We start from the raw sequence: 50,097 nt of genomic DNA, 5'->3' as shown, positions 1-50,097 counted from the left end.
CGCGCATCACACCAGACGACAAGGTGCTGATCCACCGCGCAACCGGCGGCGTCGGCCGGGCCGCCATCGCAATCGCACGAGCGGCAGGGTGCCAGGTCTTCGCCACCGCAGACAGCCCGCAGCAGCGACAACTGTTGCGCGACATGGGCATCGAATACGTTTATGACTCCAGCAATCTCGAGTTCGCCGATCGGATACGCCACGACACAGGTGGCTACGGTGTCGACGTGGTCCTCAACTCGCTGTCTGGGGTCGCGCAACGCATCGGAATCGAACTGCTGAGTTTCGGCGGCCGGTTCATCGAGCTGGGCAAGCAGGACGTCTACGGTGACAGCCGGCTGGGGCTTTCCCCCTTCCGCCGCAACCTGTCGCTGCACGTCGTCGACTTGGCTCTGCTGGCACACAGCCATCCAGAAACGGTCCAGCGATTGCTGTGCACCGTCTACCGAAATGCGGCGGCCGGCAGGCTGCCGCAGCCGCAGACCACACACCACCCCTTGCTGGATGCGGCCTCGGCCCTGCGCCTGGCTGACGGCGATGACTGCGCGGCAACGGTTTTGCTGGACGTGCCGCAGTCCGACAGCACCGTGGCGGTGGTGCCACCGGCGCAAGTCCCGCTTTACCGGGCCGATGGCTCCTACATCGTCACGGGTGGCACCGGCGGAGCCGGGTTGGGTTTTGCTTGTGAGATGGCCGCAGCGGGTTGTGGCCGCATCGTGCTCAACGGTGATGCGGAACCGGACAGCCAGGCGCAACGCGCTATCGAGCGATTGCGTGCGCAGGGTGCCGATATCCAGGTGGAGTGCGGTGATATCGCGGAGCCGCAGACGGCGGACCGGCTGGTGGCGGCGGCGACGGCGTCTGGCCTGCCGGTGCGCGGCGTACTGCATGCGGTTGCCGCGGTGGGCGACGCACCGTTGACCGAGATCCCCGACCATCTCGCTGACCGCCACTGGGTGCCGAAGGTCCACGGCGCGTGGAACCTGTACCAGGCGTTGCAAGCAGCCCCGCAACAACTGGACTGGTTCTGCGTGTTCTCCTCGACCGCGGCGCTGGTCGGGTCGCCGGGTCAGGGCGCCGCCGCAGGAGCCGACAGTTGGTTGGATGCGTTCGGGCGCTGGCTCCAATCCCAGGGCTTGCCGGCCACCGTGATCGGCTGGGGGCCGTGGGCCGAAACCGGCGCCTCCGCCGACGGTGTGCACGCTGCGATCACGTCCGCCGAAGCCGCCCGCGCCTTCCACGCAGTGCTGAGCCATGCCCGGCCCTATGTCGGCTACGCGCCAATCACCCGTGCACCGGGGTTGGCGGCATTGGCGCATCGCAGCCCGTTTGCCGAAGCGTTCCGGCCGGCGCGCCGAAGCAGTCCCGACGCGCAGAGGTTCCTCGCCGAACTGCAGGAGCTCCCACGCGAGGAGTGGTCCAGTGCGATACTGCGCTTGGTCTCCGATCAGATCAGTCTGCTGCTGCGCCGTACCGTTGACGCGGACCGCTCGCTGCCCGAATATGGCCTGGATTCGTTGGCCAGCTTGGAGTTTCGTACCCGGATCGAAACGGAGACCGGGGTCCGGGTCGGTCCTGCCCAGCTCACCACGGTGCGCGGCCTGTCGCAGTATGTGTGCGACCAGCTGGCCGCTCGTGTAGAGCATGCGAACTCTGCCGGCGGTAGGTACTTTGAGTCGGCCGGCCGCTGTCCCGAGCTGCCAGCCGGCGTGTTGTAACCCGAGAAGAGGAGCGAACGTTGCGGGTAGGGCCATTGGCGTTGGGGACGTTGGCGGACTGGGAGCCCGAAGCCGGGCCCACCGTGGTGTGGCAGCCGTCGGCTGCTGCGCTGGCCGCAGCACAACGGGCGCCGGTCAACGCCGTGCCGGCCAGTTACATGCAGGAACAACACATTCGCGGCTACATCGAGCAGACTGCCGTCGGGCTCGACTACTCGCGGCTGCTGGTGCTCAGTTGCGACATGGCAGGCCGCTGCGATCGACGGGCCATCGACTACATCGTCAATGCGCATGTACGGCGGCACGAGACCTACCGCAGCTGGTTCGAGCATGCCGACGACGGACGCCTCATTCGTCACGTCATGGAGGACCCGTCCGATATCGAGTTGGTCCCAGTCGATCACGGTGACCTGGCGTTGCCGCAGGTACGCGAACTGTTGACACAGACGCCCGATCCGTTGCAGTGGGACTGCTTCCGGTTCGGGATCATTCAGGGCAAGAGCCACTTCACGTTCTTCGCCAGCATCGATCACGTGCATGTGGACGCGGCGGTCGCCGGGGTGACGTTGATGGAGCTGTACTTCATGTACAACGCCCTGGTGGTCGGCGGTGCGCCGCTGGAGCTGCCCCCTGCGGGAAATTACAGCGAGTTCTGCCTCCGTCAGCACCAGTTCACCTCTGCGCTCACCCAAGAGTCGCCCGAGATCCAGGCGTGGCGAGCCTTCGCCGAACACAACGACCACAGCCTTCCGGGCTTCCCGCTGCCGCTCGGCGACCCCGCGCAGCCGTGCGACGCGGCCATGGTCACCGTCACCATGCTCGATGAAAAGCAGACCGTCGACTTCGAGTCGGTCTGCACCGATGCGGGCGCCCGCTTCATCGGTGGCGTCCTGGCGTGCTGCGGACTGGCTCATCAGGAATTGACCGGGGATGCCACCTTCTACGGACTCACACCACGAGATACCCGCAGATCCCCGGACGATGATCTCACCCTGGGCTGGTTCACCGGCCTGATTCCGATCACGGTTCCCATCGGGGAGTCCGCATTTGCCGACGCCGCCAATGCCGCGCAGAGTTCGTTCGATTCGGGCAGAACCCTGGCAGACGTGCCCTATCAGCGGGTGCGCGAGTTGGAACCCGGCTTGGGCAAACCGCCACCGAACTTTCCCGTCATCAACTTCCTCGACGCCGGGGCCGCCCCGTTGTCGGCGCTGATCGCCGCGGGACTGGACGACCTGAACATCGGGGTCTACAGCGACGGCCGGTACTCGTATCAGATGTCCATCTACGTGATCCGGGTCGGGGAGGAAACCGCGGTCACCGCGGTATTCCCGGATAACCCGGAGGCCCACGAATCGATGGGGCGCTACCTGGCGTTGTTGAAGTCCGTGTTCGAGCGAGTTGCCGAGCAGGGCCGCGGGCAGAAGGTCGCATGAGCCCCGCCCCATGCGCTGCGACATGCACGCGCAGCAGCTGGAGGTGAACGTATCTTCAGCCGGCTAGGCGACTTCGTTGTGCGGCGCCCGTGGCCGGTGATCGGCCTATGGGCGTTGTTGGTCGTGCTGTTGCCGCTGTTCGCGCCGTCGCTGACCGATATGGCGCAGCGTCATCCTGTCGCGGTGCTGCCCGCCGACGCCCCGTCCGTCTCGGCTGCGGCCAAGATCTCCGCCGCCTTCGACGAGGACGGCTCGGAGAATGTGCTGACCGTGCTGCTCAGCGACGAGCAGGGTTTGAGTCCCGCCGATGAAGAGGTCTACCGAACGCTGGTGGACCGGTTGCGTCGCGACACCGAACACGTGGTGATGCTGCAGGATCTGCACACCACTCCGGCGCTGCGGGAGGTGCTCGCCAGCAGCGACGGTAAGGCATGGATCCTGCCGGTCGGCCTGGCCGGCGACTTGGGCACTCCCGAGTCCTACGCGGCATACCTGCGGGTCGCCGACATCGTCAAGCAGACCGTTGCCGGATCGACCCTGACCGCGGATGTCACCGGCCCGGCGGCCACCGTCGCTGACCTGACCGATGCGGGGGCGCGGGATCGCCTGGCGATCGAGTCGGCGATCGCGGTCTTGCTGCTGATCATTCTGGCCGTCATTTACCGCAATCCGGTCACCATGGTGCTGCCGCTGGTCACCATCGGTGCGTCGCTGGTAGCCGCGCAGGCGGTGGTAGCTTCGGTGTCCCAGGCCACCGGCATGGCCGTGTCAAACCAGGCGATCGTGTTGCTCAGCGCGTTGATCGCCGGCGTGGGAACCGATTACGTCGTCTTTCTGGTCAGCCGCTATCACGACTATGTCCGGATGGGGACGGGCACGGCCGAAGACAATCAGCAGGCGGTGCGGCGGGCCCTCACGTCGATCGGCAAGGTGATCGCCGCTTCGGCCGCGACCGTGGCCGTGACCCTACTGGGAATGGGCTTCGCCAAACTGGGGGTGTTCGCCACCACCGGCCCCGTCCTGGCGATCGGGATTGCGGTCGCCTTCCTGGCGGCCGTCACCCTGCTGCCGGCCATCCTGGTGGTGGCTGGGCCGCGCGGATGGGTGGCGCCGCGCCGCGAACGCGCCGCGCGACTTTGGCGCCGGACCGGGGTGCGAATCGTTCGGCGGCCCAAGGCGTATCTGACCGGGAGCCTGGCCCTGCTGTTGGCCCTGGCCGGTGGCGCAGGACTGATTCGGTTCAACTACGACGACCGCAAGCAGCTGCCGGATTCCGTCGAGAGCTCGGTGGGGTACGCCGCTTTGGACCGGCACTTCCCGGTCAACCAAACGATCCCCGAATACCTGCTGGTGCAGTCTCCCCATGACTTACGCACTCCGTGGGCGCTTGCCGACATGGAGCAGATGGCCTATCGGATCAGCCAGATCCCCGGTGTCGCGGCGGTCCGCGGTGTCACCCGGCCCCGGGGTGAGTCACTCGAGGAGGCCCGCGCGACCTACCAAGCCGGCGAAGTCGGCGATCAACTGGGCGACGCGGCGGGTCTGATCGCCGGCCGGGACGCTGACCTCGACCGGCTGTCCACGGGTGCCCGGAAGCTGGCGAACGGCCTCGGAGATCTGCACGCTCAGGTCAGTCAGTCCATAGGCAGCGTGCGAAGTCTGGTCGACGCATTGGCATATCTGCAGAACCAGTTCGGTGGAAACAAGACCTTCGGTGAAATCGACCAGGCCGCAAGGCTGGTCAACAGCATCCGTGCGCTCGGCGACGCTCTGCAGGTGACCTTCGCCGGACTCGCGTCCAGCTTCGACTGGATCGATCCCGTCACCGAGTCTCTCGATGCCAGCCCGACGTGCGATGCAAACCCGGTCTGCGGTACTGCACGGGCCGAGTTCCGCAAGCTGCAAAACGCCCGTGCCGCGGGCACTCTCGATGAGATCTCGTCACTGTTTCGGCAGCTGCAATCGGCGCAGCCCTCGCAGACGGTGTCGTCGGCGGTCAACGGGCTGAGTCGCTCCCTGCAGTCGGCGGCGCAGTCCCTGCATGCGCTGGGATTCGACAGTCCGCGCAGGGTGCAACGGCAGATCATCGAGATGCAGAACGGCACCAACGAGCTCGCCGTCGCTGGGCGCCAGGTGGCCGACGGGGTGCAACTCCTGGTCGAGCAGACCAAGGAACTGGGTTTCGGACTGGACACCGCGTCGGCGTTTCTCATGACGATGGGCCACGACGCGTCTCAGCCGTCGATGGCGGGGTTCAATGTGCCACGAGAGGTTCTGGCCACTGACGATTTCAAGAAGTTGGCACACACCTTCGTCTCGCCGGACGGGCATTCGGTGCGGTACTTCATTCAAACCGATGAAGATCCGTTCAGCACCAAAGCCATGGACCAGGTCAACCTCATCCTTGCCACCGCCCAGGCGGCGCAGCCCAACACCGTCCTTGCCGATGCCTCGATATCGATCTCCGGTTACCCGGTCACGCTGCGGGACATCCGCGACTACTACGAACGGGACATTCGGCTCATCGTCGTCCTGACGACCCTGGTGGTGCTGCTGATCCTGACGGTCCTGCTGCGAGCGGTGGTCGCCCCGATCTACCTGGTGGGTTCGGTGATCATCTCCTACCTGTCGGCGATCGGGCTCGGCGTTCTGGTCTTCCAGGTCATGCTGGGTCAGCAGTTGCATTGGAGCGTGCCAGGTTTGGCGTTCGTGGTGCTGGTGGCGGTGGGTGCCGACTACAACATGTTGCTCGCGTCCCGGTTGCGCGACGAATCGCCGCTGGGCGTGCGCACCAGCGTCATCCGCACGGTCGGGTCAACCGGTGCGGTGATCACCGCTGCGGGGCTCATTTTCGCCTCCGCCATGTTCGGACTGCTGTTCGCCAGTGTGGGCGCTGTGGTGCAGGGCGGCTTCGTGATCGGCGCCGGCATCCTGGTCGACACCTTCGTGGTGCGCAGCATCACCGTGCCCGCCGCGGCCGCGCTGCTGGGACGGGCCAATTGGTGGCCCGCGCGTCCGTGGCTGCGGCCCCGGCCCGACGATCCGAAGCGCGAAGCCGCCGACGGCAGGGCGATCGGGGCGGTCACCGACGGCTGACGCGGTGCGTCAGCCGGTGAAACCGAAGAAGTCGCGGAGCTTGCCGACGGTGTCTTCGACGGCGGCGCTGGTCTCCGGTCCCAGAACCTCCACCACGTTCATGCCGGCCGGGTGGACGGAAACCGGCCTGGTGGCGGGGTTGTCGTTGCGGGAGTAGCCGGCGTCGACCTGTGGCTGGAGGAAGCTGTCGAGCTGGTCGACCAGGTCATCGGGCATACCCAGGAAGCGCAGCGGCATGGTCAACGGCAGGGGATTGATGGGAACCAGGTAGGTCGTTGTTGTGGCGCCGCGGGAATTGATGGTGGAGCGGATGTTCTGCGGGGGCACATCGGCGGGAGTGGTGAATGCGGACGGTGTGTGCACGATCGCGGATCCGAGCAGGGCGTTGGCGACGGACCACAGATTGTCGGGACGGTCGGGGAAGTCGGCCATCCCGTCATAGGCGGCGACGATCCGATTGGTGTCGTATTGGCTGTCCACCTCGGGGGGCATGACGTAGTCGTCAACGGGCAGTCGGCTACCCGGTGGGAAGAGTCCGGAAAGAAAGCTCGCCCCGAAGGCGTGCTTTCCCATGGGTGAGCCGATTGTCGTGAACTGCAACATGTGCGGCGGCGGCGCGGCGGGATCGTTGGCGAGCCGGACCTGTTCTTTGTCCAGCGCCATGGTGCCCTGCGACAAGCCGACGACACTGGCCGGCTGGGTCCCTCGACGAATCACGGCGTCGAGGTTGTCGGCGGCCGCGTCGACGGCGGCGGCCACGGTCATGTCGTCGCGCTTGGCGTCGGGCGCGAACATGGTGGGCACCCACCGGAACATCGCACCCGCCGGGTAGTCGATGATCTCCCGCTTCTTGTTCGGGAAATAACCGGCGCCGGCGCGTCGGGTGTAGTCCGACCACGGTATGCCGGGCGGTCGAGCACCGCCGACTGCGTAGACGACGTCCACGGCGGCTGCCTCGCCCACCGGCGGCGGCGTCGGTGCGGGCGTTGGCGCAACCCAGGGGGTATCGGTGGGATGTGCCGGAGCCGCGGTAGCGGTACTGGCGGCCAACCCACCGGTCGAACCGGCGAGCCATACCGCGAGAGCTCCGGCGACCAGTCTTTTCATCGCTAACCCCTTCAGCACTGCCGGCCCTGTGTCAGAGCCGGCTTCCACCTTCTCACAGACCCAGGACACCGGCAGTACATAAGACACCGCCCACGGCGGCCAGCAGCGCGGCGACCTGGCCCGGCCGACGTTGCCGGCCCCACTTGTGCAGTGCGGCCATGAACTCACGGGTGGCGTCCGGCGCCACCAGGTAGGCCAGCAGCGGAAGCTCGACGAGCGCAAACGCCAACACATTGAACGTCAGCAGCGCGGCGATCTTCGTGCTGGTGGCGGCGCCGGAGGCGACGATGATCGCCAACGCGGCCAGATAGTCCACCGAAGGCAGGGCGATGCTCAAACCGGCTGCTCCTGCCACCCACAGCGACCGACCTTTGAGCAATCGCTGTGCCCGAGCGGCGAATCCGCCCGGGGCAGAAGAGGAACGAACGGCGCCCGCCGCGCGTGGTCGGGCGGCCAGCACTCTGGCGAGGAGGACCGCGGCGGTCAGCAGCGCCAGCGCGCCGATGACGATCTGAACCCGCGGCAAGGTCAGCCCAGACGACTCCGTCACCGAGGGCGGTAGGACGAACAACACCATCAGGCCGCCGGTTGTCCCCATGACGAAGCCGCCGCACAGGAACGCCATCAGTTGCAGTACCGGCCTGGGCCGGTTCAGCATCAGCAGCGTCAACCCGATACGAACCGGCTCAACGCTGGTGGCAGCCGCCATCACCAGCAGGGCTATCCACATGCGGCGGCTTCGTCGCGCGGGGACGCGGCCGGCTCAGCGGTCAATCCGGGTGAACTGCTGGCTCTGGTACTGCTCGACGCAGGCGGCCCGGCGAACCTTGCCGCTGGTGGTGATGGGAATCGATCCCGGTCCCACCAGCACGACATCAGCGACAGTCACCCCGTGGACCTGGGAGATCGCCGCCTGCACATCGTCTTTCAGGACGGCAAGCCGCTGTGCGGTGTCCTCGGCGGATTCGCCTCGATCCCGGACTTCGATGATGGTGACCAGGGTCTCCTCCTCGTTGACCGGAACCGCAATGGCTGCGACACGACTGCCGCTGATCTCTTGAAGGGTGGCTTCGATGTCCTCGGGGTAGTGGTTGCGCCCGCGGATGATCAGCAGATCTTTCATGCGGCCGACGATGAACAGCTCACCCTCGGAGATGAATCCGAGGTCGCCGGTCCTCAGCCACGGGCCGCTCGGGGTGCCCTCGGACGCCCGGACCAGCGTCGCGGCGAACACCTCCTGGGTCTGTTCCGGCTTGTTCCAGTAGCCGGCGGCGACATTGGCACCGGCGGTCCAGATTTCGCCGACGGTGCCCGCCGCGCATTCGGTGCACGTTTCGGGGTTCACGATGCGCACTGCCGGCGACTTCGGGACACCGTAGGTGAGCAGCGGTGTGCCCTCGTCTGTGTCCGACCGCTGCGCACTGCCGCGCGTCAACTTCTCTGACTCGAAGTAGACCGTCTGCGGCGGGCACTCCACGTCGAGGGTGGCGACGTACAACGTGGCCTCGGCCAGCCCGTACGCGGGGTGCAGGGCCCGGGCACGGAAGTTATAGGGGGCGAATCGGTTGAGGAAGCGCTCCAAAGTCGCGGGGTGGACGCGTTCGCTGCCGCTGACGATGCCCAGCACGTCGCCCAGGTCGCGGCCGGCCAGGTCCTCATCGGTGGTCTTTCGCACCGCCAGTTCGAAGGCGAAGTTCGGCGCCGCTGAAAACGCCCGGGGGTGGCTGGCCATGGCTTGGATCCAGCGCGCTGGGCGCTGCAGGAACGCCACGGGGCTGGTCAGCTCGCAACGGTAGCCACCGAGGACCGGTGCGATGATGCCCAGGATCAAGCCCAGATCGTGATAGAAGGGCAGCCACGACACGATCGTGGTGTCGGGCGGTGCCACCCCGTTGAACTCCGGGAAATAGCCCGCCATGAACTGCCGGAAGTTCACCTGCAGGTTGCGGTGCGAAACCATCACGCCCGCGGGAAGCCGGGTCGAGCCCGAGGTGTACTGCAGATACGCCACACCGCCGGAGTCCACAGGTTGATCACCCATGGCCACGCCGGCGTCCAGATCCAACGCATCGACAGCGACAACGGTTGCCGTGGCTTCAGCCCCGGATTCGCGCACATACTCGGCGACCAGACCTGCGGCCCCCGACGTGGTCAGGACGACGGACGGCGCGGTGTCGGTGAGCACGGCGCTGACCCGCTCATCATGTGCGCCGGGATGCGGAACCGGCAGGGGCACCGCGATGAATCCCGCCTGGATGGCGCCGAGGAAGGCCGCGACGTAGCCCAGGCCCTGCGGGGCGAGGATGACGGCGCGGTCGCCGGCCGAGCCGTGCTGCTTGAGTTCACGGGCCACGTTGAGGGCACGCCGATATATCTGTGACCAGGACAGCGTCTTCGCGACGCCTTCCCAGTCCTGCTCGTAATCGGTGTAGGTGAACGCTGGGTCATCGGGGGAGAGGAAAGCGCGTTCGCGCAACAAAGTTAATAGGGGCACATCAGACATGGCGGTGAGGCTACCGTCACAGTGCGACACGTGCCGGGTAACCGCTCGCAGGCGGACTCGGAACCGAGATTTCGCCGCAGCACGGGTGGTCCGGTAACCTAGCCGGGTTGCCGACGCAGGCGACCCTCCTGCCGTGGTCACATCCACGGCCGCACTACGACCATAGGAGGTGATGAGGTTCCCATGCGTCCATACGAAATCATGGTCATCCTTGACCCCACTCTCGACGAGCGCACCGTCGCCCCGTCCCTGGAAACGTTCTTGAACGTGATCCGCAAGGACGGCGGAACGGTCGACAAGGTCGACATCTGGGGCAAGCGCCGCCTGGCCTACGAGATCGCCAAGCATGCCGAGGGCATCTACGCGGTCATCGACGTCAAGGCCGAACCGGCCACCGTGTCCGAGCTCGACCGTCAGCTCAGCCTGAACGAGTCGGTGCTTCGTACCAAGGTGATGCGCACCGACAAGTCGTAGGCGGCTGTCGCAGCCGTTGCGTAGGCTCATGCTGCGAATGCAGCAGCATCCAGCGCTGACACCGATCCTAGGAGGGCCCCGTGGCTGTAGGTGACACCACGATCACCGTCGTCGGAAACCTGACCGCGGACCCGGATCTGCGGTTCACCCCCTCGGGGGCGGCCGTCGCCAACTTCACGGTGGCGTCCACACCGCGGGTCTTTGACCGGCAGAGCGGTGAGTGGAAGGACGGCGACGCGCTGTTCCTGCGGTGCAACATCTGGCGCGAGGCCGCGGAGAACGTGGCCGAGAGCCTCACCCGCGGTTCGCGGGTGATCGTCACCGGGCGGTTGCGGCAGCGGTCCTTCGAGACCCGCGAGGGCGAGAAGCGCACTGTCTACGAGGTCGAGGTCGATGAAGTCGGCCCCTCGTTGAAGTACGCCACCGCCAAGATCAACAAGGTCAGCCGCGGCGGCGGCGGGGGCGGCTTCGGCGCGGGCGGCGGCATGGCCGCTGCGGCCGGTCCGTCCGGCCCGCCCGCGGAAGACCCGTGGGGCAGTGCTCCGGTGTCCGGCTCCTTCGGTGGCGCCGACGACGAGCCGCCCTTCTAGACCAACGAACCACAGCACGAAAGAGATAGGTAGATGGCCAAATCCAACAAGCGGCGTCCGGCACCCGAGAAGCCGATCAAGACCCGCAAGTGCGCATTCTGCTCGAACAAGAAGCAGGTGATCGACTACAAGGACACCTCGCTGCTGCGCACCTACATCAGTGAGCGGGGCAAGATCCGCGCCCGTCGGGTGACCGGCAACTGCGTTCAGCACCAGCGCGACGTCGCGCTGGCGGTCAAGAACGCCCGCGAGGTCGCGTTGCTGCCCTTCACGTCGTCGGCGCGGTAGCCGGCCAAATCCGAGAGAGTACGAAACGATGAAGCTGATTTTGACCGCTGAGGTGGATCACCTCGGGGCGGCCGGAGACACCGTCGAAGTCAAGGACGGATATGGCCGCAACTACCTGCTCCCGCGCGGGCTGGCCATCGTCGCCACGCGTGGTGCGCAGAAGCAGGCTGACGACATCCGCCGGGCCCGCGAGACCAAGCAGGTGCGAGACCTGGACCACGCCAAGGAGCTCAAGGAAGAGCTGCAGGCGCTGGGCACCATCAACCTTCCCGCCAAGACCTCCGGTAACTCGGGCAAGCTGTTCGGCTCGGTGACCGCCGGCGACGTGGTGGCCGCGATCAAGAAGGCCGGTGGGCCGAACCTTGACCGGCGCATCGTCCGGTTGCCCAAGGCGCACATCAAGGCGGTCGGCAGCCACGCGGTGTCGGTGCACCTGCACTCCGAGGTCGATGTCGACCTCACCCTGGAAGTCTCCGCGGCGGAGTAAGAGGCAAAAACGCAGCAGCCCCGGCAGCGCCACCCAACGGCGCAGCCGGGGCTTCGCTGTGCCCGGAACCGGGTGTCCCCATTAGTGCTGGCTAACTTTTCGCCGCGCCCGCCCAGCGGAGCCGCTTACGTTGTTGTGGAATCGCGTCTACCTGCCGGTCATGCAACACGCCCAAGGCGGCAACCTACGGCGACACGCCGAAGAGATTGTCTTCCACAGGCAAAACACCCACCCTCACCCTTTTCACCTGCGGAGATAACCCACATTAGAAGCGCCATCCACAAGTCTTCCCCACCGTCCCAAACAAATGGCACACCGGTGTGCACACTTGATCCACACCTTTGTGAACAACCTCGTTTGGTAGGGCGGCCAGCAACGCTTACCGTCAACGCGGCACGGTACATCGGGGGTGTCGGTGCCCACGGATACTTTCGGGGCATCAACGTCGAATGGGCGTTCGATCGTGCCAGTGGAGGAGGTGCGGCGCATGGCGGTAGTCGACGACCGTGGTCATTCTGAGCTTGAGGAGCCACCACGCGAGGACGTCGGCCGTCAGCCGCCCCAGGATCTTGCCGCAGAGCAGTCGGTGCTCGGCGGCATGCTGCTGAGCAAGGACGCCATCGCCGACGTGCTGGAGCGGCTGCGGCCCAGCGACTTCTACCGCCCGGTGCACCAGAACATCTACGACGCCATCCTGGACCTCTACGGGCGCGGTGAGCCGGCCGACGCGGTGACCGTGGCCGCCGAGCTCGACCGCCGCGGCCTGCTGCGCCGGGTGGGCGGCGCCCCGTATCTGCACACCCTGATCTCCACGGTGCCCACGGCGGCCAACGCCGGCTACTACGCCACCATCGTCTCGGAGAAGGCGCTGCTGCGCCGGCTGGTCGAGGCCGGAACCCGGGTGGTGCAGTACGGCTACGCGGGCGCCGAGGGCGCCGATGTGGCCGAGATCGTCGACCGCGCCCAGGCCGAGATCTACGAGGTGGCCGACCGCCGGCTCTCCGAGGACTTCGTGCCGCTGGAAGACCTGCTGCAGCCCACCATGGACGAGATCGACGCGATCGCCTCGCACGGCGGGGTCGCCCGCGGCGTGCCGACCGGCTTCACCGACCTCGACGAGGTGACCAACGGGCTGCACCCGGGCCAGATGATCGTGGTGGCGGCGCGGCCGGGTATGGGCAAGGCGCTGTCGTTGAAGACGCTGCTGGCCACCCCCACCGGGTGGACCACCATGGGTGAGGTCGCCGTCGGTGATCTCCTGCTGGGCCCGGATGGCCGGCCCACCCGGGTGGTTGCCGCCACCGAGGTGATGCTGGACCGACCGTGCTTCGAGGTCGAGTTCTCCGACGGCACCGTGATCGTCGCCGACGCCGAACACCAGTGGCTGACCGAGACGCGGGCATCGCGCAAGTCGGCGCAGGCCGCAGCGGCCGGCTACAACCGCACCAAGAATCAGCGCACCTTCGCCGCGATTCGCACCACCGCGGAGATCGCCGCGACGCTGCGGTGCGACACCGCAGACCAGCGGCTGAACCACTCGGTCACCAACACCCAAGCGCTCGATCTGCCGGAGCGGGAGTTGCTGGTCCCGCCCTACACCCTGGGTGCGTGGCTCGGGGATGGCACCAGCGCGTCGGCGCAGATCACCACGGCCGACCCCGAGATCGTCATGCGCATCGAGGCGGAGGGGCTGTGCGCTGTGCCCTCGAAGTCTGCGAAGTACCGCTACCAACTGCGCTTGCCGGCCGAGGACGGTGTGGCCGTTCGCAACTGCGCGGTGTGCGGCAACGAGTTCCTGCCCCAAACCAGCCAGGTGCGCACCTGCGGGCGCTCCTGCGGCGGTCGCGCGCGATTCAGTTCGCCGCCGGTGGCGGAGCCCACCTGCCCGCAGTGTGGCGGGCCCTCGGCGGGACTGCGCATGTGCCAGGGCTGCCGTAACACGGTGGGCACACTGCAAGCCCGGCTGCGAACCATCGGCGTGCTCGGCAACAAGCACATTCCCACGGAGTACCTGCGCGGCTCGGAAGCACAGCGCCGGCAACTGTTGGCGGGCCTTCTGGACACTGATGGCACCGTAACCGCGAGCGGCTCGGTGCAGTTCTCGGTAACCGACCGCAGGCTGGCCCGCGACGTGGCGGAGCTGGTGGTGAGCCTGGGCTACCGCTGCCAGACCGCGACCAAGCGGGTGCGCGGACGCACCGAAGCGTCCAGCATCGCCTACACCTTGAACTTCACCACCGATGACCAGGTTTTCGCGTTGGAGCGCAAGGTGATTGCGCACAAGGAACGCCGAAGGGTCAAAGGGACAGCCCGCTCGGGTTCACGGTTCATCGTGGCCGCCCGCCCAGTGCCCAGCGTGCCGGTGCGCTGCGTCGAGGTGGACAACGACAGCCACATGTACCTGGCCGGCGAGGCCATGATCCCGACCCACAACTCGACCCTGGGTCTGGATTTCATGCGCTCGTGCTCGATCAAGCACCGCATGTCCAGCGTCATCTTCTCCCTGGAAATGAGCAAGTCCGAGATCGTGATGCGGTTGCTGTCGGCGGAGGCCAAGATCAAGCTCGCCGACATGCGCTCGGGTCGGATGAGCGACGACGACTGGACCCGGTTGGCGCGCCGCATGAGCGAGATCAGTGAGGCGCCACTGTATATCGACGACTCACCGAACCTGACCATGATGGAGATCCGCGCCAAAGCGCGCCGGCTCAAACAGAAAGCCGACCTGCGGCTGGTGGTCATCGACTACCTGCAGCTGATGACCTCCGGCAAGCGGGTCGAGTCACGGCAGCAGGAAGTCTCTGAGTTCTCTCGCAATCTCAAGCTGTTGGCCAAGGAGCTCGAGGTTCCGGTGATCGCGATGAGCCAGCTCAACCGTGGCCCGGAGCAGCGCACCGACAAGAAGCCAATGCTGGCCGACCTGCGTGAATCCGGTGCCATCGAGCAGGACGCCGACATGGTGATCCTGCTGCACCGCCCGGATGCGTTCGAGCGTGACGACCCGCGCGGTGGCGAGGCGGACCTGATCCTGGCCAAGCACCGTAACGGCCCTACAAAGACGATTACCGTTGCGCACCAACTGCATTTGTCGCGGTTTACGAACATGGCTCACTGACGGGGACAGTTCGGTTGTTGGGTCTCACGCTGCCTGTCAGTTTCTCAGCGCCGATGTCGTGTAGTCGTCATCCATCTTAAGCCGGTGTCATCGACCGTCAGACCGACCGACTGCACCTCATGTCCCGGAGGTGTAAGGCGCGACAATTATGGCAACTATGCCAACAGGTTTCAGTAGTAGCGCCCAGCAGAATGACGGAGCAGTTGCCTGGGTGGCGTAGCTGCTTCGGGGAGTAGTTGGCTTGCAGCGACGTAGTGCGTTCCATCGCAGGTCTTCGTGAGTAGGTGTGCCTTCGGCGCAGCTCGGTCGCAAGCGTTGCTCGACTGGCGGATGCTGCGATTGGCCGTCAGGTCCGGGTCCGACCGGTTGCACACTGCCAAGCAAGAACAGGTAGCGGCCCAAATATCGTCTGCAGTGCGCATGACACTCACCGTATGGATGCGGGCACTCATCCCCTCTGTCACTGGCCTGCCTCGATAGTAGTGACCTGGGTAGCCGCCTCTTCTCCGCACAGGCGCAGAAGATCGACAGGCCCAGCGGCGAGGAGGGCATCGATACGTGTATGCAGGTCCCCTGAGGTGACGTGGGAGTAAAGGTTGGCGCCGGGGCAGGCGGTGTCAGCGAAGTCTCGATGTCCGCCCAGGGTGCCGCTGGCCAAGCCGAACTGTTGGGCAGCCCACGCGAACGCTGTTGCAGCACCATTGAGTTGAGCTTCGGTGACGGTTTCTTGGTCGAAGTCGCCCTCGCAGAGGACCAGGAAGTGTCCCGCTGTGTCGTAGTTGGTCGCGGTATCGCCAGCGAGCTCGGGGCTGCGTAATTCGTAGATGTTGCCGTTGCGGTCAACGCCCACATGGTAGGCAATGTCGATCCAACCCCGGTCGTTCTGGTGGTACTGCTGATGCTGGCGCAATCGTCCAGGGGCATTGCGGTTGTCTCCGAGGACAACGGCGGTGTGATGCAGCGTCATTCGGGTAATGGTGTGCGGGCGTCCACCGGCCCTGGCCGGTGCCGCACCCCAGGCTTGACGGCAGATCTGCACCATGGGCTGTCGGCCGGCCGTCGTGGCGGTGGGTGGGCCAGGTTGCAGCGGCAGCGGACTGGCCGCTATCGGTTCCGGCGGCGACGCCGGTGCGGTGCTGGTGGGATGCGCGGTGGGCGTCGAAGCCGATTCGGTGTTACCAACACAGGCGCCGAGTGTTGTGGCCAATCCGAGGCCACCACTGAGCTGGAGCAGCCGCCGCCGACTGAGAGCTTCTAGCCGCGGCCCGTATCCGCGACGGGGCTGCATCTCCATCGTCGTTACGATACGCAGCAGCTAAGGACGCCAGAAGCCTGTTGGCAGAACTGACCGGCATCGGCACGGGGTGGATCATGAGGATGGGCCGTAAAAAACCTGATCAACTCAGTGCAGCTGGGTAATATGCGCCCATGTCGATTGCCGAAGGGGAGGTGTTCGCTGGCTACCGCATTCTGCGATTGCTGGGGACCGGGGGAATGGGCGAGGTCTATCTCGTGCAACACCCACGGCTGCCCCGTCAGGAGGCGCTGAAGATTTTGCCATCGGCGGTCAGCGCGGACCCGCACTTTCGTGCTCGGTTTGCTCGCGAGGCCGACATCGCCGCGACATTATGGCATCCGCATATCGTGGCCGTCCATGACCGCGGTGAGGATAACGGTCAACTGTGGATCACGATGGACTACGTCGACGGTAAAGACGCCGCCATGCTTCTGCGGAACCGCTACCCACACGGCATGCCACCCCGCGAGGTGTTCGAAATCGTTTCGGCGATCGCCGAGGCACTCGACTACGCCCACGAGCGGTACCTACTGCATCGCGACGTTAAACCCGCAAACATTTTGCTTACCGACAAGCGCCAAGACGATCGACGAATCCTGTTGGCTGACTTTGGGATTGCCCGTGACACCTTCGACAGTGGCGGATTGACCGCCACGAATGTGACGGTGGGCTCGGTCGCCTACGCCGCCCCCGAACAACTCACCGGGCAGCCGCTGGACGGCCACGCGGACCAATACGCGTTGGCCGCGACAGCGTTTCACCTTCTGACCGGTACCCCGCCGTTCTCCAACTCTAACCCCGCGGTGGTGATCGGCAATCATCTGTCATCGCCACTTCCGCGGTTGGCCGCCATTCGGGGCGACCTCGGTGATATCGACGACGTGCTCGGCAAAGCGATGGCTAAAGAGCCACACCAACGGTTCAATACCTGCCGGGCTTTCGCCACTGCCCTCACCCAGCGAGGGAGCCGTGTCGCCGGCTCTGCCGACGCCACCCAGCTCGGCGTCCCAGCATTGGCCGCTCCCACTATGTATGCGTTCCCGGCGTCTGTGGCTCCCGAACCAGTTGCGCGTCGGGAGCGTTCCTTGCGCCGATGGCCGATGATAGCGGCAGCCATCGCTGCCGGATTGCTGGCCGTCGGCTTGGTCGCGTTCCTCGGTGCCCGACTGGGCCAGCCATCTCCGCCAGCCGCGCAACCCCAAGCGACCGTCTCAACGTGGCCGGAATCGATCGACCCTCCTGTCCAGCCGCCGACGACCACTCCTACCACGCCGCCAGATCACACGACTCAACTGAATCCTTCGCCGCCACCGTCCCGACAGTCCGCCCCGCCTCGGTCGCCCGCGCCCTCGGGCGATCTGGGGCTGCGCCAACCCATAAGCCGCCCAAACTGCAACGGCCAATACATCGTCGTATTGGGCTCGGTTACAACTCCAGGACTGTATGAGGCCGGAGTGCAGAAACTTTTGGACGCCCACCCGGGCGCTTTCTACCTACGCACCGACCAAACCTGTCCTTCATTGCGTGCCGAGACGGAAGACGGAAACCCGATATACGCGGTGTTTGTTCCAGGCGGAATTACTCAAGGCCAGATGTGCGCCAAGGTGCGAGCCTACGGTGGTGACGCTTATGGAAAGGTGCTGGATTACGTCACCGACCCCGCAGTGTCTTTCCGCTGCTGAATCGAATTGACTCAGGGTGATTGGGCACCGCGGATTGCTTCGAGCAGCGCTGGGCGTAGTGTGTCCCACACTTGAAAAGGGTCAGATCCCCGGCGTACTTCGATGGTTACGACGGCAATACCGCGGTCGCGACCCACATACGAGCCCAGCGAGCCAGGCGTAGGGGCGAACGCGCTGGACTCTTCGAGCGGCATCCCGGCGGTCCTCGCGAACCGCTCGGCGATGGCGCGGGCAGGGCCGTCGAAGTTCACGAACTCGCGGCCCAGCCAGGAATGGGCTACTAGTACAAGTTCTGGGGCTGTGCGGTCGATTGTCTTGACGAGGGCTCGAGATTCAGGCTGGCTCAGTGGTGTTCCCCCATTGGAAGGGGCAGCAGCATCGAAATTGGCGGCAGGAAAGTTGCGGTTGATGTCGACGCCGTGAGCGTTGCCGCGCGTGCCTGCTGCGCGGCCATCTGGGTTGGCGTCCTCGAGAATCGTGAGGGTAGCGAGGCCAGCGAGTCCCTCCGCGGTGAAGGCACTTTGAAGTTCTCGGGCGATGTCAGCGCCCTCGGGTTCGTCGCCGTGAATCCCGCCTACGAACAACACGCGGCGTGGCCCGCCACCGATCGTGCGCGCACGAATCGGCCGCGACTGCACCGACAGTCCGATCGCCTGCCAGCCGGTGTCGGCTACGGCTTGGCCCGCTTCAGTGGTCACTGGGTAGGGCTCAACTTGCATCGACGTGAACGGCGATCTGCCCGGGGCTTGCGATGGCAATGCGGCGCTGGAGTCATCAGTTTGACGGCTGCAGGAGGTTGCTACCGTAGTGATCAAGACGCCGGCGATCCATGCTGCCAGTAGGACGTTCCTCACCGAAGGATCATCAACATGATGGGGTTAATCCTTCTTGCAGGCGCAGATACACGGCGTTGATGTAGGCGCCGTTGTACAGCCGGTACCAGACATAGCTAGACCCTTGTCCCGCGCTGGAACGCAGATCTCCGGTGGTCTGGCAAACCACGGTCACTGCAGTACCGTCCTTGAGGTCGTTGGGATAAAGCCGCTCCGAATCCGTATACGGGGCAATTCGCTGCTTAACCCCGCACGAACCACCTTCGTCGCACGTTCCGACCACGAGGCCGTTGCGTAACGTGGTTGCAGGCAGCACCGGCTGTGTGGCTGTGGGGGTCGGTGTAACGATGATCGTTGTCGCTGAATTCGTGGGGAAGGTGGCAGGTGGTGTGGGTGTCGCGGGCTCTGCGACCCGATCCGTCGGCACCCGGCTGGTGACCGTGACCGTGATTGGGGTCGGAGCCGTCTGCGCTGTCCCGCCTCGCTGACTTGTCATTGTGCCGGCCAAGGCGAACGCGCCACCTATCACGAGGATGGCAAGCAATACCAGAACTGCCACCACCGGGATGCTCCACCGAGCTGACTGCGCTGAAATATTTTCTGGGACAGCAATTTCAGGACTCGAGTCGGTCCTCCACTGTTGTCCGTCCCAATACATGTTGCGGTGCCCGCCGCCGGGGTCGGGATACCAACCTGGTGCCAGAGCTGTCGGCGCCGGTGCCGTCTCCACTCGCGTGGCCACGGGATGGACAGGCTCCTTCGGTGTCGATGCAAGCACCGTCGGTGCTAGACGGGCCTTCTCGGACCCGACGCTGGGTTTTGCGGCGGTCAAGGCCCGGGCAAATGCGCCACAGCTCGCGTACCGGTTGTCTGGGGCCTTGGCCAATCCCGTAGCGAGCACATCATCGAGTCCTGCGAGTTCGGGGTGCATACCGGATAACGCGGGAGCTGGATTGTTGAGGTGGCGACTGATCACTACCGCCGGATTGGGATCGCGAAACGGTGGAGTGCCGGTAAGGAGGTGGAAAGCAGTTGCTGCCAAAGCGTATTGGTCGGTGCGGCCGTCGAGATCATTGCCCATCAACTGTTCGGGCGCGGTGTAATCGACGGTGCCGACGGTCATGTTCGTTTCGGTCAATCCGCCGGGGTCATCGATAGTGCGCGCAATGCCGAAGTCGGTGAGCAGGATTCGCTGCTGTCCGTCATCGTCGACATCGTCGGTCAGCAGGATGTTGGCTGGCTTCACATCGCGGTGCAGTAGACCCCGCTTGTGCGCATGATCGAGTGCAGAAGCGACTGCAGTGACGATCGCGCTGACCAAATCAACCGGCATACCTGCGGGGTAGCGCCGCGCCAGCAGAGTGGCGGCGTCCTCGCCGTCGACAAAGTCCATTGCGATCCAGAGCTTGCCGTCGTGCTCACCGCGATCGAGTACTCCGACAACATGGGGATGCCACAGCGTCGAAGCGAGGTTGGCCTCGCGAAGAAAGCGCTCCCGGAATGTCGGATCCGCCGATATGTCAGCATTCAACAGCTTCAATGCGTCGCGGCGTGGCAAACGGGGATGTTGGGCGAGGTACACTTCGCCCATCCCTCCGGCTCCTAACCGTCTGAGCGCGGTATAACCCGCGAATTTCTGTCCCACGCCAAGCGGCATTGCAGGATCGTATACGCAGACAGCCGGCAGCTCTGGCGAATTTCGCTGACTCTGGGAGGATCTGTGAATTTCGGCGGGTGGAACGCCTCACTGGTACGCGAGTCCGGCGGTGAGTGGATTCATGTCGTATGGCTCGGAAGGATCGCAGGATTGAACGTCGAACCCGTTCTGGCCAGCTTCGATGTCGAGGACAAAGAATTGCGCGTCTACGTTGCAGAACTGGCCACGCCGATCCAAGGGTTGCTTCGCCGCGATGGACATGTTCCAGAGAAGGTGCTGTTGCGTGAGCATCCTCGGGATCCTTATCAGTTCTTTGGGCAGGACTTGATCACACGGCTGGAAAGGCCACCGACCGTCAGGAGATTGAAACCCGAGGCGCGCGCCCTGATACCACCAGAATGGGCAGATCAGATAGAAGCAGCCTGGCGCGCACGAGCAAATGTGCAGTCGCGTAATGCGGCAGTCGCCGCAGCCATGTTGTCGTCCGGTCGGGTAGACCAGCGGCCTCCTGATGATCCGCAACTGCCACCGGGTCTATTCGCCCCCTCCCACGACTACGATATTGAACCCGACGGCACACCGTGCCGGCTCTGCGGCGAAGCACTAAATCCCTACGCAGACCCTTCGCCATACTGCCTCGGCTGCGTTGGCGACGCCGGCAGAGGCCTCTTCGTGGATTTCGGCTTCAACGGAGATTGGCGACCCGCCGTCCTGTGGTCACTCAACCAGCTCGCAGAGTTTGAGTTTAGTGGGGCCCCTGCGCGGGGCCAACTCAGCAAAATGCCGAACCAGGGCCGCAATGCAGACCTGTTGATGTTGTGTCGAATGCTGACAGCGCGGAGCGGCTATCCCTATCCGGGTGCAGAGCGAAAAGCCTACAGCTGGACGGATTGGCTCGGCCAAGCAGGACTACTAGCGGACGGCATTCGAACCAGCCGAGGAATCAACGTGATGGCCAAGGACGGCCACATGCGCCGTTCTTTGCTGGAGCGGCAGATTGACGACTTCTCCTATGACCACGGGATTTCACACCAAATTGAACCGCACTATCCTTTTGACTCAGAAATCAACCCCCACGGTTACCGCGCGGACTGGCGGCTTGCCGACGGCACGTACGTCGAAGCCCTCGGCTTCCCCGCAAACCCCGTCTACATGGCCAAGGCGCAGCGCAAGATGAGCTTTGCTGCCCAGCACCAAATCCCTGTCGTGACTGTAACCGAAGCCGAGTTGCCCAACCTGCTGACGATCTTCGCGAAATGGCGAGCGCCCGAAGGTAGTAAGCCGCAAAATAGAGGCCTTCCGCCTCGCCCAACCAGGGAGAACCCGAGAGGTAAAGCAACCCCAGGCGCAAACAGGAACGGCCAGAATCCTACGAACGCGAAAGTGCGCTCCGATCGCCTTGCGCGTTGCCGCAGAGCCGTCGAACTTCAGGCCGGCGGCGCAACGAGAAAGCCCTCTGCGCGGCCGACGTCACCGGTCCGCGGGGAAGTCGACGGGGAACGGTTCGGCAAAGTCAGCCGACCTCCCCACCTCGGCCCACTTACGATCCTCGGCGAGCAGGTGTTCGTCCTGGCGTATGGCGCCTTCGACGGCATTGACGCCCAGAGGTAGGTGGTAGGGCACATGGGTGCGTCGTGACATGCGGACGAGGATGTCCGCCGCGCGGGCTGGATCGCCGGCGGCGATTGCATCGCTGGTGCGCACCGAGTTCATCGCGCCCACCGTGTCGGCGTAGAAGTCGGGGATGTCGGCAATGTCCATGGACGAACCCGCCCAGTCGGTGGCGAAGCCACTGGGTTCGACGACGAGGACCTTGATGCCGAACGGCGCCGTCTCGGTCTGCAGGACGCGGGAGAAGCCGTCGATCGCGAACTTGGCTGCCTGATAGGACGCGATGCCCGCCGATCCACCGACCCGCCCGCCCATCGACGAGAATTGGATGATCAAGCCGCCCTGCTGTTCACGCAGTACGGGGATGGCGGCCTTCGAGACGTTGTAGACACCCCAGAAGTTGGTCTCGAACTGCGCACGGAAGTCCTTCTCGTCACCGGTCTCGATCGGCGCGACGTTGGCATAGCCGGCGTTGTTGACCACGACGTCGATCCGGCCGAACCTCTCCCGCGCCGCGGCGATCGCCGCCTGCGCCTCGTCGGCATCGGTGACGTCGAGTTGCAGCGGCAGGATGCGGTCACCGTAGGTATCGGCCAGGTCGGCGAGCTGTTCGGGACGTCGCGCGGACGCCGCGACCATATCGCCGGCCTCCAGTGCGGCGCGGACCAGTTCGCGTCCGAACCCGCGTGTCGACCCCGTGATGAACCAAATCATGCTCATGTTCTTCTCCTCTTCATTCTGCGGCGGAGCGCTGGTGCGCGGCCGTGTATCGGTCTCCGACGATGCGCCCAGGCGCGAACAGCGCACTCAGGTAGGCGCTTTCGTCGGCGCTGATCGCCACCGATGTGGCGGTGACGTTCTCCCGGACGTACTCGATACGCTTGGTCGCCGGGATGGGTACGACGTCCAGCGGCTGGCTCAGCAGCCAGGCCAGCGCAAGTTGACCGGGGCGGCACCCCGAGGCGCACCCGTGCCGAACCTTCGATTGCTGCGGCCACCATCATCACCGCCCATCTTAAGTGCGAGTTAAGCTCTCAGAAGAGCAAGCCGCGAGGGGAGGCAAATCGTCCCGTACGCGATGACCAGGCAATAGGAGGGGCTAGGCAATGCGCCGGGACGCCGTGGCCAACCGCAAGCGGCTCGTCAGTGCCGCCGAAGCAGTGTTCGCCGACCGCGGACCCGCCGCCACCCTGGACGACGTCGCCAAGGCAGCCGACGTCGCACCCGCGACCCTCTACCGCCGGTTCGCCAACAAAGACGCTCTCGTTCGCGAAGTCCTCACCGGATTCTTCGCACGATTGATCGACGCCGCTGAGGCCGCCGCGCAAGCACCACCCGGCGCCGGCCTGGAGCTATTCCTGCAAACCGTCGGCGTCGAGCTCGCGGAGAAAAGCGGCCTTTCCGCCCCCAAGTGGGGAGAACTCGCGCCAGAACAACTCGTAGAACATCTGCGCGGACTCTCGACCGACTTACTCAGGCGCGCGCAACGGGAGGGCTCGATTCGCGACGACGTCACCCCCGATGACATCACCGCCGCCGTGTGGGCGCTGCGCGGGGTCATTGAGTCGGAGCGTACCGACCCAGAGCGCCGCAACCGCGAATTGTGGAAACGTCACCTACAAACAACCCTGCGAGGCTTCCGTCACGAATCCCGTTCTGTCGCAGGGACAACAACCGAATGAGATGGCCACTGGTTCGCCGCCTGTGAACAACTTACACCGGACCGGCGGTGTCGCTGATGGCCATTTCTCGCTCAAGATGTCAGGTCTGACCACGGGGTGGAGAAGCTGCTCCCCGCACGGCGTGCCGCGACGTTCGGCTGTAGGAAATGCAGCGCTTCGTGAGACAAAAGTCGGTGGAACCGCTACTGCCATGGCCTTATCATCTGCCACACGACCGCGTCACCCCCCGGCCCGACCGCTCCAGTGCACGCCCCTACTTTTCGTGCCGGCTGCGCGCCTCGGACGGTAGAAGTTCGTCCATTAACGCTTGGACGTGCTCGCGAATGTTGTTGCGAATCCCGCGAACAACGTCGAGGGGTTGGCCGGCGGGGTCGTCGAGTTTCCAGTCACGGTAGATCACGCCGGGGAAGTAGGGGCAGGTGTCGCCGCAGCCCATGGTGATCACGACGTCGCTGGTGTGGACGGTTTCGGCGGTGAGGATTCTGGGGCTCTTGCCAGTCATGTCGATGCCGAGTTCGGCCATGGCGGCGATAGCGGCGGGATTGACCTGGTCGGCGGGTTCGGTTCCGGCGGAACGGACCTCGATTCGATCGCCGGACAGGTGTGCCAGCAGGGCAGCAGCCATCTGGGACCGACCGGCGTTATGCACGCACACAAACACCACGCTGGGCCGGCAGAGCTCGGGACTCATCGCTGGTGGCCGGGGATCAGGTTGTGGACGTGGTGGGCCGGGCGAAGCTGGACCGCAGGGCCAAGGAGGCGTAGACCAGGCCGACCAGGACGGGCACTTCGATCAGGGGGCCGACCACCCCGGCGAGGGCTTGGCCGCTGGTGGCACCCCAGGTGGCGATCGCCACGGCGATGGCCAGCTCGAAGTTGTTGCCGGCCGCGGTGAACGCCAGGGTGGTGGTGCGGGCGTAGCCCAGGCCCAGCGCCGCGCCCAGAAGGTAGCCGCCACCCCACATGATCGCGAAATAGGCCAACAGGGGGACGGCGATGCGGACCACGTCCAGGGGCTGGTGGGTGATCTGATCGCCCTGTAGCGCAAAGAGAATCACGATGGTGAACAGCAGCCCATAGAGTGCCCACGGCCCGATGCGCGGCAGGAACCGGGTCTCATACCAGTCCCGGCCCTTCGTGCGTTCGCCGATGCGTCGAGACAGGTATCCGGCCGCCAGGGGGATGCCCAGGAAGATCACCACCGACTTCGCGATCTGCCCCGGGGACACCTCGATGCTGGTTTGCGGCAACCCGAGCCAACCGGGCAACACCGCCAGGTAGAACCAGCCCAGCGCGGCGAACATCACGACTTGGAAGAGCGAGTTCAGTGCGACGAGCACGGCGGCGGCTTCGCGGTCCCCGCAGGCCAGGTCGTTCCAGATGATGACCATGGCGATGCAGCGAGCCAACCCGACCACGATCAGGCCGGTGCGGTATTCGGGCAGATCGGCCAGCAGCAGCCAGGCCAGCGCGAACATCACCGCCGGGCCCAGCACCCAGTTGAGCACCAGGGAGCTGACCAATAGCCGGCGGTCGGAGGTGACGGTGTCGAGGCGGTCGTAGCGGACCTTGGCCAGCACCGGGTACATCATGATCAGCAGTCCGGCCGCGATCGGCAGCGAGATTCCGTCGAGCTGGACGGCACTGAGCGCATTGCCCAGGCCGGGGATGATGCGCCCCAACGTCAGGCCCGCGGCCATGGCCAGCCCGATCCACAGCGGCAGCAGCCTGTCCAGGGTGGACAGCCGTGCCGCCGCCGGATGGGTCGAGGTTGCGCTGTCAGTCATCCATCACCGCCTGTGGGGTTTGTTCGTCGGTCAGCAGCAGGTGGCCGGGGCGGCCGCGGATTCGCCGGGCGCGGTGGCGGCGCTGCTGCAGCCCACCTGCGGACCAACGACGTCCCTGTCGGGGTGTTGCGGTCCGGCGCCGAAGGTCTCGGTGTCGGCGAGTTTGGTGTAGACCTCCCAGCGCTCGTCATCGGGGCCGGTCACCCACACCTTGTCCTGGGTGGCGAAGCAACACGTGGTGCCGATTTCCTCCGCGGTGAACAGGCCCGCTGCGCTCAACCGGGCAATCTCGGCGTGCACGACCTCGCTGGAGGCCACCTCCACACCCAGGTGGTTGAGGGTGCCGCCCTGGCCGGGGTTTTCCAGCAGCACCAGCTTGAGCGGCGGGTCGGCGATCGCGAAGTTGGCGTAGCCGGGCTTGACCTTGGCCGGCTCGGCATCGAACAGCGTGGAGTAGAACGCAATTGCGGCATCGAGGTCGTCGACGTTGAGGGCGAGCTGAATCCGGGACATGACGAACACCTCCGGCTTGTGAGACATATGTCGAACTAGTGGATGCCGCCCAGCATGCCCACCTTTTCGACATATGTCAATGCATTCTGGCAGAATGGCGGCATGCCCAAAGCGTTGCCGGTGATCGACATGTCCGCGCCGGTGTGTTGCGCCCCGGTCGCCTCGGGGCCGATGAGCGATGCCGATGCGCTGGAGATCGCGCTGCGGCTCAAGGCGTTGGCCGATCCGGTGCGGGTAAAGATCGTCTCGCATCTGTTCGGCTCGACCGCCGGTGAGGAGATTTCCGGTGAGCTGGCCGCGGTGCTGGGTCTGAGCGAGTCCACGGTCAGTCACCACCTGACCCAGCTGCGCAAGGCGGGTCTGGTGGTGTCGGAGCGGCGCGGGATGAATGTGTTCCACCGGGTCCGCCCGGAGGCCCTGCAGGCACTGTGCACCGCACTGGACCCGAACTGCTGCACCTGAAAGCCGGCATCGCACTCCTGGTGTGTTGAGCGGCCCGACGGGGAATGCGCCCGCCGCACCTCGTTATGTATGCGCACGTACGCATGCCTCGGGGTGCGCGTGAGCGCCCTCATGGTCGGCCGGCTACGGGGGTGCTCTGTCGGGAGTAGGGCCGCTGCGCTGACCACTCGGACCTACGCGCACCCCCTACCGCTGAGTCGCGTAGATTCGTTGAGAACCAAATCCGAGAAACCAAACGCAACATCCAACGAGAGCCGGCATGCCCGAAGACCACAGCGCAGACGTCCCACCGAATCACCTCTCCGTCGATCCGAGCAGCGACTTCTATGACGAAGAGGTGCTTCGCCGCGACGTGGGCATCCGCTTCAACGGCGTCGAGCGAACCAATGTTTTCGAATACGACGTGGCCGAGGGTTGGGTACGTGTCGAAATCCCCACCGCAAAGGATCGCCGCGGAAACCCGATGATCGTCAAGCTCAGCGGCACGGTGGAACCCTTCTTCCGTCAGGCGGAATAGCGGACTTCCCGGGGGCGCCGGCGCGGTTGTCAACCCGGTGCCGGGTCAACCTGTGGCCCGAGTGGCGAAGGCCAGGTGACTGCTTGTCCTGACATGTCTCATTCGGACGCTGGATCAGGCCGGCCTCAATTCGACCGCGCATCGGTCAGGATCTCCACCAGCGCCGGACCGGGGTGGGAAAGCGCTTCTGCAATAGCAGATCTCAGGTCTGCCGGGTAGCTGACTCGTCTGCCGTATGCCCCGCAGTTCTGCGCGTACGAGGCGAAATCCGGGTTGTGCAGCGACGTCTGCCACACTTCGTACTCCGAACTGCGTTGCTCCTGACTGATCTTGCCCAGTTCGCCGTTGTTGAGCAGGATGTGGGTGATGTCCATGCCGTACTTGACCGCCGTGGTGAAATCGGCAAGGTACTGGCCGAATCCGCCGTCGCCGGTGACGGCGATGATGGGGCGGTACGGCGCCGCCGCCCATGCCCCCATGGCGGCGGGGAATCCGAAGCCGATGGAGCCCAGGTAGCCCGACATCAACACGGCCTGTTGGCCTTTGGTCTCGAAGTATCGCCCGAACGAGTAGGCATGGTTGCCCACGTCGACAGTGAGTACGGCGTTCGCCGGAGTGAGATGGCTGAGTTCGGAAAAGACCGCGGCGGCAGCGACCCGCCCGCTGGGGCATGCCGTGGTACGGCGGGCTTTCTCCGTCCGCCACACCGACCAGCGCTCGGCGATTTCCGGGCACTGGTCGACCAGGCCCGGATGGATGCGCAGACCTTGAAGTAGGGCTGCCGCCGTCACCCCGACATCGCCGAGCAGCGGGACGGCCACCGGGGCGAATCGGCCCAGGGCCAGCGGATCGGTGTCGACCTGGATGATGGGCTTGTACGGCGAAATGCCTGTGTGATTGGAGAACGACGCGCCGAACACCACCAGCAGGTCGGCCTTGTTCATCATCCAGGACGCGACCGGCGTGCCCGAGCGGCCCAGGGTGCCACAGGCGAGCGGGTGCTCGTCGGGGATCTGACCTTTGGCTTTGAAGGTGGTCAGTACCGGGGCCTGCAGGCGTTCGGCGAGCGCGACGACAGCCGGCATGTCGAATTTCGCGCCGGCGCCGACGACGATCACCGGCCGGGTTGCGGCGGCGATGCGGTCGATCGCCTGCTCCAGCGGAGCCGAGGGCGGCGCGACCCGCAGATCAGGCATCCGGCCTTCGGGCCCGGAAGTGCGCTGATCCGGAGCTTCGATGATCTGCACTTCATCCGGTACCACCAGGTGGGCGACGCCGCGATCGAGGATGGCGTGTTTGAGGGCCAGGGTCATCAACTCGGCATGCTCGGAGCCGGCACGCACCATCTCGGAGTAGACGGCGACATCGGCGAACGCCGCTAGTAGATCGATATCTTGAAACGCCCCTTTGCCGGCAACCGCGGAATCGACGTTGCCGGACAGGGCCAGTACCGGTGCCCGGTCTGCCTTGGCGTCGTACAGCCCGGTCAGCAGATTGGTCGAACCCGGCCCGGCGATACCGAAACAGGCTGCCGGCCGGCCGGTGAGCTTTCCGTAGGCTGACGCCGCAAAGGCTGCGGCCCCCTCGTGGCGGATACCGAAATACCGTATTTTCCCTTCGGTTTCGGCCCGATGCAGGGCCTCGGCGATACCGAGATTGGAATGGCCGACCATCCCGAAGATGGTGTCGACGCCCCAGTTGGTCATCGTCTCGACCAGGACATCGCTGACGGTTCGTCGGGCAGGAGCAGGTGGTGGGGTGCCGACGTAGATGCCGTCGGCGCGTACTTGCACCGGGTAGACAGGGACATCGAAATCCGGGCCGCCGGCAGCCTGGCCGGTGAACGGGTCGAAGTCGAAGCCGTGCCAGGGACAACGGATCTTTTCGTTCTCCAAGGTTCCCTGGCCGAGCGGTCCGCCTTGATGCGGGCAGCGATTGTCGATGGCGCCGTAGCGCCCGTTCAGCTTGGTCAACGCGACGGTCTTGAGCCCGGCCGGGCAGGCCGCTACCTGGCCCTCGCTGAGTTCGCCGGGCTCGGCGGCCTTGTGCCATTCCAGTTCTTGGCCGGTTCCTCCGGTGCCGTCTTGCACGGTCATAGTGCCGTCACTCCTGCGTAGGGAACTCCGCTGAGGTAGGCGAAGTCACGGTCGAACGTCGTCAGATCGTCGAGGGTGAAATCAGCGAGACGCCGGTGCCCGCAGGCCCGGGCGAGCACCACCATCAGGTCCACCGAAGCACGCAGGTAGCGGTCCAGGCGTTCGGCGGCCTGCCGCACCGGCAGCCGGGCGCGCAGGCGAGGGTCCTGGGTGGCGATGCCGACCGGGCATGTGTTGGTGTGGCAGGCGCGCATACCGACGCAGCCGATGGCCTGAAGCGCGCTGTTGGCCAGTCCGATCGCGTCGGCCCCCAAAGCCAGCGCTTTGACCATGTCGGCGGGGGTGCGGATGCCGCCGGTGATGGCCAACGTCACCCGGCTTTGTCTGCGGTCCAGGTGCCGGCGGGCCCGGGCCAGCGCAGGAATGGTGGGTACCGAGATGTTGTCGCGGAAAATTGTTGGTGCGGCGCCGGTTCCGCCGCCCCGGCCGTCGAGAATGATGTAGTCGACGCCGATCTCGAGTGCGGCGTCGAGGTCGCGTTCGATGTGCTGAGCGCTGAGTTTGTAGCCGACCGGGATTCCGCCGGAGACTTCGCGGACTCCTGCAGCGAATTCTTTGAAGTCCTCCAGCGAGTTCCAGTCCGAAAACCGTGCCGGAGAGATCGCGGCCGTGCCGGCAGGTAGGCCACGTACCTCGGCGATCTTTCCCACCACCTTGGTGCCGGGAAGGTGCCCTCCCGTTCCGGTTTTGGCGCCCTGCCCGCCCTTGAAATGAAACGCCTGAACCTTCTGCAGATGCTCGAAGCTCCATCCGAAGCGGGCCGAGGCCAGCTCGTAGAGGTACTTCGAATTCTCTTGTTGCTCTTCGGGGAGCATGCCTCCTTCGCCCGAGCAGATCCCGGTCCCGGCACGTTCTGCGCCGGCCGCAAGGGCCGTCTTGGCCTCCTGGGACAACGCGCCGAAGCTCATGTCGCTGATGAACAGCGGGATGTCGAGGACCAGCGGGCGGTTGGCGTCCGGTCCGATGATGGTTTCGGTACTGACCGGCTCATCGTCGAGCAGCGGCAGTCGTGCCAACTGCGCGGTGAGCAGCTGAATCGAATCCCAGGAAGGCAGTTCGGTGCGCGGAACACCCATTGCAGCGGTGGTTCCGTGTTCTCCGACCCTGCTCAACCCGTGTCTGGCGAGCTCATGGATTCCGGTGTTGAAGGGTTCTTCCTTCGTGTCGGCGGGTTGGGCCCACCTGCCCTGATAGCCGTCGTCGCGGTAGGACTGCGGATTGTTCCGGGCGAACTCGGCAACTGCGGTCTGATCGATGTACACGGCCCCGTCGGAGACCCAAGCCGGAAACGTCGCCAAAGCCACCGCCGGGTTGATCGGCGAGATGCCGGTCTCGACGTTGTAGCGCCAGCCGTGAACATCGCAGACAACAGCACCGTCTTCGACATGCCCGTCAGCCAGCAGGGCGCCACGATGCGCGCAACGCCCATACAGCGCGGAGACGTCGCCGCCGCGGCGGATGAGTACCAGGTCCACACCTGCTGTTGTGACCGGGAAGGGAGTGTTGTCGGGCAGTTCGATCAGGGAAGCCAGCCTTATGCCGGCAGTCGGTTTCGATGTCGTCGTCATGGCCACTCCTAGCGGTCAGTCGGGGAGGCCCAGCAGGTGGCCGTCGCCCGGCAAAGCGATTGTTGGCGCAACTAACGCGGTACGGGCCATTGCCGCTAGGCTAGCAGCCAAAATCTGCAGCGACTGCCCGTTTGGGAAAACTCCGTACGTGAACGGCTTCCATTGTAGTTGCGTGCACAACTATCTGGCGACCGGGTCAACATGGTTGGAACCGCCCGAGGGCGGGGTCCCGCTACGACGTGCGTCGGGGCAGCGCAGCGGTATCGCCCGCCACGTCGATAGCCACCTTGCCGTGCAGTGCATAGGCGCGCCTGTTCTCCAGGAGCTCGTGCGCCTCGCCCATGCGAGCCAACGGAAGAGTCGCGCCGATCACCGGCTTCACGAGACCCCGCTCGACCAACGTGGTGAGCGCGTCCAGCTTTCCCCGATTCTGACGCGTGAAGACGAAGTGGTAGGCGGCGTTCTTGCCCCACGCCTCGATGAGGTTCTGCGGCTGCGCGATGTCGACGATGCTGACGACGCGTCCGGAGTCGGCCAGTGCCAGTGGGCTTCGGGTGAGCGCATCGCCGCCGATCGTGTCGAAGACGACGTCGACCCCCTTGCCTCGCGTCATCTCGACCACGGCATCCACGTAGTCGGACGAAGTGAAGTCGATGGCCGCATCCGCTCCGAGAGCGCGCACAAATTCGTGGTCGCCGGCCCTGGCGGTGGTGACCACCCGTGCGCCGATCGCCTTCGCGACCTGGATCGCGATGGAGCCGACACCGCCCGCGCCGCCGTGGATGAGGATCGTTTCCCCCACCGTGAGCTGAGCCCGCGTCACCAGGGACTCCCAGACCGTTCCGCCGACGAGAGTCAGGCTCGCCGCCTCCAGATGACTGAGGTTCTCCGGCTTCCGGCCCACCAAGTCCACGTCGGCGACGTGCTGTTCGGCGTAGGAGCCGGGACCTCCGAAGATTCGCGGCGTGTAGTACACCGCATCGCCGACGCGGAACTCGGTCACATGGGATCCGACTTCCTCGATCACGCCGGAGATGTCATACCCGATGATCGCCGGCAGTGGCACCTGATCCGCGTAGTCTCCGCGGCGGATCTGATAGTCGAGCGGGTTGACGGAGGTGGCGTGGACGCGCACCCGTACCTGGCGGGGCTCGACGGCCGGTACCGGGACCTTACGCAGCTCGAAAGCCTCGGGCCCGCCGAAACGGGGGAGCACCATGGCCTTCATCGGATCAGTCAAATCGGGTTCCCTTGTCGTGGTTAGTAGACCGCGTCGCCGCTGCGGAAACGGGAAGGCTCCTTCCGGGGATGCTCGGAGCGTCAGCGCACTCCGTCGAATGTGAGCTTCAGCAGTGCGTCGATGTGCTGGGGCTCGATCGCCATCGCGTGGAACAGCCGGTATTCGATCACTCCGTAGAGCGCATCGCGCAGCGTTGCCACGTCGGCGTCGGGGCGCATCTCGCCGCGCTGTTGGGCCAGGGCTGCTCGCTCGCTGAACCCTGTGATGTGGGGTTCGATGATCCGGTCGAAGACGGCACGTAACAGGCTGGGATCGGACTGGCCTGCGGCGATCACACCCCGGTATGCCGCACCGAAACTTGTGGACGCGATCAGGTCCACGATTCCCATCAACTGCGCCCGTAGATCGGTGACGATGTCGCCGGTGTCGGGGAATACGACGACGGGGGTGAGGCTTTCGGTAGCGGCGTCGAGCACCACCGCCCCCTTCGAGGGCCACCAGCGGTAGATGGTCTGTTTGCCGCAGCCCGCGCGTTTGGCGATTGCCTCAATAGAGACGTTGTCGTAGCCGAGTTCACCGACCAGGGCCAGGGAAGCCTCAAGAATCGCCCGCCGCGAATGCTCGTTGCGTCGGCTGGGGTCAGGCGGCATGCCAGAACACTAGCGATCCCCCCCGGCCAAGACAACACGAGACGTACCGTCTTGACGCGAGACGAGACGCATCGTACCGTAGACGAATCGCCCAGGGTGGCTGCTCCTCTCGTCGCTAACCCCGCCTCCAGGCAGCTGGTCTCGTCCCTACGGCGAGAGCTCGGCGAAACCGCGCGGCACAAGAATGGGAGATGCGCATGTCATCACTGGCAGGTAGGACAGCCCTCGTCACCGGGGCGACATCGGGCATCGGTCTCGCCGGGGCGCGGGCGCTCGCCGAGCAGGGCGCTCACGTGTTCCTCGTCGGACGCCGCCAAGACGCACTCGAAGAAGCCGTCGCCGGCATCGGCGCCGTTCACGTCGGCGCCATTCGCGCCGACGTGACCGAGCAGGCCGACCTCGCCCGGGTCGCGACCACCATCGAGGCCCGGGGGAGCGGGCTCGACATCGTCTTCGCCAACGCAGGTGTTGCCGAGGTTGCGCCGTTGGGGGACATCACCTGGCAGCATTACGCGCGGACGTTCAACACCAACGTCGGCGGGATCATCTTCACCATGCAGGCCGTCCTGCCGTTGCTCAACGACGGCGCATCGGTCATCCTGTGTGGCGCCGCCGGTGACGTGAAAGCCTCGCCGGGCACCAGCGTCTACGCCGCGTCCAAGACCGCCGTCCGGTCCCTGGCCCGAAGCTGGGCCGCCGAACTTCTCGACCGCGGGATCCGCGTCAATGTTGTTGCCCCAGGGCTTACCGAGACTCCGGGGTTGGCCGACCTGTTCGAGGGAGCCGGTGGTGCGCTGGAGGACTTGACTGCCACCGTGCCGATGAAGCGCCGGGCACGCCCGGACGAGATCGGCAGTGTGGTCGCGTACTTGGCTTCCGACGGCAGCACCTACATGACCGGATCAGAGATCTACGTCGACGGCGGGAGCAGCCAGTTCTGAATTCGGCGAGAGGGTCCGCGCGTCGGAGCCGTCGCGGATCACAGACCTGGGAGCTTGTGATTCTCACAGCGGCGATCGCCGTGGCAGCCTGCACACCAGACACACCGACCGCTGAGTCGTCATCGCGCCTGGACCGGTTCTACTCGCAACGGATCACCTGGGAGTCCTGCGAAAACTACACCAATACCTCTATCGAGCGCGCTGTCTTTGCCCTGGCGTCGACCATCGAGTGTGGGCGACTGAAAGTTCCGCTGAATTACGAAGAGCCGCTGGGCAAGACCGCGCACGTCGCGCTCGCACGAGTTCCGGCGCGTGGCGAGTCCATCGGTTCGTTGGTCATCAACCCCGGAGGGCCCGGCGGTTCTGGACTGTTCGCCACCGCGGCAACGGCCAGCGGCGCGGCCACGCGGCTGACCGAACGCTTCGACCTTGTGGGTTTCGACCCGCGTGGGGTCGGCAGCTCCGAACCTGCCGTCGAATGTTTCACCGATGCCGAGGCGGACCGAGGCGAGTTCGTGTTGAGTACCCAGGGCACCACTGTGCAATGGACCGAACAGGAAACACAGGACCTCGTCGATCGGTGCGCCCAACGCTCGGGCGGCATCGACGTGCTGGCCAGTGTCGGCACCCGCGATGCGGCGCGTGACATGGATGTCCTGCGGGCCGTGCTCGGTGATCAGAAGCTGACCTTCCTGGGGCAGAGTTACGGGACGAGGTTGGGAGCGGTCTACGCCGAGCAGTTCCCGCAAAACGTGCGGGCGATGCTGCTCGACGGAGCCCTCGACCCGCGGAAGGGAACTGTCGCCCGAAGAGTCGACGCGTACGCGGGTTTCCAGCGCTCCTTCGAACAGATGGCCGCGTTCTGCGCCACCCAGACCGACTGTCCACTGGGCGCCGAACCGGCCCGGGCCACCCAACAGTTCCAGCAGATCGTGCGTCCGCTTTACCGACGGTCCGTGCCGGCGTTGACCTCCGACCTGGGATTCGACGAAGCGATAGGCGGGGTGATCTCCGGTCTGTACAGCGCAGCCGCTTGGCCACGAATCATCGCGGGGATAGCGCAATTACAACAGGGGCGAGGCGACGAACTGCTACAGCTCGGCTACGACTTCTCGCTCCGCGACGCTGAGGGCCGCTGGCCCAACTTTGCCGAGGCGCTGTACGCGATCAACTGTATGGACGAGGAACGGCTCACGGAGGAGCAGGGTAATGGCCTGCGGGAGCGGATCTTTGAGGTCGCTCCGTTCATGGATCCGGGAGTCGCGCTCAGCGGCGCCCGAGACGGCTGCGAACACTGGCCGGCCGAGCCCACGCTGGGGATTCCGTACGCGACCGACATCGTCGGGCTACCGCCCACGCTGGTTGTGTCGATCACCGGCGACCCCAGCACCCCGCACGCCGGCGGCATCGAGCTGGCAACGGCGCTCGGCAGCGCCTTGCTCACCGTGGAAGGCGAGGGCCACACCATCGTGATGGCCGGAACCAATCATTGCGTCAACCAGATAGCCGCGGACTACCTGATCGACCTCACCGTGCCGCCGGCCGGTGCATCCTGCGCGCTGTGACGCCGCCCTGGCTGCACATGGGAGATCCGATGTTCTGGGGGCCGCAGGCCTAGCAGCGGTCGTCTCGCTGACACCGGCAACGTGCGGCCGTTCGGTGGTCGCCCGGATGCTGCGGACTCTAGAACGAATCGGTCAGGGCGAACACCAGCGAGTCCCACATCGCCTGCAGCAGACCGCTGTTGAGAACGCCCCCGAACGTGATGGCGTTGAGCGCCGCGCTGAAGTTGTCGATGTCGACGTAGGTGAGATACCCGTCGGTCGATACGGTCGCATCCGCGATCTGATCGGGCGTCAGGCCCAGGTACTCGCCGTGCCGGATCAGTCCGGGCACCAACTCGCCCCACAGTCCCCACGTGTCGAAATTGCCCTGCCAGTCTGAGGCGAAGTCGTTGTCGATCGAGTAGATGGTCGCCGGGTAGAGATCGTTCGGAGTCACCAGGCCGAGAACGCCTTCGAGATCGAGAAAGTCGATCAGGAAGTTCGTGATGTCCGGACCGAACACCGCCTCGAGGGTGGCCAGGATGTTGGGCCATATTCCGTCTGCGGTGGCGGGGCTGCCGATGAAGACGAAGTGCAGCAGTTCGCTGGGGACGCCTGCCTCGGCGAGCTGCGTCATGGCGATCGAGCCGACCGCAGCGCCCTGCGAGTAGCCGAACACCGTCAACGGCTGCTCTGCGCTGTAGGCGCCGGGATTGGCTGCCAGGGCGTTCTGCACGGCCAGAACCAGGTTCGATGCTCCGGTCAGGGTGCTGTTGCCCTGTTGCAGCAGCTGCGGTGTGGTCAGTACCTGCAGCGCAGCGCTGCACGGGTCGGTGCCGTCCATGTAGCAGACCGTCGAACCGTTCGCTTCGATGTCGAAGCCCAGCGCATTCAGATACAGCGACTGGGCGGCCCGCGCGAACTCGAGTGACGGGGTGGGCTCAAACGTGCCCCCGATGATGATCGCCGTCTGGCTGCCGGACAGCGGACCCTCGGCAGCCAACAAGGTCACCTGGGAGTCTGCGGCCCAAGTGATCGGTGCAGTGGCGGCTCCGACCAGTGCCGCAACGGCGGTGGCGTGGGCAAACGTCCGGTATCTGGGCACGGTCGGATCCTTTCATCGTTGCCCCAGAACGAACCGGGTTTCCCCGACACTCGCAGGAACGGCAGCGGCGCAACCCGCGGTTCGTCATAGGCTGTTCTACGTGGGCAAACATGGCGACATCAGTCGGAGAACCCCCGGTCTGATCGCCGCCACCATGTGATAGCTTCGTAAATCAGTATCCTATTGCGAGATTGGGTTGCCGCATGACTGTGACCGGTGAACGTCCGAAGATCCAGATCGAGGATGTCGACTTCAACCGACGCGACCACCCGGACCGGCCGCTGCGGCCCATCCCGCCGGGGCGGGACTACTTCGCCGACCAGTGGCGCCAGATGCGCGAGATCATCTTCGGGCCGTGGATCGACATCGACAAAGAGGTCGAGCCCAACGACATCACCCGGATGCGCGATGACTATTTCTGGCAGCGCGACGAACACATGACCGGCGCGGTCGACGCCTTCGAGCGGCTGGGATACGAGCAGGGCCGCAAGCTGTTCGAGCAGGCTCTGACGCAGGGCATCGAAACGCTTGAGGATCCTCCTCAGGAGTTCGTCGACCTCTTCGAGCACATTGATCAGCTGCCCAGCCAGTTCGACCTGGCCGCCGCCGAACGCGGCCGGATGCTGGCAATGTCGGCCACGGTGGCAGCCACCACGATCATCCGCGGTTGGGCTCTATACGAGACCGCGATGACCGGCGACATCTCCGCGGCGACCGGGGCCACCGGCCGTTTCGCCGACGACGGACCGCGCCGCTTCATCGAAACGGCCCGCGTCTTCGCCGAGTTCACGTTGCCGGACATCTTCGATCGGCACTCGGAGGCCTTCCAGGATGTGGTGCGGGTGCGGTTGATGCACGCGCTGGCCAGTCGTGGACTGCGTCGGAAGTGGGGCGACGACCTCTACCTCAAGTTCGGCGAACCCATTCCGGTGACCTCGCTGCTGGGGTTCGGCAGTGGCCTGCTGCTCAGCCGTCTCATCGACCACGCGTTCGGGCGCACGCTCACGCCGCAGCAGCTGGAGGACCTCGCCGAGTACTCCTCGTTCTCCGGCCGGCTGTGGGGTGCGCCCGAGCGGCTGCACTCCGCCAACGGGTTGGAGCTGATCAAGTCGTTGAACTACGTGCTCTCCCGGGGCGGCAACCCCTCTCCCTGGCGTGCCGAGCTCGTCGACGCGATCGCGGGTCCCGAACACCTGGAAACCCTGACGGGGACCCTGCCGGGCCCGCTGCAGAAGGTGATTTCCAAGAACGCGCACCTGCTCACGTCGATGATCGCGTTTGCGCCGGCCGGCGTCGTCTTCGGCTACGAGCAGATCGAGGCCATGATCGAAGGCACCCTCTTTGAGCCGCTGGGCTACAACTTCAAGCGCCAGGTAAAGAACTTTGAGCGGCTCACCAAGCTCAACGTGCGCATCGCCATGCTGGCCGACTGGGTGCCGTGGTCCAACCCGATTCGGGAGCGCCGGAAGAGGGCGGGTGCGGTCGCGCGTGAACGGATCGCGATGCTGAACAAGATTGCCGCCGCACGCCAGCTCTCGCTGACCTACACCCATCACGACCGGTCGACATCGGGTGAGGGCTTCACCGGTTAGGCGACTAAATGATGGCTCCAGACCGCACCGTCTCGCTAATCTCGCTATGTGTCGGAGCCACATGAGCCCCCGCCCGCTCGGGGACGTCCTCGCCGAGATCTAGCCAGTTCTGACGGTGGCGGTTCGCCGAGCCCCATCGTGCTCGATGTGGAGGGCTCCGGTGTTCAACCGCCGGTGGCCCCGCGGGTGCGTCGGTTGTTCTGGCTGCTGGAGCGAGTCGCGCCCGCAATCGGGTCGCGCTGGGCGCTGGAGCTGTGGTGCACCCCGCCGGTCATCGATTCCAGCCTGCGCATGCCGCCCGGCGTTCCGCCCGGCGAGCCGCTGGAGGCACACTGGGACGGGCACCGCATCGTGGGCGAGTCGTGGGGCGAGGGGCCGCCGGTCTATCTGGTGCACGGCTGGGGCGGGCGGCGCCCGCACCTCGGCATGTTCATCAAACCCCTGGTCGCCTCCGGCCACCGTGTGATCGCCTTCGACCTGCCCAGTCATAACGAGTCGGAGCCCGGCGTACTGGCACCGGGTCGCACCACCGCAATCGAGTGCGCCGAAGCGGTTGCAGCCATGATCCGCACACACGGCCCGGCCCGTGCCGTGGTCGCCCACTCCCTGGGGGCTAACGCGACCGCGTTCGCGGCATCGTGGGGCACGACGGTGGGGCGGTTGGTGTTCTTGGCCCCGATGGGTGAGTTCCCGATCTACCTGGATCTGTTCGCCGCGCGCCATAACTTCGGCCGACGGATCCGCACCGGTCTGCATCGACGCCTGGAGCGCCGTATCGGCATGTCGCTCGAGGACACCAACATGGTCCGGATCGCCGAGCGCACCGACTATCCGCCGCTGTTGCTCATTCACGACCCCGATGACCCCGAAACCCCCTATGCGACCAGCGAGAAGATCGTCGCATCCTGGCCGGGCGCGCGTTTGATGACGACGGCGGGACTCGGCCGGCTGGCACATTTCCGAATCTTGCGGCATCGCCCGGCGATTCGCGCGGGCGTCGACTTCATCGGGCCGGCAGCGGGGTGATGGTGTAGAGCAGGTGGGGCCTATACGACCGGAGACCGCCGATTTCCGAATTAAAGTTGGCCGGAATGAAATCGATGTGCCCCGCCTGAGAAGCGGCCTCGCAGCAAATATCGGCGATGGCCTACCGGCCTCCACGCCGGTGTTCGCAATCTTCCTCTGACGGGGGGCTGGGGACCCATCGGTCCGAAAGTTTGGCATGAAAACCGCGACAGGCCGCAAATTTCCGCTGCGGCCATTATCCTGCCCGTGTGTCCGGCCTGGCCTGAGGAGTCGACATGCCCACACTCACCACCGCTGACGGAGTGGAGATCTTCTACAAGGACTGGGGTTCGGGTCAGCCGATCGTTTTCAGCCACGGCTGGCCGCTGTGTTCTGACGACTGGGACAACCAGATGTTGTTCTTCCTGCAGCAGGGGTATCGCGTAGTAGCGCACGACCGGCGCGGCCACGGGCGCTCGACGCAGACCCCCGACGGCCACGACGCGGACCACTACGCCGACGACCTGCTCGCGGTAGTCGAGCACCTCGACCTGCGCGACGCCGTCCATGTGGGGCATTCGACCGGTGGCGGCGAGGTGGTCCGGTACCTGGCGCGCCACGGCGAAGGCCGGGCCGCGAAGGCCGCGTTGATCTCGGCCGTACCGCCCTTGATGGTGCAGACCGACGCCAATCCCGACGGTCTCCCCAAGTCGGTGTTCGACGGTCTGCAGGCCCAACTCGCGGCCAACCGATCGGAGTTCTACCGGGCGCTGCCCGCGGGCCCGTTCTACAACTTCGACCAACCGGGAGTTACGGCGTCGGCGGCCATCATCGACAATTGGTGGCGCCAAGGGATGATGGGCGACGCGCTGTCGCACTATGACGGGATCGTCGCGTTCTCCCAGACCGACTTCACTGAGGACCTCAAGAAGATCACCATTCCGACGCTGGTGATGCACAGCAGGGACGACCAGATCGTTCCGTACATCGCCTCCGGTCCGAAGTCCGCCGCACTGCTCAAGAACGGCACGCTGAAGTCCTACAGTGGCTTTCCCCACGGCATGCCCACCACACATGCCGACACCATCAACGCGGACCTGCTGGCATTCCTGCAGTCTCAGCCCTAGGAGGCACCGGTCCGATCCCACTCCGGCGCCGCCGGCACCTAAATGCTGTACTGCCGCAACCGCTGTAACCGTCGCATCCCGGCGGCGGCCACCTTCTCCGGCGCCGGGCGCAGTGCCACTTCGAGCCGTGCGCGAACGTCCTCGGTGTCCAGGTCCGTGCCGATCGCGACGAGGTGGCTGCCGCCGGCACCGGCGGGGGCGGTCGCGACGTGCACGGATGTGCCGACGACGTTGACCAGGTAGTGGCGCTTGCCGATCGCGACGGTGCCCTTCATCCGGTAGACGCCGTGCGGCGGCTGTTCGAGCAGGTCGATGAGCGCGCCGGGATCGACCGCGGCGGTGCCGAAGACGGTGACAGACGACGCATGTACGTGGTCGTGGTGCTCGTCGGCAGGCTTATCGAGGAGCAACTCCCGAAACGACATCTGCCCGAACTCACCGCCGCCGTCGGCGTCGAACAGCAGGCGCGGATCCACCCGGCCGGCCACCGCGCCCACCACGTGGGCGTCGGGGTTGAGTTCGCGCACCCGGTCCTGCACCCGGCGCAGGGTCTCGGCACGCGCGTCCTCGGCAACCCGATCCAGCTTGTTGACCACCACCAGAGAGGCAGCGCCGTAACGCGGGGGCGGCACCGAGCCCGTATCGACGGTCGCGAAGTGTTCCACGGCGTCCACGACATCGACAACGCCGCCGTGGCGGATGCGTTCCACCCCGCTGAACCGGATCACCCGCGAAACCGCCCCCGGCTCGGCCACCCCGCTGGCCTCGACGATGATCGCGTCCAGTGCCAGCTTCGGGTCGGACAGCTTCTCCAGTGCCTCGTCGAGCCCGCCCTCGTCCGGCAGATGGCAGATGCACCCACCGGCGATCGACACCGGCTCATCGACCTGGCCCGTGACCAGGCCGGCGTCGACGTTGAGTTCGCCGAAGTCGTTGATAACCACGCCGATTCGAGCTCCCGGCGCACGCAGCACATGGTTGAGCAGGGTGGTCTTGCCCGCCCCGAGGTACCCGGTCAGCGCGATGACGGGGACAGCGGGCGTGTTGCGATCGGCCACCTGGCTATTATCGGCGGTACCCGGGACGGGGTGTCACCACGGGGTGGCAGTGGCCGTTCAGCTGCTGTAGAGATGCAGCGCCCGACCGGTCACGGTGGCGACGTCCCCGCTGAGCCCTCCGATGGGCGGACCCCCGCGCTGGTGGATGACGTTGGCAAGCACTACCACGTAGGTGTCCGTCCCCGGGTCGATCCACAGCGTCACTCCGGTGAACCCGGTGTGCCCGAAGCTGCCGATCGGAAAGATCATGCCGCGCGGCCGGGAGTGCGGCGTGTCGATGTCCCAGCCGAGGCCGCGGAGATCCTGTCCGGTGATCGCCGGATAGTTCACCGCGAGCAGGGGATCGGTCCTATTGGGTGACGCTGCATTGGCCTGTTGCGCCGCGGCGTTCGCGGCCGTGACCTGGGTGTCGTCGTGCCCGGGTTGCTGGGGTGTGGTCATCAGTTCCAGGGTCGATTGCCGCAGCGGAAACGGGCTCGGGCGCCCGGCGAGCCGATCGAGCAGGGCCTGGGCGTACCGGCCGATATCACCGGCGGTCGAGAACACCCCGGCGCTGCCGGCCACCCCTCCCATGCGGCGTGCCGTCGGGTCTTGGACGGTGCCGCGCAGCAGTCGGTCGTAGTCGGGGTTGATCCCGGGGGTGTCTTCGTCGTGCGCCGTAGGCGCGATGCGGGCCAACAGGTCGGTGCTCCAGCTACCCGCCGGACACTCGGCGCCCGCGGATTCGTTGGCGTCGAATGCGATGGCAGTACCGCGGATCTGGTGTGGGCCACAGGCTTTGGTGGCGGGCAGGTAGCGGGTGTCGGCCATACCCAGGGGAGCAAAGACGTTGTCGCGCACGTAGTCATCCAACGGTTGGCCGATCAAGGTCTCGACCAGCGCACCCAGGATGATGAAACCGATGTCCGAGTAGTGAAATATTTCGCCGGGGCCGAACTCCAGCGGTGCGGTCAGTGCCCGATGCACACCACCGGCCTTGTCGGCCGCGGTCAGGCCCCACGGGCCCTGGTGGCTCAGATCGCCACCGATCCCCGAAGTGTGGGTGAGCAGCATGCGCAACGTCACCTGGGCGCGTCGGGGATCGTTGTTCTCGTTGAACTCCGGCAGGTAGGTCTGGACGGGTTCGTCGATCTGGACCCGGCCCTGTTCATAGAGTTGCAGGACCGCGACGGCGGTCGCGAGGCACTTCGTCAACGACGCGATGTCGAAGATCGTGTCCTCGGTCATCGGTTCGGCCGGCGCGGGCGAGCCGTCGAGAGCGGGCTCGCCGTCGAGCTTGCGCGCGCCGAAGGCCTGGCTGAACACGACCGCGCCGGCGTGCCCGATCCGGACCACCGCACCCGGCAGCCGCGGCACCGCGATCGCGTCGTTCATCAGCTGAGCGATCGGCGCGATCAGCTCCGCGCGGGGTAGGTAGGGGGTATCGACACGAGGTATGGCGGGCGCGGTGGCCGAGGGGATGGTGGCCGAGGGGATGGTGGCCGGCGGCGGCTGATCCGGGTGGCTGCACGACGGCAGCGCCCCCACGATGAGCGCGATGCTGCCCAGGGCGCAGGCCCGGGTGATGCTCGAGCTCGACACTGGCACAGCATCGACGGTAGCCAGCCGTCCTCGGATTGTTCGCCGGAATCGGCAGTGACAGCCCGATCAGCTGCGGAGTGCCCCGACGGCGGCGCTAGGCGTCCACCGGGAACCAGAAGTCGAGCGTCTGCTCCACCCCGTCCCAATCGATGCCCAGCCAGTCGCCGAAGAAATCCTCGATGTTGCCGAAGGCGCTGTAGAACGACGCCACGAGCGAATAGAAGATGCCCTCCCACCAGCTGCTGTCCACCAGCCCGTGGCTCCAGGCATTGAGCCAGGCGCCGAACTGGTCGAAGTCGGGCGAGATGTTGATGTCGGTGATCAGGCCGTCGGCCGTGGCGGTGTGGTTGGCCACCTGCTCGGGGGTGAGCCCCAGATACATCATGTGCTCGTAGAGCAGGCCGAGCGGCGAGGTCGAGGTGTTGTCGGCGACCGGGTCGCCGGGGATGGTGTAGGACGTGGTCGCGAACAGGTCGTTCGGGGTCTGCACCCCGGACAGCAGCGAGGTGCTGAGGAAGTCCGGCGAGGCATCGCTCTGCGAAATGCCGTCGGCGCCCACCGGGTTCCCGATGAACACGAAGTGCAGCGCTTGAGGGTCCACGCCGTCGTGGGCCAGCTGGGCCATCGCGATCGAGCCGGCGGTGGCGCCCTGCGACCAGCCGAAGATCCACAACGGGTTCTCGGCGTTGTAGGCGTCGGGGTTGGCGGCCAGTTCGGCGTGCACCGCCCGGACGATCTCGGCGGCCCCGACGAAGCTGCTGTGGTCCTGCTGAATCAGCGCCGGGGTGGACAGGATGCGCAGCGGAGCGTCGCACACGGCGGCCCCGACGACGCAGGAGTCCAGATCGCCGCCGCCGTCGAAGCCCAGCGGCTGCAAGAACAGATCCGCTGCGGTCTGGGCGAATGTGGGCGACGGCGTGGACAGCGTCGTGGGCCCGACGAAGAACGCGGTGCCGGCGAGCAGGTCCACGTCGACATGCGTGGCGTGCGCGACCGGTGTGGCGAGCACCCCGCCGGCCAGGGTGCCGACGAGTGCGATCGGCGCGAGGGCCTGGGTGAGCTTCACGGGGCGGCCTTCCGACACGGGTGCACAGTGACTTGGGAACTAAAAATCAGACGAGTAAATCCAAAGTTCCAGCTGAGCGCGATCATCGCAGGGGCGCTCGCCCCAAGTCAATGGACTCCCCGGGTCGTGGCGGCGCCGGCGAGCTCGCCGCGGCTAGCGCGGGGCCTCGAGCGCCGTCGCATCGCGCAGCGCCGACAGGTCGGGCAACGGCTTGCGGCAGATCTCGCGGGCTTGTTCGGGGCTCATGCCGAAGGTCGTCAGCAAGTGCTCGGTTGCCTCGTCGACGGTCGTCTCGGTGTCGCGGTCGGGCCGGTGACTCAGCAGCGTTCCCAGTCCGACCAGCACCCCGCCGGCGAGGGCCAGGCCCAGTTCGGGATCGGAGAGCGTGAAGCGTCCCTGCCCGACTGCCGCGGTGATGTCACGCAGTGCGCGCGGGGACAGGCCGCGGTCGGACAGGATCAGGGTGCTGCTGTTGGCCAGCAGCAGCGCGGTCTCCTGGGGGCGCAGGCGAAACAGCCGACCGGTGAGGCGGTAGTTGGCCGCGAACGCCTCGGCGGGGTCGGCGATGTCTCCGGTGTAGGTGTCCAGCAGGGCCCCGATGTTGTCGAGGGCGTCGGTGACGGCTGCGGCGAAGAGTTCTTCTTTGCTGTCGAAATGGTTGTAGAAGGAACCCATGCCCACGTCGGCGGCCTGGGTGATCTCGAGGACGGGCACCGCGAGCCGGCCTTGGGCGATGAAGCCCTGCGCCGCCCGGATCAGGGCGGCACGGGTGCGCAGCTTGCGTCGTTCGAGCCTGTTGGCAGGGCCGGCCGCCGGGTCGGCGACGTCGCGCGGGGGCGCATCCATGGGTGCAGGCTAGCAGGCCATTCAGTCCTGATGATTTCGTCAAACCAGTTGACTGAGGCTTTGGTCGTATGTGACGATTTCGTCAGCTTAAGCGAAGGGCGACGGTGCAAGACGTGGAAGACGGGCACAAGCATCTGCACAGCGAACGCGGCGCGGTCCGGGGCGAGCACCCCGGTCGTGCCCGTGACCCGCTCATCCGGGTGGTCGACATCGCCTGGCTGGAGTTCGACAAGCCCGACCTGCTGCGCGCCGAGGCATTCGCCCGAGCCTTCGGATTCGGCGTCGCCTACAGCGATCCCGGCCAGGTGCACCTGCGCGGCACAGATCCGGGAGCGCCCTGCGTGTTCCTGCGGCGTGGACCGCAGACCCGGTTCGCCGGCTACGCGCTGCGCGCCGCCGACGAGGCCGACGTTCACCGGTTGGCCGACAAGCTCGGCGTTCCCCTGCGCCGCCTGCCCGAATCGGTCGGCGGCGTGGGGGTTCCGTTGGTCGATCCCAGCGGAACCACCGTCACGGTCGTCGCGGGAATGCACACGCTGCCCGCGGCGCCCCCGCAAACCCCGCAGCTCGCCAACGCCGGGGGAGCGACGGCGCGGATCAACGCCGGAGTGCGTCCGCTGCGGGCACCCGCCCGGGTGCAGCGTTTGGGGCACGTCGTCCTGCAGTCCACCCGCTATCTGCAGACGCTGAACTGGTACCTGGAAACACTGGGGATGATCGTCAGCGACTTCCTCTACTTTCCCGGGCAACGCGACCGCGGGCCGGCCATGAGTTTCATCCGCTGCGACCGCGGCAGCATCCCCGTCGACCACCACACCCTGGCCCTGGCGCTGGGCCCGGCGAACCGGTATGTGCACTCGGCCTATGAAGTCGCCGACCTGGACGCGTTGGCCGCCGGCGGTGAATACCTGCACGAGCGCGGCTACCTCCGGTCCTGGGGCATCGGGCGCCACATCCAGGGCAGCCAGCTCTTCGACTACTGGCGCGATCCCGACGGCTTCCTGGTCGAGCACTACGCCGACGGCGATGTCTTCGACAGCTCCGTCGAACCCGGATGGGCGCCGTTCACCGCCTCGGGGCTTGCCCAATGGGGCCCGCCGGTCACCAAGGACTTCCTCGACGCCGGCCCCCGTTCGGCAGGGCGCCAGGCGGCGGCCATGCTCACCGCCCTGCGGCACGACAACGAGTTCGACCTCAACCGCCTCATCGGCCTGCTGAAAGTAGCTGTCTCATGACCATTTCCGTCCTGCGCACCGCCGACGCCTGGTGGGTGCGCACGCCCACCGGTGCCGCCAAGATCGCCACCGCGGCCACCAGCACCGCCGAGCTGCTCGCCGACCGGGCCGCGATCGAGGCGGCCGCCGCCGCCGGAGGCACCGTCGCCGTCGAAGACCTGGAATTGCTGGCGCCGGTCACCGCGCCGTGCCGGGTGGTGGCGCAGATGACCAATTTCGAATCCCACGTGATCGACGCCGGAATGGACCCCAAAGCCATCCCGCTGACCTTCTTTCGCAAATCGTCGGCGTCGGTGACGGATCCGTACGCACAGATCATCCGGCCGCCCCACGTGCGCCTGCTGGACTACGAAGTGGAGATCGGCCTGATCATCGGCCGGGACATCCCGGTCGGCACCGTGATCACCGAGGCGAACCTGGCCGGCTATGTCGCCGCCCTGACCATCACCAACGACGTCTCCGCCCGCGACGTCCAACTGCCGCAGACCCAGTTCTACGAAGCCAAGTCCTACCCGACCTTCACCCCCGTGGGGCCGGCGCTGGTGCTCGTCGACGCCGCCGAGCTGGCCCGGTTCGGCGACCTGCGACTGCGGTTGAGCGTCAACGGCGAGGAACGCCAGAACAGCCTGGTGGAAGGCGACATGCTCTACCGCCCCCTGCAGGCACTTCAGGCCCTGACCCGGTTCCAGCAGCTGGCCCCCGGCGACCTCGTCCTGACCGGCACGCCGGCGGGCACCGCGCTGCGCGCCCCGGCCAAGCCGATCGAGCTGATCGGCAACCTGCTGCCGCCCGCGGTCAAATGGAAGGCCTTCTTCGCCCGCCAGGCCAAGAACCCCAACTACCTGCAGCACGGCGATATCGTCGAAGCCTCGATCGCCACCGACGACGGTGCCATCGACTTAGGGGCCCAGCGGCTGACGGTGCGTCACACGTGACCCGCGACATGCCATGACGGATGCGCAGGAGCGCCGCGGTGGCGAGCGCGTCACGGTCGCAATCGTCGGCGGGGGCCCCACCGGTATCACCGCTGCCACGCTGCTGGCCCAGTACGGCATCGACACCCTGGTACTCGACCGGTGGCCGCAGGTCTACCCCCAGCCCCGGGCCGTCCACCTCGACGACGAGGTCTACCGAATCCTGGCGCGGCTCGGTGTCGCCGACGCATTCGCCGCGATCTCCCGCCCGGCCAAAGGACTGCGGCTCATCGACCGATGGCAGACCGTGCTGGCCGAGTTCAGCCGCGACACCGCAGTGACCCGCAACGGCTATCCGGCCGCGAACATGTTCGACCAGCCCGAACTCGAAAACCTGCTGCGGCAGAACCTGACCCGCTTTCCCAAGGCCCGCTTCCGCGGCGATACCGAGGTGCTGGAGATCGCCGAGACCGCCGACGGTGTGGAACTGCGGATCCGCGACCGGGCCAGTGGCCACGAGTCGCGAATCACCGCCGACTATGTGCTGGGCTGCGACGGCGCCAACAGCATGGTGCGCGACGCGATCGGTGCGCGCATGCGCAGCGGGAGGTTCGACCAGCGTTGGCTGGTGATCGACGTCGGGTGCTCGGTGGACCTGCAGCAGTGGGACGGCGTGCATCAGGTCTGCGACAGCCGGCGCGCCGGCACCTACATGCGCATCGGCCAGAACCGGTATCGGTGGGAATTCGCCTTGGCAGAGCACGAGTCGGCCGCTGACTTCCCGGATCTGCCCGCGCTGCGCCCGTTGATCGCGCCCTGGACGCGCGCGGTGCCCGACGCCGACCTGCGCCTGCTGCGGGTCGCCGAGTACACCTTCCGGGCCCAGATCGCCGACCGGTGGAGATCCGGGCGCGTGTTCCTGCTCGGTGACGCCGCGCACCTGACCCCGCCCTTCATCGGGCAGGGGATGGGCGCGGGACTGCGCGACGCGATGAACCTGGCCTGGAAGATCGCCGGACACCACCGCGGCAGTTGGCCGTCGGCCGTCCTGGACAGCTACCAGACCGAGCGGGCCCGCCATACCCGACAGCTGATCTCGTTGGCGCTCACCGTCGGATATGCCATGACCGCCGGCGGCGAACTCGGTACCGCGTTGCGGCGCCTGACGCTGCCCAGAGTGCACCTGGTGCCGGGGCTGCGCAGCAAGATCACCGACTCCGAGACCCCGCCACTGCGTTCCTCGGCGATGGTGCGCCGGCGCGCGAACACCCGCCGCATCGCCGGGCGACTGTGCCCCAACCCGCTGCTCGAGACGGGGCGCCGCCTCGACGAGGAGATGGGCCCCGGATTCGCTGTGGTGACTACGGCGCGGCTCACACCGGAGCAGGACTGCCTGGTCGCCGGCCGGGGAGCCCGGACGGTGTTCGCGGCCCCGGGAACCGAACTGGCCTGCTGGCTGGGCAGGCATCGGGTGACCGCCGCCGTGATACGGCCCGACGGCACCGTCATGGTGGCCGGACGCGACGTCACCGCACTGTGCCGGGCGGTGCCGCTGTTCTCTGCCCGTACGCACCTTGACGAATAGGAACCACACTGTGCCCGCGCGCTCCAGGGACATACCGGTGTACCGCCCCAGCGTCTACAGCCGGTCGGCGATCCTCGACCCCTATCCGCATTACCGGGCGTTGCGCGACCTCGGACCCGTGGTCTGGCTGCCGCGCCAGCGGGTCTACGCCCTACCCCGATACGCCGAATGCAAGGCCGCGCTGCGCAACGACGCACTCTATAAGTCCGGGCGCGGGGTCGCGATCAACCCGCCCACCAATCGCCTCTCGCGAGGCACCACCCTCAACAGCGACGGCGCCGAACACGACCGGCGGCGCAAGCTCCTCGCCCACCGGATGATGCCCCGAGCGCTGCGCGCCCTGGCCGACAACGTCGATCAGCGGGCCCGGGAGATCGTCGAGCGCGCCGTGCGCCGCGGAAACGTCGATGCGGTCGCCGAGCTGGCCACCGCACTGCCGCTGGCCTTCGTCCCCGATCTGGTGGGCTGGCCCCACGATCAGCGCGACCACCTCCTCGACTGGGCGGCAGCGACGTTCGATGTCCTCGGGCCGCTCAACTGGCAGGCCGCCAAGGCTGTTCCCCGCAGCCTGCAGATGCTGCGCTTCGCCCGCCGGATCGCTGCCCGGCGCGACGTGCTGCCCGACAGCATGGCCCATGACCTGCTCGGCTTCGTCGACGAAGGCACACTGGGGATTGAAGAGGTCGCACCACTGCTGATCGACTACCTCGGACCGTCGCTGGACACCACGATCAGCGCCATCGCCAGCGCCATCCACCTCTTGGCCACCCACCCCGACCAGTGGGCGCTGCTCAAGGCCGACCCGGCATTGATCCCCAACGCGGTCAACGAGGTGGTGCGCTTCGAATCGCCGTTGCGGGCCTTCACCCGCAAAGTGGCGCACAGCCATGAGGTCGCCGGCACCCGCCTGCCCGCGGGTGCCCGCGTGCTGCTGATCTACGCCTCCGCCAACCGCGACGAACGCGAATGGAACGCCCCCCACGTCTTCGACATTCGCAACGACGCGGGACGCCACGTCGGGTTCGGCAACGGCGCTCACGCGTGCGCAGGCCAGGGCCTGGCCCGGCTGGAGACCGCCGCCGTCCTGACGGCCCTGATCGACCTCGTCGACCGCATCGAGGTGACCGGCGAACCGACCTGGGCGCTCAACAACATCATTCGCCGCCATCGGCACCTGCCGGTACGGCTCGTTCCGGCCTGAGCTGGTCGGGCCGCTTACGCGCACGCTGCGCGTTGACGCACCAGGGACGCCCCTGCCATGATCGCCACAGTCAACTTTTAAGGTTTCCTGAGTATTTATCCAGGATCGCGGGGAGTGCGGATGCAATCAAGGAAAGCCCTGGCGCCGATCGCCGCCGCGAGCGTGATCGCCGCCGGTATCGCCGGAACCCCGGTCGTCCGGGCCGCCCACGCCCCTGAGGTCACCCTGCTGGCGGACACCGCGATCTTCGTCGGCGGCACCATGCTGCCCACGCCGTCGCCCACCTTCGCCCAGACCGCGGCCGATCTCTTCCTGCAACCGCTGGGCTTCGATGCCGGCGACGACCCGACGGTGTGCCTGATCGGTGCCGGCGACTGCGATGGCCCCCTGCGGGTGCTGACCACCCCGCAACTGTTCCTGCAGGGCTACAGCAGCTTCGCGGGGGCCGCCGAGATCGTTCGGGCCGTGCACGCCGAGCTCAACGCCAACCCGGACGCCTACGACGCCGACAACCCGCTGTGGGTGTTCGGCTACTCGCAGGGCGCCACGGCCAGTTCGATCGCGATGGCGCAGCTCGCCGCCGACGGCGTGGACCCCGAGGCGCTGCACTTCGTGTTCATCGGCAACCCGTCGAGCCCCAACGGCGTGTGGGCCAATTCCGTCGGTGAGGTGTCGCTGGCAAACGACCCCTCGCTGTTGTACGGAAATCTGACCCCGAATAACGCGTTCACCACCACCGTCTACAGCTTCCCCGGTGACCCCGTCGACGACTACACGTCCACCTCCATCCTCGGTACGTTCTGGGGACACGTCATGTATCTGGGGCTC

At 66.2% G+C, this 50,097-nt stretch carries 39 protein-coding genes and 2 pseudogenes; 22 read left to right on the top strand and 19 right to left on the bottom strand.

From position 1 onward, the window contains the following. From LI92_RS02895 to LI92_RS02885, 3 genes are all read left to right on the top strand, one after another. Positions 1 to 1,718: KR domain-containing protein (locus LI92_RS02895; RefSeq protein WP_046315711.1), on the top strand; the 1,718-nt coding region annotated here is incomplete at its 5' end. Positions 1,719 to 1,738: 20 nt separating this feature from the next. Next, on the top strand, positions 1,739 to 3,154 hold the full coding sequence (locus tag LI92_RS02890) for a condensation domain-containing protein (RefSeq protein WP_046315688.1): 1,416 nt from the start codon (positions 1,739 to 1,741) through the stop codon (positions 3,152 to 3,154). Between the two features lie 78 nt (positions 3,155 to 3,232). Beyond that, the gene (locus LI92_RS02885; protein ID WP_286134816.1) at positions 3,233 to 6,250 is read left to right on the top strand and encodes an MMPL/RND family transporter; all 3,018 of its coding nucleotides are present in this window, start codon (positions 3,233 to 3,235) and stop codon (positions 6,248 to 6,250) included. 9 nt (positions 6,251 to 6,259) lie between these two features. Here LI92_RS02885 and LI92_RS02880 read toward each other — a convergent pair whose 3' ends face one another. The 3 genes from LI92_RS02880 to LI92_RS02870 are packed head-to-tail and all read right to left on the bottom strand — an operon-like array spanning position 6,260 to position 9,860. Beyond that, a complete protein-coding gene (locus LI92_RS02880; protein WP_046315686.1) occupies positions 6,260 to 7,357 on the bottom strand; it encodes a PE-PPE domain-containing protein in 1,098 nt (365 codons plus the stop codon). Between the two features lie 52 nt (positions 7,358 to 7,409). Next, a complete protein-coding gene (locus LI92_RS02875) occupies positions 7,410 to 8,087 on the bottom strand; it encodes a GAP family protein (RefSeq protein ID WP_046315685.1) in 678 nt (225 codons plus the stop codon). A 33-nt stretch (positions 8,088 to 8,120) separates the two neighbouring features. Beyond that, positions 8,121 to 9,860 (bottom strand): AMP-binding protein, encoded by a 1,740-nt coding sequence (locus LI92_RS02870; protein WP_046315683.1) that lies wholly within the window; start codon positions 9,858 to 9,860, stop codon positions 8,121 to 8,123. Between the two features lie 183 nt (positions 9,861 to 10,043). Between LI92_RS02870 and rpsF the strand changes: the two genes are divergently transcribed. The 5 genes from rpsF (at position 10,044) to dnaB (ending at position 14,814) form a co-directional block, all read left to right on the top strand. Then, positions 10,044 to 10,334, top strand: a complete 291-nt coding sequence (gene rpsF / locus LI92_RS02865) for a 30S ribosomal protein S6 (protein ID WP_046315681.1) — start codon at positions 10,044 to 10,046, stop codon at positions 10,332 to 10,334. An 80-nt stretch (positions 10,335 to 10,414) separates the two neighbouring features. Beyond that, positions 10,415 to 10,924: a single-stranded DNA-binding protein gene (locus tag LI92_RS02860; RefSeq protein ID WP_046315679.1), complete on the top strand. Its 510-nt coding sequence runs from the start codon at positions 10,415 to 10,417 to the stop codon at positions 10,922 to 10,924. Positions 10,925 to 10,957: 33 nt separating this feature from the next. Beyond that, on the top strand, positions 10,958 to 11,212 hold the full coding sequence (rpsR, locus tag LI92_RS02855) for a 30S ribosomal protein S18 (protein ID WP_046285275.1): 255 nt from the start codon (positions 10,958 to 10,960) through the stop codon (positions 11,210 to 11,212). Positions 11,213 to 11,240: 28 nt separating this feature from the next. Continuing rightward, positions 11,241 to 11,699 carry a 50S ribosomal protein L9 gene (gene rplI, locus LI92_RS02850; protein WP_046315676.1) on the top strand — a complete coding sequence of 153 codons (459 nt, stop codon included), beginning with the start codon at positions 11,241 to 11,243 and terminating at the stop codon, positions 11,697 to 11,699. A 487-nt stretch (positions 11,700 to 12,186) separates the two neighbouring features. After that, positions 12,187 to 14,814, top strand: a complete 2,628-nt coding sequence (dnaB, locus tag LI92_RS02845) for a replicative DNA helicase (protein WP_046315707.1) — start codon at positions 12,187 to 12,189, stop codon at positions 14,812 to 14,814. Between the two features lie 460 nt (positions 14,815 to 15,274). Here dnaB and LI92_RS22140 read toward each other — a convergent pair whose 3' ends face one another. Further along, positions 15,275 to 15,856, bottom strand: coding sequence for a peptidoglycan recognition protein family protein (locus LI92_RS22140; RefSeq protein ID WP_353585438.1), 582 nt, complete (start codon positions 15,854 to 15,856; stop codon positions 15,275 to 15,277). 386 nt (positions 15,857 to 16,242) lie between these two features. On the opposite strand from LI92_RS22140, the gene LI92_RS02835 reads away from it, so the two are divergent. After that, complete coding sequence (locus tag LI92_RS02835) at positions 16,243 to 17,793, top strand: serine/threonine-protein kinase (RefSeq protein WP_046315672.1); 1,551 nt, start codon at positions 16,243 to 16,245, stop codon at positions 17,791 to 17,793. Between the two features lie 11 nt (positions 17,794 to 17,804). Here the strand turns inward: LI92_RS02835 and LI92_RS22135 are convergent, their stop codons facing one another. From LI92_RS22135 to LI92_RS22125, 4 genes and pseudogenes are all read right to left on the bottom strand, one after another. Continuing rightward, positions 17,805 to 18,491 (bottom strand): M14 family zinc carboxypeptidase, encoded by a 687-nt coding sequence (locus LI92_RS22135; protein WP_192829964.1) that lies wholly within the window; start codon positions 18,489 to 18,491, stop codon positions 17,805 to 17,807. A 166-nt stretch (positions 18,492 to 18,657) separates the two neighbouring features. Next, positions 18,658 to 20,283 carry a protein kinase domain-containing protein gene (locus LI92_RS23640; protein ID WP_082109510.1) on the bottom strand — a complete coding sequence of 542 codons (1,626 nt, stop codon included), beginning with the start codon at positions 20,281 to 20,283 and terminating at the stop codon, positions 18,658 to 18,660. Between the two features lie 1,470 nt (positions 20,284 to 21,753). Next, the gene (locus LI92_RS02815; protein ID WP_046315705.1) at positions 21,754 to 22,614 is read right to left on the bottom strand and encodes an SDR family NAD(P)-dependent oxidoreductase; all 861 of its coding nucleotides are present in this window, start codon (positions 22,612 to 22,614) and stop codon (positions 21,754 to 21,756) included. A 13-nt stretch (positions 22,615 to 22,627) separates the two neighbouring features. Next, positions 22,628 to 22,840: pseudogene (locus LI92_RS22125) on the bottom strand (aldo/keto reductase); the annotation flags it as partial. A gap of 160 nt (positions 22,841 to 23,000) precedes the next feature. On the opposite strand from LI92_RS22125, the gene LI92_RS02810 reads away from it, so the two are divergent. Continuing rightward, positions 23,001 to 23,576 (top strand): TetR/AcrR family transcriptional regulator, encoded by a 576-nt coding sequence (locus LI92_RS02810; protein WP_052740679.1) that lies wholly within the window; start codon positions 23,001 to 23,003, stop codon positions 23,574 to 23,576. A gap of 253 nt (positions 23,577 to 23,829) precedes the next feature. On the opposite strand, the pseudogene arsB reads toward LI92_RS02810, so the two are convergent. Both arsB and LI92_RS02795 read right to left on the bottom strand, forming a co-directional pair. Further along, a pseudogene (gene arsB / locus LI92_RS02800) lies at positions 23,830 to 25,363 on the bottom strand (ACR3 family arsenite efflux transporter). A 30-nt stretch (positions 25,364 to 25,393) separates the two neighbouring features. Next, positions 25,394 to 25,876, bottom strand: a complete 483-nt coding sequence (locus LI92_RS02795) for an ArsI/CadI family heavy metal resistance metalloenzyme (protein ID WP_046315700.1) — start codon at positions 25,874 to 25,876, stop codon at positions 25,394 to 25,396. A gap of 102 nt (positions 25,877 to 25,978) precedes the next feature. Here LI92_RS02795 and LI92_RS02790 point away from each other — a divergent pair, with 102 nt between their 5' ends. Continuing rightward, positions 25,979 to 26,338, top strand: a complete 360-nt coding sequence (locus LI92_RS02790; RefSeq protein ID WP_046315660.1) for an Rv2640c family ArsR-like transcriptional regulator — start codon at positions 25,979 to 25,981, stop codon at positions 26,336 to 26,338. A 259-nt stretch (positions 26,339 to 26,597) separates the two neighbouring features. After that, the gene (locus LI92_RS02785; RefSeq protein WP_046315657.1) at positions 26,598 to 26,855 is read left to right on the top strand and encodes a DUF3297 family protein; all 258 of its coding nucleotides are present in this window, start codon (positions 26,598 to 26,600) and stop codon (positions 26,853 to 26,855) included. A 125-nt stretch (positions 26,856 to 26,980) separates the two neighbouring features. On the opposite strand, the gene LI92_RS02780 is transcribed toward LI92_RS02785, so the two are convergent. The 4 genes from LI92_RS02780 to LI92_RS02765 form a co-directional block, all read right to left on the bottom strand. Then, positions 26,981 to 28,951 carry a thiamine pyrophosphate-dependent enzyme gene (locus tag LI92_RS02780; protein ID WP_046315655.1) on the bottom strand — a complete coding sequence of 657 codons (1,971 nt, stop codon included), beginning with the start codon at positions 28,949 to 28,951 and terminating at the stop codon, positions 26,981 to 26,983. Further along, positions 28,948 to 30,579, bottom strand: coding sequence for a glutamate synthase-related protein (locus LI92_RS02775; protein WP_046315653.1), 1,632 nt, complete (start codon positions 30,577 to 30,579; stop codon positions 28,948 to 28,950). The genes LI92_RS02780 and LI92_RS02775 overlap by 4 nt, the downstream gene beginning before the upstream one ends. 232 nt (positions 30,580 to 30,811) lie before the next feature. Then, the gene (locus LI92_RS02770) at positions 30,812 to 31,819 is read right to left on the bottom strand and encodes a zinc-dependent alcohol dehydrogenase family protein (RefSeq protein WP_046315651.1); all 1,008 of its coding nucleotides are present in this window, start codon (positions 31,817 to 31,819) and stop codon (positions 30,812 to 30,814) included. Positions 31,820 to 31,899: 80 nt separating this feature from the next. Then, positions 31,900 to 32,469, bottom strand: coding sequence for a TetR/AcrR family transcriptional regulator (locus LI92_RS02765; RefSeq protein ID WP_046315649.1), 570 nt, complete (start codon positions 32,467 to 32,469; stop codon positions 31,900 to 31,902). Between the two features lie 197 nt (positions 32,470 to 32,666). Between LI92_RS02765 and LI92_RS02760 the strand changes: the two genes are divergently transcribed. Then, positions 32,667 to 33,410 carry an SDR family NAD(P)-dependent oxidoreductase gene (locus LI92_RS02760; RefSeq protein ID WP_046315697.1) on the top strand — a complete coding sequence of 248 codons (744 nt, stop codon included), beginning with the start codon at positions 32,667 to 32,669 and terminating at the stop codon, positions 33,408 to 33,410. Between the two features lie 56 nt (positions 33,411 to 33,466). After that, positions 33,467 to 34,975, top strand: a complete 1,509-nt coding sequence (locus LI92_RS02755) for an alpha/beta hydrolase (RefSeq protein WP_046315647.1) — start codon at positions 33,467 to 33,469, stop codon at positions 34,973 to 34,975. A 118-nt stretch (positions 34,976 to 35,093) separates the two neighbouring features. Here the strand turns inward: LI92_RS02755 and LI92_RS02750 are convergent, their stop codons facing one another. After that, positions 35,094 to 36,059 (bottom strand): PE-PPE domain-containing protein, encoded by a 966-nt coding sequence (locus LI92_RS02750; RefSeq protein ID WP_286134814.1) that lies wholly within the window; start codon positions 36,057 to 36,059, stop codon positions 35,094 to 35,096. A gap of 203 nt (positions 36,060 to 36,262) precedes the next feature. Here LI92_RS02750 and LI92_RS02745 point away from each other — a divergent pair, with 203 nt between their 5' ends. The 3 genes from LI92_RS02745 (at position 36,263) to LI92_RS02735 (ending at position 39,783) form a co-directional block, all read left to right on the top strand. Next, positions 36,263 to 37,651 carry an oxygenase MpaB family protein gene (locus LI92_RS02745; RefSeq protein WP_046315645.1) on the top strand — a complete coding sequence of 463 codons (1,389 nt, stop codon included), beginning with the start codon at positions 36,263 to 36,265 and terminating at the stop codon, positions 37,649 to 37,651. Between the two features lie 135 nt (positions 37,652 to 37,786). Then, positions 37,787 to 38,677, top strand: a complete 891-nt coding sequence (locus LI92_RS02740; RefSeq protein WP_046315694.1) for an alpha/beta fold hydrolase — start codon at positions 37,787 to 37,789, stop codon at positions 38,675 to 38,677. A 275-nt stretch (positions 38,678 to 38,952) separates the two neighbouring features. Further along, positions 38,953 to 39,783, top strand: coding sequence for an alpha/beta fold hydrolase (locus LI92_RS02735; protein WP_046315643.1), 831 nt, complete (start codon positions 38,953 to 38,955; stop codon positions 39,781 to 39,783). A gap of 38 nt (positions 39,784 to 39,821) precedes the next feature. Here the strand turns inward: LI92_RS02735 and LI92_RS02730 are convergent, their stop codons facing one another. The 4 genes from LI92_RS02730 to LI92_RS02715 form a co-directional block, all read right to left on the bottom strand. Then, complete coding sequence (locus LI92_RS02730; RefSeq protein WP_046315641.1) at positions 39,822 to 40,841, bottom strand: CobW family GTP-binding protein; 1,020 nt, start codon at positions 40,839 to 40,841, stop codon at positions 39,822 to 39,824. A 57-nt stretch (positions 40,842 to 40,898) separates the two neighbouring features. After that, positions 40,899 to 42,428 carry a serine hydrolase domain-containing protein gene (locus tag LI92_RS02725; protein WP_502691387.1) on the bottom strand — a complete coding sequence of 510 codons (1,530 nt, stop codon included), beginning with the start codon at positions 42,426 to 42,428 and terminating at the stop codon, positions 40,899 to 40,901. Positions 42,429 to 42,516: 88 nt separating this feature from the next. Further along, complete coding sequence (locus LI92_RS02720; RefSeq protein WP_046315640.1) at positions 42,517 to 43,488, bottom strand: PE-PPE domain-containing protein; 972 nt, start codon at positions 43,486 to 43,488, stop codon at positions 42,517 to 42,519. Between the two features lie 153 nt (positions 43,489 to 43,641). After that, positions 43,642 to 44,334, bottom strand: a complete 693-nt coding sequence (locus tag LI92_RS02715; RefSeq protein WP_046315638.1) for a TetR/AcrR family transcriptional regulator — start codon at positions 44,332 to 44,334, stop codon at positions 43,642 to 43,644. 104 nt (positions 44,335 to 44,438) lie between these two features. Here LI92_RS02715 and LI92_RS02710 point away from each other — a divergent pair, with 104 nt between their 5' ends. From LI92_RS02710 to LI92_RS02690, 5 genes are all read left to right on the top strand, one after another. Next, on the top strand, positions 44,439 to 45,569 hold the full coding sequence (locus LI92_RS02710; protein ID WP_046315636.1) for a VOC family protein: 1,131 nt from the start codon (positions 44,439 to 44,441) through the stop codon (positions 45,567 to 45,569). After that, entirely contained in the window at positions 45,566 to 46,504 is a 939-nt protein-coding gene (locus LI92_RS02705) for a fumarylacetoacetate hydrolase family protein (protein WP_046315634.1), read from the top strand. Before LI92_RS02710 ends, LI92_RS02705 begins: the two co-directional genes overlap by 4 nt. Positions 46,505 to 46,517: 13 nt before the next feature. Beyond that, the gene (mhpA, locus tag LI92_RS02700; protein ID WP_046315632.1) at positions 46,518 to 48,068 is read left to right on the top strand and encodes a bifunctional 3-(3-hydroxy-phenyl)propionate/3-hydroxycinnamic acid hydroxylase MhpA; all 1,551 of its coding nucleotides are present in this window, start codon (positions 46,518 to 46,520) and stop codon (positions 48,066 to 48,068) included. Between the two features lie 31 nt (positions 48,069 to 48,099). Continuing rightward, positions 48,100 to 49,269, top strand: coding sequence for a cytochrome P450 (locus tag LI92_RS02695; RefSeq protein WP_286134817.1), 1,170 nt, complete (start codon positions 48,100 to 48,102; stop codon positions 49,267 to 49,269). A 120-nt stretch (positions 49,270 to 49,389) separates the two neighbouring features. Next, a partial coding sequence (locus LI92_RS02690; RefSeq protein WP_046315690.1) for a PE-PPE domain-containing protein occupies positions 49,390 to 50,097 on the top strand: 708 nt, incomplete at its 3' end.

Origin of the sequence: Mycobacterium sp. UM_Kg1, assembly GCF_000972925.1 — a bacterium.
Classification (GTDB): domain Bacteria; phylum Actinomycetota; class Actinomycetes; order Mycobacteriales; family Mycobacteriaceae; genus Mycobacterium; species Mycobacterium hiberniae.
This window is presented reverse-complemented; position numbering and strand designations above follow the sequence as displayed.

What these genes read in the sequence shown, in the direction of transcription:
- LI92_RS02880 (WP_046315686.1), bottom strand. Translation starts at nt 7,357, where the DNA reads ATGAAAAGACTGGTCGCCGGAGCTCTCGCGGTATGGCTCGCCGGTTCG.
- LI92_RS02875 (WP_046315685.1), bottom strand. Translation starts at nt 8,087, where the DNA reads ATGTGGATAGCCCTGCTGGTGATGGCGGCTGCCACCAGCGTTGAGCCG.
- LI92_RS02870 (WP_046315683.1), bottom strand. Translation starts at nt 9,860, where the DNA reads ATGTCTGATGTGCCCCTATTAACTTTGTTGCGCGAACGCGCTTTCCTC.
- rpsF (WP_046315681.1), top strand. Translation starts at nt 10,044, where the DNA reads ATGCGTCCATACGAAATCATGGTCATCCTTGACCCCACTCTCGACGAG.
- rpsR (WP_046285275.1), top strand. Translation starts at nt 10,958, where the DNA reads ATGGCCAAATCCAACAAGCGGCGTCCGGCACCCGAGAAGCCGATCAAG.
- rplI (WP_046315676.1), top strand. Translation starts at nt 11,241, where the DNA reads ATGAAGCTGATTTTGACCGCTGAGGTGGATCACCTCGGGGCGGCCGGA.
- dnaB (WP_046315707.1), top strand. Translation starts at nt 12,187, where the DNA reads ATGGCGGTAGTCGACGACCGTGGTCATTCTGAGCTTGAGGAGCCACCA.
- LI92_RS22140 (WP_353585438.1), bottom strand. Translation starts at nt 15,856, where the DNA reads ATGGTGCAGATCTGCCGTCAAGCCTGGGGTGCGGCACCGGCCAGGGCC.
- LI92_RS02835 (WP_046315672.1), top strand. Translation starts at nt 16,243, where the DNA reads ATGTCGATTGCCGAAGGGGAGGTGTTCGCTGGCTACCGCATTCTGCGA.
- LI92_RS23640 (WP_082109510.1), bottom strand. Translation starts at nt 20,283, where the DNA reads ATGCCGCTTGGCGTGGGACAGAAATTCGCGGGTTATACCGCGCTCAGA.
- LI92_RS02815 (WP_046315705.1), bottom strand. Translation starts at nt 22,614, where the DNA reads ATGAGCATGATTTGGTTCATCACGGGGTCGACACGCGGGTTCGGACGC.
- LI92_RS02810 (WP_052740679.1), top strand. Translation starts at nt 23,001, where the DNA reads ATGCGCCGGGACGCCGTGGCCAACCGCAAGCGGCTCGTCAGTGCCGCC.
- LI92_RS02795 (WP_046315700.1), bottom strand. Translation starts at nt 25,876, where the DNA reads ATGTCCCGGATTCAGCTCGCCCTCAACGTCGACGACCTCGATGCCGCA.
- LI92_RS02790 (WP_046315660.1), top strand. Translation starts at nt 25,979, where the DNA reads ATGCCCAAAGCGTTGCCGGTGATCGACATGTCCGCGCCGGTGTGTTGC.
- LI92_RS02785 (WP_046315657.1), top strand. Translation starts at nt 26,598, where the DNA reads ATGCCCGAAGACCACAGCGCAGACGTCCCACCGAATCACCTCTCCGTC.
- LI92_RS02780 (WP_046315655.1), bottom strand. Translation starts at nt 28,951, where the DNA reads ATGACCGTGCAAGACGGCACCGGAGGAACCGGCCAAGAACTGGAATGG.
- LI92_RS02775 (WP_046315653.1), bottom strand. Translation starts at nt 30,579, where the DNA reads ATGACGACGACATCGAAACCGACTGCCGGCATAAGGCTGGCTTCCCTG.
- LI92_RS02765 (WP_046315649.1), bottom strand. Translation starts at nt 32,469, where the DNA reads ATGCCGCCTGACCCCAGCCGACGCAACGAGCATTCGCGGCGGGCGATT.
- LI92_RS02760 (WP_046315697.1), top strand. Translation starts at nt 32,667, where the DNA reads ATGTCATCACTGGCAGGTAGGACAGCCCTCGTCACCGGGGCGACATCG.
- LI92_RS02745 (WP_046315645.1), top strand. Translation starts at nt 36,263, where the DNA reads ATGACTGTGACCGGTGAACGTCCGAAGATCCAGATCGAGGATGTCGAC.
- LI92_RS02735 (WP_046315643.1), top strand. Translation starts at nt 38,953, where the DNA reads ATGCCCACACTCACCACCGCTGACGGAGTGGAGATCTTCTACAAGGAC.
- LI92_RS02715 (WP_046315638.1), bottom strand. Translation starts at nt 44,334, where the DNA reads ATGGATGCGCCCCCGCGCGACGTCGCCGACCCGGCGGCCGGCCCTGCC.
- LI92_RS02705 (WP_046315634.1), top strand. Translation starts at nt 45,566, where the DNA reads ATGACCATTTCCGTCCTGCGCACCGCCGACGCCTGGTGGGTGCGCACG.
- mhpA (WP_046315632.1), top strand. Translation starts at nt 46,518, where the DNA reads ATGACGGATGCGCAGGAGCGCCGCGGTGGCGAGCGCGTCACGGTCGCA.